The 57671-nt window shown below is 60.6% G+C and carries 54 protein-coding genes (1 of these 54 only partly in view); 21 read left to right on the top strand and 33 right to left on the bottom strand.

The genetic code is table 11. The annotated features are described in order from the left end of the window. Nucleotides 1-318: 318 nt before the first annotated feature. The 4 genes from DNK34_RS02040 to DNK34_RS02055 all read left to right on the top strand — a co-directional run bounded on the left by DNK34_RS02040 (nucleotide 319) and on the right by DNK34_RS02055 (nucleotide 3906). Nucleotides 319-1713 carry an ethanolamine ammonia-lyase subunit EutB gene (locus DNK34_RS02040; RefSeq protein WP_131174488.1) on the top strand — a complete coding sequence of 465 codons (1395 nt, stop codon included), beginning with the start codon at nucleotides 319-321 and terminating at the stop codon, nucleotides 1711-1713. Continuing rightward, on the top strand, nucleotides 1714-2487 hold the full coding sequence (gene eutC / locus DNK34_RS02045) for an ethanolamine ammonia-lyase subunit EutC (protein WP_131174489.1): 774 nt from the start codon (nucleotides 1714-1716) through the stop codon (nucleotides 2485-2487). Between the two features lie 450 nt (nucleotides 2488-2937). Further along, complete coding sequence (locus DNK34_RS02050; protein ID WP_131174490.1) at nucleotides 2938-3105, top strand: DUF2897 family protein; 168 nt, start codon at nucleotides 2938-2940, stop codon at nucleotides 3103-3105. Nucleotides 3106-3150: 45 nt separating this feature from the next. Continuing rightward, entirely contained in the window at nucleotides 3151-3906 is a 756-nt protein-coding gene (locus DNK34_RS02055) for a CPBP family intramembrane glutamic endopeptidase (protein ID WP_131174491.1), read from the top strand. Here the strand turns inward: DNK34_RS02055 and DNK34_RS02060 are convergent, their stop codons facing one another. The 11 genes from DNK34_RS02060 to DNK34_RS02110 all read right to left on the bottom strand — a co-directional run bounded on the left by DNK34_RS02060 (nucleotide 3907) and on the right by DNK34_RS02110 (nucleotide 13881). Next, the gene (locus DNK34_RS02060) at nucleotides 3907-4503 is read right to left on the bottom strand and encodes a TetR/AcrR family transcriptional regulator (RefSeq protein ID WP_165496983.1); all 597 of its coding nucleotides are present in this window, start codon (nucleotides 4501-4503) and stop codon (nucleotides 3907-3909) included. A gap of 252 nt (nucleotides 4504-4755) precedes the next feature. Further along, on the bottom strand, nucleotides 4756-5268 hold the full coding sequence (locus tag DNK34_RS02065; protein WP_242675309.1) for a hypothetical protein: 513 nt from the start codon (nucleotides 5266-5268) through the stop codon (nucleotides 4756-4758). An 80-nt stretch (nucleotides 5269-5348) separates the two neighbouring features. Next, nucleotides 5349-5960 (bottom strand): hypothetical protein, encoded by a 612-nt coding sequence (locus tag DNK34_RS02070; protein ID WP_131174493.1) that lies wholly within the window; start codon nucleotides 5958-5960, stop codon nucleotides 5349-5351. Beyond that, on the bottom strand, nucleotides 5957-6556 hold the full coding sequence (locus DNK34_RS02075) for an RNA polymerase sigma factor (RefSeq protein WP_131174494.1): 600 nt from the start codon (nucleotides 6554-6556) through the stop codon (nucleotides 5957-5959). The genes DNK34_RS02070 and DNK34_RS02075 overlap by 4 nt, the downstream gene beginning before the upstream one ends. A 2-nt stretch (nucleotides 6557-6558) precedes the next feature. Then, nucleotides 6559-8238: a vWA domain-containing protein gene (locus DNK34_RS02080; RefSeq protein WP_411269301.1), complete on the bottom strand. Its 1680-nt coding sequence runs from the start codon at nucleotides 8236-8238 to the stop codon at nucleotides 6559-6561. A 90-nt stretch (nucleotides 8239-8328) separates the two neighbouring features. Beyond that, nucleotides 8329-9765 (bottom strand): aminotransferase-like domain-containing protein, encoded by a 1437-nt coding sequence (locus DNK34_RS02085; protein ID WP_131174495.1) that lies wholly within the window; start codon nucleotides 9763-9765, stop codon nucleotides 8329-8331. A gap of 259 nt (nucleotides 9766-10024) precedes the next feature. Next, on the bottom strand, nucleotides 10025-10813 hold the full coding sequence (locus tag DNK34_RS02090) for an OmpA family protein (protein WP_131174596.1): 789 nt from the start codon (nucleotides 10811-10813) through the stop codon (nucleotides 10025-10027). Nucleotides 10814-10836: 23 nt separating this feature from the next. Beyond that, entirely contained in the window at nucleotides 10837-11205 is a 369-nt protein-coding gene (locus tag DNK34_RS02095; protein WP_131174496.1) for a DUF4398 domain-containing protein, read from the bottom strand. Continuing rightward, entirely contained in the window at nucleotides 11198-12025 is an 828-nt protein-coding gene (locus tag DNK34_RS02100) for a substrate-binding periplasmic protein (protein WP_131174497.1), read from the bottom strand. The genes DNK34_RS02095 and DNK34_RS02100 overlap by 8 nt, the downstream gene beginning before the upstream one ends. Before the next feature lie 573 nt (nucleotides 12026-12598). Continuing rightward, nucleotides 12599-13084 (bottom strand): PaaI family thioesterase, encoded by a 486-nt coding sequence (locus tag DNK34_RS02105; RefSeq protein WP_131174498.1) that lies wholly within the window; start codon nucleotides 13082-13084, stop codon nucleotides 12599-12601. 50 nt (nucleotides 13085-13134) lie between these two features. Continuing rightward, nucleotides 13135-13881 carry a sulfite exporter TauE/SafE family protein gene (locus DNK34_RS02110; protein ID WP_131174499.1) on the bottom strand — a complete coding sequence of 249 codons (747 nt, stop codon included), beginning with the start codon at nucleotides 13879-13881 and terminating at the stop codon, nucleotides 13135-13137. An 88-nt stretch (nucleotides 13882-13969) separates the two neighbouring features. On the opposite strand from DNK34_RS02110, the gene DNK34_RS02115 reads away from it, so the two are divergent. Further along, nucleotides 13970-14872, top strand: a complete 903-nt coding sequence (locus tag DNK34_RS02115) for a LysR family transcriptional regulator (RefSeq protein ID WP_131174500.1) — start codon at nucleotides 13970-13972, stop codon at nucleotides 14870-14872. A gap of 196 nt (nucleotides 14873-15068) precedes the next feature. Here DNK34_RS02115 and DNK34_RS02120 read toward each other — a convergent pair whose 3' ends face one another. Together DNK34_RS02120 and DNK34_RS02125 are read right to left on the bottom strand one after the other, a co-directional pair. Next, the gene (locus DNK34_RS02120) at nucleotides 15069-16013 is read right to left on the bottom strand and encodes an electron transfer flavoprotein subunit alpha/FixB family protein (protein WP_131174501.1); all 945 of its coding nucleotides are present in this window, start codon (nucleotides 16011-16013) and stop codon (nucleotides 15069-15071) included. Continuing rightward, nucleotides 16014-16763, bottom strand: coding sequence for an electron transfer flavoprotein subunit beta/FixA family protein (locus DNK34_RS02125; RefSeq protein ID WP_131174502.1), 750 nt, complete (start codon nucleotides 16761-16763; stop codon nucleotides 16014-16016). It abuts the gene before it with no gap. A gap of 316 nt (nucleotides 16764-17079) precedes the next feature. Here DNK34_RS02125 and DNK34_RS02130 point away from each other — a divergent pair, with 316 nt between their 5' ends. Continuing rightward, nucleotides 17080-18744, top strand: coding sequence for an electron transfer flavoprotein-ubiquinone oxidoreductase (locus DNK34_RS02130; protein ID WP_131174503.1), 1665 nt, complete (start codon nucleotides 17080-17082; stop codon nucleotides 18742-18744). 261 nt (nucleotides 18745-19005) lie between these two features. Here the strand turns inward: DNK34_RS02130 and DNK34_RS02135 are convergent, their stop codons facing one another. Both DNK34_RS02135 and DNK34_RS02140 read right to left on the bottom strand, forming a co-directional pair. After that, on the bottom strand, nucleotides 19006-19572 hold the full coding sequence (locus tag DNK34_RS02135; protein WP_131174504.1) for a DUF1285 domain-containing protein: 567 nt from the start codon (nucleotides 19570-19572) through the stop codon (nucleotides 19006-19008). Nucleotides 19573-19581: 9 nt separating this feature from the next. Further along, a complete protein-coding gene (locus tag DNK34_RS02140) occupies nucleotides 19582-20184 on the bottom strand; it encodes a DUF4823 domain-containing protein (RefSeq protein ID WP_131174505.1) in 603 nt (200 codons plus the stop codon). Between the two features lie 233 nt (nucleotides 20185-20417). On the opposite strand from DNK34_RS02140, the gene DNK34_RS02145 reads away from it, so the two are divergent. Next, nucleotides 20418-22433 carry a hybrid sensor histidine kinase/response regulator gene (locus DNK34_RS02145; protein ID WP_165496981.1) on the top strand — a complete coding sequence of 672 codons (2016 nt, stop codon included), beginning with the start codon at nucleotides 20418-20420 and terminating at the stop codon, nucleotides 22431-22433. Nucleotides 22434-22442: 9 nt separating this feature from the next. On the opposite strand, the gene DNK34_RS02150 is transcribed toward DNK34_RS02145, so the two are convergent. After that, a complete protein-coding gene (locus DNK34_RS02150; RefSeq protein WP_131174507.1) occupies nucleotides 22443-23081 on the bottom strand; it encodes a TetR/AcrR family transcriptional regulator in 639 nt (212 codons plus the stop codon). A gap of 74 nt (nucleotides 23082-23155) precedes the next feature. Between DNK34_RS02150 and DNK34_RS02155 the strand changes: the two genes are divergently transcribed. Further along, nucleotides 23156-24289, top strand: coding sequence for an aminotransferase class V-fold PLP-dependent enzyme (locus DNK34_RS02155; protein ID WP_131174508.1), 1134 nt, complete (start codon nucleotides 23156-23158; stop codon nucleotides 24287-24289). Between the two features lie 477 nt (nucleotides 24290-24766). Here the strand turns inward: DNK34_RS02155 and DNK34_RS02160 are convergent, their stop codons facing one another. From DNK34_RS02160 to DNK34_RS02220, 13 genes are all read right to left on the bottom strand, one after another. Then, a complete protein-coding gene (locus tag DNK34_RS02160; RefSeq protein ID WP_131174509.1) occupies nucleotides 24767-25549 on the bottom strand; it encodes a TatD family hydrolase in 783 nt (260 codons plus the stop codon). A gap of 84 nt (nucleotides 25550-25633) precedes the next feature. Next, nucleotides 25634-25990 (bottom strand): PilZ domain-containing protein, encoded by a 357-nt coding sequence (locus tag DNK34_RS02165; protein ID WP_003245164.1) that lies wholly within the window; start codon nucleotides 25988-25990, stop codon nucleotides 25634-25636. A 34-nt stretch (nucleotides 25991-26024) separates the two neighbouring features. Continuing rightward, nucleotides 26025-27011, bottom strand: coding sequence for a DNA polymerase III subunit delta' (locus DNK34_RS02170; RefSeq protein ID WP_131174510.1), 987 nt, complete (start codon nucleotides 27009-27011; stop codon nucleotides 26025-26027). After that, the gene (gene tmk, locus DNK34_RS02175) at nucleotides 27004-27636 is read right to left on the bottom strand and encodes a dTMP kinase (protein WP_131174511.1); all 633 of its coding nucleotides are present in this window, start codon (nucleotides 27634-27636) and stop codon (nucleotides 27004-27006) included. The genes DNK34_RS02170 and tmk overlap by 8 nt, the downstream gene beginning before the upstream one ends. Then, a complete protein-coding gene (gene mltG, locus DNK34_RS02180; RefSeq protein ID WP_131174512.1) occupies nucleotides 27633-28697 on the bottom strand; it encodes an endolytic transglycosylase MltG in 1065 nt (354 codons plus the stop codon). Before mltG ends, tmk begins: the two co-directional genes overlap by 4 nt. Before the next feature lie 3 nt (nucleotides 28698-28700). Next, nucleotides 28701-29513 (bottom strand): aminodeoxychorismate lyase, encoded by an 813-nt coding sequence (gene pabC, locus DNK34_RS02185; RefSeq protein ID WP_131174513.1) that lies wholly within the window; start codon nucleotides 29511-29513, stop codon nucleotides 28701-28703. Further along, nucleotides 29513-30757, bottom strand: coding sequence for a beta-ketoacyl-ACP synthase II (fabF, locus tag DNK34_RS02190; protein WP_131174514.1), 1245 nt, complete (start codon nucleotides 30755-30757; stop codon nucleotides 29513-29515). The genes pabC and fabF overlap by 1 nt, the downstream gene beginning before the upstream one ends. Nucleotides 30758-30971: 214 nt before the next feature. After that, a complete protein-coding gene (gene acpP, locus DNK34_RS02195; RefSeq protein ID WP_003245177.1) occupies nucleotides 30972-31208 on the bottom strand; it encodes an acyl carrier protein in 237 nt (78 codons plus the stop codon). A 195-nt stretch (nucleotides 31209-31403) separates the two neighbouring features. Beyond that, nucleotides 31404-32147 (bottom strand): 3-oxoacyl-ACP reductase FabG, encoded by a 744-nt coding sequence (fabG, locus tag DNK34_RS02200; protein WP_131174515.1) that lies wholly within the window; start codon nucleotides 32145-32147, stop codon nucleotides 31404-31406. A 14-nt stretch (nucleotides 32148-32161) separates the two neighbouring features. Further along, nucleotides 32162-33100: an ACP S-malonyltransferase gene (fabD, locus tag DNK34_RS02205; protein WP_131174516.1), complete on the bottom strand. Its 939-nt coding sequence runs from the start codon at nucleotides 33098-33100 to the stop codon at nucleotides 32162-32164. Nucleotides 33101-33199: 99 nt separating this feature from the next. Beyond that, complete coding sequence (plsX, locus tag DNK34_RS02210) at nucleotides 33200-34216, bottom strand: phosphate acyltransferase PlsX (RefSeq protein WP_131174517.1); 1017 nt, start codon at nucleotides 34214-34216, stop codon at nucleotides 33200-33202. A 3-nt stretch (nucleotides 34217-34219) separates the two neighbouring features. Continuing rightward, entirely contained in the window at nucleotides 34220-34402 is a 183-nt protein-coding gene (gene rpmF, locus DNK34_RS02215; RefSeq protein WP_025167420.1) for a 50S ribosomal protein L32, read from the bottom strand. 13 nt (nucleotides 34403-34415) lie between these two features. Continuing rightward, nucleotides 34416-34943: a YceD family protein gene (locus DNK34_RS02220; protein ID WP_131174518.1), complete on the bottom strand. Its 528-nt coding sequence runs from the start codon at nucleotides 34941-34943 to the stop codon at nucleotides 34416-34418. 112 nt (nucleotides 34944-35055) lie between these two features. Between DNK34_RS02220 and DNK34_RS02225 the strand changes: the two genes are divergently transcribed. The 5 genes from DNK34_RS02225 to DNK34_RS02245 all read left to right on the top strand — a co-directional run bounded on the left by DNK34_RS02225 (nucleotide 35056) and on the right by DNK34_RS02245 (nucleotide 40484). Continuing rightward, on the top strand, nucleotides 35056-35634 hold the full coding sequence (locus DNK34_RS02225; RefSeq protein ID WP_131174519.1) for a Maf family protein: 579 nt from the start codon (nucleotides 35056-35058) through the stop codon (nucleotides 35632-35634). A 216-nt stretch (nucleotides 35635-35850) separates the two neighbouring features. Next, nucleotides 35851-36819, top strand: coding sequence for an aliphatic sulfonate ABC transporter substrate-binding protein (locus DNK34_RS02230; protein ID WP_131174520.1), 969 nt, complete (start codon nucleotides 35851-35853; stop codon nucleotides 36817-36819). Beyond that, nucleotides 36819-38045: an acyl-CoA dehydrogenase family protein gene (locus DNK34_RS02235; RefSeq protein WP_131174521.1), complete on the top strand. Its 1227-nt coding sequence runs from the start codon at nucleotides 36819-36821 to the stop codon at nucleotides 38043-38045. The genes DNK34_RS02230 and DNK34_RS02235 overlap by 1 nt, the downstream gene beginning before the upstream one ends. Nucleotides 38046-38161: 116 nt before the next feature. Further along, a complete protein-coding gene (locus tag DNK34_RS02240) occupies nucleotides 38162-39088 on the top strand; it encodes a sulfurtransferase (protein WP_131174522.1) in 927 nt (308 codons plus the stop codon). Nucleotides 39089-39326: 238 nt separating this feature from the next. Next, nucleotides 39327-40484 (top strand): YeeE/YedE family protein, encoded by a 1158-nt coding sequence (locus tag DNK34_RS02245; RefSeq protein ID WP_242675260.1) that lies wholly within the window; start codon nucleotides 39327-39329, stop codon nucleotides 40482-40484. Between the two features lie 97 nt (nucleotides 40485-40581). Here DNK34_RS02245 and DNK34_RS02250 read toward each other — a convergent pair whose 3' ends face one another. Continuing rightward, complete coding sequence (locus DNK34_RS02250) at nucleotides 40582-41121, bottom strand: hypothetical protein (RefSeq protein ID WP_131174524.1); 540 nt, start codon at nucleotides 41119-41121, stop codon at nucleotides 40582-40584. 239 nt (nucleotides 41122-41360) lie between these two features. Here DNK34_RS02250 and DNK34_RS02255 point away from each other — a divergent pair, with 239 nt between their 5' ends. Then, nucleotides 41361-41795 (top strand): hypothetical protein, encoded by a 435-nt coding sequence (locus DNK34_RS02255; protein WP_131174525.1) that lies wholly within the window; start codon nucleotides 41361-41363, stop codon nucleotides 41793-41795. A 207-nt stretch (nucleotides 41796-42002) separates the two neighbouring features. On the opposite strand, the gene DNK34_RS02260 is transcribed toward DNK34_RS02255, so the two are convergent. Continuing rightward, nucleotides 42003-42779 (bottom strand): hypothetical protein, encoded by a 777-nt coding sequence (locus tag DNK34_RS02260; RefSeq protein WP_131174526.1) that lies wholly within the window; start codon nucleotides 42777-42779, stop codon nucleotides 42003-42005. Nucleotides 42780-43561: 782 nt separating this feature from the next. Between DNK34_RS02260 and DNK34_RS02265 the strand changes: the two genes are divergently transcribed. The 4 genes from DNK34_RS02265 to DNK34_RS02280 all read left to right on the top strand — a co-directional run bounded on the left by DNK34_RS02265 (nucleotide 43562) and on the right by DNK34_RS02280 (nucleotide 51108). Next, nucleotides 43562-44983, top strand: coding sequence for a tyrosine-type recombinase/integrase (locus DNK34_RS02265; RefSeq protein WP_131174527.1), 1422 nt, complete (start codon nucleotides 43562-43564; stop codon nucleotides 44981-44983). 196 nt (nucleotides 44984-45179) lie between these two features. Then, complete coding sequence (locus tag DNK34_RS02270; protein WP_131174528.1) at nucleotides 45180-46649, top strand: TRM11 family methyltransferase; 1470 nt, start codon at nucleotides 45180-45182, stop codon at nucleotides 46647-46649. Beyond that, a complete protein-coding gene (locus DNK34_RS02275) occupies nucleotides 46646-49255 on the top strand; it encodes a sensor histidine kinase (RefSeq protein ID WP_131174529.1) in 2610 nt (869 codons plus the stop codon). The genes DNK34_RS02270 and DNK34_RS02275 overlap by 4 nt, the downstream gene beginning before the upstream one ends. Before the next feature lie 2 nt (nucleotides 49256-49257). Further along, nucleotides 49258-51108 (top strand): hypothetical protein, encoded by a 1851-nt coding sequence (locus DNK34_RS02280; protein WP_131174530.1) that lies wholly within the window; start codon nucleotides 49258-49260, stop codon nucleotides 51106-51108. Between the two features lie 639 nt (nucleotides 51109-51747). Here the strand turns inward: DNK34_RS02280 and DNK34_RS02285 are convergent. Continuing rightward, complete coding sequence (locus DNK34_RS02285; protein WP_131174531.1) at nucleotides 51748-53511, bottom strand: trypsin-like peptidase domain-containing protein; 1764 nt, start codon at nucleotides 53509-53511, stop codon at nucleotides 51748-51750. Between the two features lie 928 nt (nucleotides 53512-54439). Continuing rightward, complete coding sequence (locus DNK34_RS02290) at nucleotides 54440-55990, bottom strand: TIGR04141 family sporadically distributed protein (protein WP_131174532.1); 1551 nt, start codon at nucleotides 55988-55990, stop codon at nucleotides 54440-54442. 116 nt (nucleotides 55991-56106) lie between these two features. Here DNK34_RS02290 and DNK34_RS02295 point away from each other — a divergent pair, with 116 nt between their 5' ends. From DNK34_RS02295 to DNK34_RS02305, 3 genes are all read left to right on the top strand, one after another. Further along, on the top strand, nucleotides 56107-56334 hold the full coding sequence (locus DNK34_RS02295) for a hypothetical protein (protein ID WP_131174533.1): 228 nt from the start codon (nucleotides 56107-56109) through the stop codon (nucleotides 56332-56334). Nucleotides 56335-56679: 345 nt separating this feature from the next. Beyond that, a complete protein-coding gene (locus DNK34_RS02300; protein ID WP_131174534.1) occupies nucleotides 56680-57012 on the top strand; it encodes a hypothetical protein in 333 nt (110 codons plus the stop codon). A 97-nt stretch (nucleotides 57013-57109) separates the two neighbouring features. Next, a protein-coding gene (locus DNK34_RS02305; RefSeq protein ID WP_131174535.1) for a DUF932 domain-containing protein crosses the window boundary here: on the top strand, nucleotides 57110-57671 show its 5' portion. Its footprint extends 407 nt past the window's final position; the window shows 562 of its 969 coding nt (coding positions 1-562); the start codon lies at nucleotides 57110-57112; its stop codon lies off the right edge, out of view.

Genomic DNA, 57671 nt, shown 5'->3' on the forward strand with positions numbered 1-57671 from the left:
TGACACGCTTCACCGACGGGCCCAGGCCGCGGGCGCCTGCACCAGCGCTGTGCAGGAAACCCAGCAGGCGCCTGGCTGTCTGCTTTACTGAACAGGGCTGGCGCACGCACAACCCGCGCCCCGCGCAAGGCCCGGCCCAGGCCATGTCCGGCGCAGGCTTGCCAGGCGCTGCGGTTCCCGACAACCTGATGGCGACGCCCTGGCACGGGCACTGCAATAAAAATGGCCGGAAGTCGCTGTCGACGGCCCGATGAGTGGCCGGCAGGCCATGAAGAACCGCTAACCGGTCACGCGAGTCATCACCCAAGGAGGCGTCCGATGCCTTACCAAACGACCATCGGCGACCAGGTCTACCGTTTCGCCGATCTCAAGACGCTGCTGGCCAAGGCCAGCCCGGCACGTTCCGGCGACTACCTGGCCGGCCTGGCGGCGGCGACCTATGAGGAACGCATGGCGGCGAAACTCGCCCTGGCCGAGGTGCCGCTCAAGCAGTTTCTCAACGAAGTGCTGATTCCCTACGAAAGCGACGAAGTCACCCGCCTGATCATCGACCGCCACGACCCGCTCGCCTTCGCGCCGATCAGCCACCTGAGCGTGGGCGACTTTCGCGACTGGCTGCTGCTCGACAGCACCGACAGCGATCAACTGCGCGCCGTGAGCCCCGGCATCACCCCGGAAATGGCCGCGGCGGTGAGCAAGCTGATGCGCAACCAGGACCTGATCCTGGTCGGCAAGAAGTGCCGGGTGGTCAGCGCCTTCCGCAATACCATCGGCCTGCCCGACCGGCTTTCCGTGCGCCTGCAACCCAACCACCCGACCGATGACGTGCGCGGCATCGCCGCCAGCATGCTCGACGGCCTGCTGTACGGCTCGGGCGACGCCACGGTCGGCATCAACCCGGCCAGCGACTCGCTGCCGACGCTGATGCGCCTGTGGCAGATGATGGACGAGGTGCGCCAGCACTTCGAGATCCCCATGCAGAGCTGCGTGCTGACCCACGTCACCACGCAGATCCAGGCCATCGAGGCGGGGGCGCCGATCGACCTGATCTTCCAGTCCATTGCCGGCAGCGAGAAGACCAACACCAGTTTCGGCGTCTCCCTGGCAGTGCTGCGCGAAGCCTTCGACGCCGGACGGTCACTGGCCCGCGGCACGGTCGGCGACAACTTCATGTACTTCGAGACCGGCCAGGGCAGCGCCCTGTCCGCCGGCGGCCATCACGGCGTCGACCAGCAGACCTGCGAGGCCCGCGCCTACGCCGTGGCCCGCGAGTTCAAGCCGCTGCTGGTCAACACCGTGGTCGGCTTCATCGGCCCCGAATACCTCTACGACGGCAAGCAGATCATCCGCGCCGGCCTGGAAGACCATTTCTGCGCCAAGCTGCTCGGCGTGCCCATGGGCTGCGACGTCTGCTACACCAACCACGCCGAAGCCGACCAGGACGACATGGACACCCTGCTCACCCTGCTCGGCGCGGCGGGCATCAACTTCATCATGGGCATCCCCGGCGCCGACGACATCATGCTCAACTACCAGAGCACCTCGTTCCACGACGCGCTGTACCTGCGCACGGTGCTCGGCCTGAAACGCGCGCCGGAATTCGAGGCCTGGCTGGCGCGCATGGCCATCACCGACACCGCCGGCCGGCTGCGCGAAATCGGCCGCGGCCACCTGCTGCTGCAGCAACTGCCCCATGTCTCCGGAGCGGCCTAGATGAGCGACGAACATCCCAGCCTGACGCAAGCCAACCCCTGGGACGAGTTGCGCGCCCACACCTCGGCACGCATCGCCCTCGGCCGCGTCGGCTCCAGCCTGCCGACCGCCGAAGTGCTCAAGTTCGGCCTGGCCCATGCCCAGGCCCGTGACGCGGTGCACCGGCCGCTGAACTTCGAAGCGTTGCAGCGGCAACTGCAGGAGGCGGACTTCCGCACGCTGCGCGTGAAGAGCGATGCCGAGGATCGGCAGAGCTACCTGCTGCGGCCGGATTACGGCCGCCGCCTGCATGACGATTGCTACCAACGCCTGCTGCAGGAGGAGGACGCGGCGGAGCTGGCGGTGGTGATCGCCGACGGCCTGTCCTCCATCGCCGTGCAGCGCCATGCCCTGCCCCTGCTGCAAGCCTTCCGCGAACGCTTCGCTACCGACTGGGCCAGGACGCCCGTGGTACTCGCCGAACAGGGCCGGGTGGCGATTGGCGATGGCATTGGCGCCGCCCTGCGGGCACGCCTGGTGATCGTCATGATCGGCGAACGTCCGGGGCTGACCTCGCCGGACAGCCTGGGCCTGTACGTCAGCTTCGCCCCCGAGGTCGGCATGATGGACAGCCAACGCAACTGCATTTCCAATGTCCGTCCCGAGGGCCTGCCCTACGCCCTGGCCGCCCACAAGCTGGCCTATCTGGTGCGTGAATCCCTGCGCCTGCAATTGTCCGGGGTGGCGCTGAAGGACGACAGCAACCTGCAGGATGTGCTCGGCCTGCCGGATTGAAACAGGCGGCGGCCCCTGCCACGGAAACGCGCACCTGAACCAACCGCCTTCCTCAACGGTCGACAGACAGGAGCCGAGCATTACCGATAAGGTGCAGGCTCACCCTAGTGTCGCGACAACGGTCATGTGTCGGCCTAGGGGCAAATGAACCTGCTGGGGTGAACGGGACAATCGTAATGGGGGATGGCAGCCATAAGACGGAAGTGGCCGTTCGTAGGGTGGACGACGCTTCATCCGTCCACCGCCCCGCAATCGCAATGGTGGACAAAAAGAGCGTTGTCCACCCTACATCTGAACGACAAGAAACCGCACAGGCTCTTTCGTCCAGCTTTCCAGCCTCAAGCGCTTTTGATCGAAGGTCGAAGTCCGCTTTCGCCTTTGAGCAACCACTCAGCCTGTTCGCTCGGATACGACATTTGATCTGTAATGTGGCACTAGAAGGAATCTCACATGCCCTGGTATGCCTGGTTGATCCTGATTCTGGCCATCGGCTCCATCGTCGGCGGCCTGTTCATGCTGCGTGACACGGCGAAGAAGCTGCCCCTGAGCGACGAACAGCTCAAGCGCATCCATGAGCGCAACGTCGAACAGGATGCCAAGGACGCGCAGGATCGCTGATTCTGCTGCTGCGTTGTAGACTGCGCCTCGGCTCCAAGAGGCGCGATGCCCTTACCCATCAGGTTGCTGTTTCCGACGATTGTCCTGGCTTTGGGCGCCGGGCTGGGTTTCATCCACCCTCCCGGCATCCTCGCCGCCGGCCTGTTCATCGCCCTCACCCTGGGCGGAAAATCCCTGCCCGAATGGCTCTGGTACCTGCTCGTGGTGCTCGGCAGCCTGCTGCTGGCCGCCCATCTGCTTCCCGGCTTCGAGCCCTGGAACCTGCGCCCCGCCCGGCTGCTCGGCAGCGACGCCACGCCCTACGTGTTGCGCCTGTCCTGGGACAAGCTGCTGGTGGGCAGCACCTTGCTGGCCTGGTGGCTCGGCCAGCGGCGTGCGGACGCCGTATCCACCCGGCTCGCGCTGCTGACGGCAGCGGCCACCCTGCTACTGGTCCCCGCCTTGGCGCTGATGCTCGGCCTGGTTGGCTGGCAGGTGAAATGGCCCGAGGACCTGTGGCTGTGGTTGCTGGTCAATCTGGGCGTGGCGGTGCTGGCCGAGGAACTGCTGTTCCGTGGCCTGCTGCAACCGCGCCTGATCCGCCTGCTGGGGCTCTGGCCAGGCCTGCTCGGCACGGCGCTGCTGTTCGGCGCCGCGCACCTGGCCTTCAGCCCTCTGTTCGCCCTGGTCGCCGCTGTCGCGGGCCTGGGCTATGGCCTGGCCTTCCACTACAGCGGCAGGCTGAGCCTGGCCATCGCCCTGCATGGCGCGGTCAACCTGTTGCACCTGTTACTGTTGAGCTACCCGCTGCGCCTGGCCTGATCAGCGATCCTTGAGCACCAGGGTCAGGGCCTGCTCGGCCAACTGGTCGAGATCCATGGGCCCGTCGGCACGGAACCAGGTGGTGGTCCAGGTCAGCGCGCCGGTGAGGAAGCGCCGCAGAATGAACGGGTCCGCGCTAACGAAGCCCTGCTCACGCGCCTCTTCGAGCACATCCAGCCACAGCCGCTCATAGACGGCGCGCAACTCCAGCAACGCTGGCCGGCTGTCAGCGGAGAGCGAGCGCCATTCGTAGACCAGTACCGCCATGGCCTCGCCGGTGCCGCCCATGATCGATTGCAGCTCGCAGCGGATCAGCGCCAGCACCCGCTCGCGCAGCGTGAGCGCTTCGTCCAGCGAGGCGCGCAGCAACGCGGTGTTGTAGCGCAAGGTGTCCTCCATCACCGAACGCAGGATTTCATCCTTGCTCTTGAAGTGGTGGAAGATGCTGCCCGACTGGATCCCCACCGCAGCGGCCAGATCACGCACCGTGGTGCGCTGATAGCCTTGGCTGCGAAACAGGTGCGCCGCCGTTTGCAGCAACTTGCCGCGGGCGCTGTCCGGATCGGTGAGCAGCCCATCGGCCACCATGGTCCGCATCAGTGCTTGAGCTTGTCGATCATCCACGCCGGCTATTCCCCTACCCTCGGCATGCGCCCTCTCCTAGAACCTGGAGGTCGCTGCCAAATGCTTGTCATTGTGGGTGGAATCTATGCCTCGGCGGTCCGCCAGGCAAGCGCTTGGCTGGCCTGCGTAGTGGCGCGGCACAGTGCCCGAGCAGGGTCGGGATGCTTGGAGGGGAGTGCCATTCAGGGCGATGACCGCCGTTTCCGGCCGCCGGGAAGCGGTGCTTCAGCGGCGGAACTCGAACTGCAATTCGGCGCCTTCCACCGAATCCCAGTAGTCGTCGCCTCTGTCGCTGGTGATCAGCTTGCCGCTGAGCTGGAACGGGTCGAGCGACGGGGCTTTCTCCTCGAACATCGGTGGCAGGATCGGCGCCAGCCTCTCTTCGACGGCCTGGTCTTCGGCATTCAGCTGGGCGGCCAGCTCCGCCGGCAGGCTCAGATCCAGCTTGGTCTTCGGCGGCGTCCGGGTCACCTTCTCCGCGGGCCGTGCTGCCGGGGCAGCCGGCTTGGCCGGTACGCTCGGCGCCGCCGTTTGCGCCTGCGGCTTGGGTTCTGGCAGCGGCGGCGCTTTCACCTCAGGCGCCGGCGTGGCTGGCGCTGGGGCTGGCGCGACCAGTTCGCTGCGCACCACGGCGGGTTCGCTTTTCTTCTGCGGCGCGCCCTCGTCCTGCTCGCCGGAGCCACAGGCGCTCAACAGGGGCAGCAACAGAACCAGCAGCAGACGACGCATGGCAATCATGGGCAGTTTTCAGGACGGGGCGGTAAAGTCTGCATTCTAAAACGCCTGAGAAATAACGCCAGCCAGTCCGCTGAACGGCATCACTGCCTCAGGCGCAGCAGTTCGGCCTCGATATCCAGATCCGGGTAGCGCCGACGCAATGCCTCGACCTGTTCGGCCGCCGCGTCGTCCTGCCCGCGTTCACGCAACCGGGCGATATCCTGCAACGTGTCGAGCACCTCCTTGCTCAAGGACAGGGCTTGCGGCGCGGCCATGCGCGCCACGATCTTCGGCGCCTCGGCGGCCTGCTCGGCAAGCGGAGCGCTTTCGGGTATCGCCCCGTTCGACGCCCGGGCCCGGCTCTCCTGGGAGGGCGCACCGTGGATTGGCGCAGGCATGACCTGCCGCTGCAGCATCGGTGCCGGCGCATCGTAGGTCGTGGGGACATCCTGCAGGGTCTTGAGGCTCAAGCCGAGGCCCAGCCCGAGCAGCGCGACGCAGCCGAAAGCCGCCGACCAGCGACCACGGGAGCCGGAGCCGAACAGCCAGCCATGCACACGCTCGCCCAAACCGGCGGCCTTGGGCCGCTGCGATGCGGCCGCGGCGAGAATGCGTGCATCCATGGCCGCCGAGGGCTGCGCCCGGGTGTGCTCGCGCACGTGCCGGAGCACCTGCTGATCGTCGTGTTCGGGGGAATGCCGCTGTTCGTTCATGGGCTTACCTCTTCGGCCGAGGCCGGGTCGACCAGTAGCCGACGCAATTTCTGCAACGCGTAACGCAGGCGGCTTTTCACCGTTTCCGCCGGCGTGCGGGTCAACTCGGCGATCTCATGCAGTTCCAGATCGCCATGGGCGCGCAGGAGAAATACCTCGCGCTGCTCGGCGGGGAGATCGTCCAGCGCGGCCTGCAGGCGCGCCTGATCGCGGCTCAGGCACAGTTGCTGTTCCGGCCCCGGTTCGCCGGATGGCTGCCCATGGAGCTGCTCGTCATAGATCTCTTCCAGGTGCTGACGCTTGCCGCTGCGACGCCAATGATCGATCAGCCGGTTGCGGCCGATCTGATACAGCCAGGTTCTGAACAGCACCGCCTCGCGCTGCAACGACTCGCTGCGGATCAGGCTCATCCAGGTTTCCTGGAAGATTTCCTCGGCCAGCGCGTGATCGCCACACAAGCCCAGCAGAAAACGAAACAGGCCGAGGCGATGGCGCTCGTAGAGCAGCGCGAACGCCTCGGCATCGCCGGCCCGATAGCGACGCAACAAGGCGGCATCGGTATCGGCGGCAACAGCGGCAACGGAATCGACAGTCACACTCACTCGACCTTGGTGGCGCCCGACTCGGCACGGGAGTCGGCAGTTTGCAGACTTTGCGCCAGTTCCACCAGTTGTACGAACTCGCCACGCAGGCCGAAGCGATCCTCGCCACGGCTGGCACGGGCCAGCGCAGCGGTGGCGTTCCAATCGAAAGCACCGGTGTAGCGAGCACCGCTCAACTGCTGGGCGAAGGCGGCCACCGCCGCGGCGAAGCGCAGATCCTCGCTGGCCTGCTCGATCCCCGGCACGCTCGCCGGCGCCGTCACCGGAACTTCCAGCAAGCGGCTCCGGTTCTGCTCCGGCGCCTTGTAACGCACGCGCAGCCAGGCCAGTTCGTCGTGCCGGGCGCCAGCGTCCGGCGCGGCCTGGTAGCGCAACGGCTCCAGCCAGCCGCGGTTGCCAGTGGGCACGATTTCATACAAGGCCGTGACGCTGTGCCCGGCACCGATCTCCCCGGCATCGACCTTGTCATTGCTGAAGTCCTCGCGCTGCAAGGCGCGGTTCTCATACCCCAGCAGTCGGTACTCGCTGACCCGGGCGGGATTGAACTCGACCTGGATCTTCACGTCGCGGGCGACGGTGGCCAGGGTCGAACTGAGCTGATCGACCAGCACCTTGCGCGCCTCGCGCAGGTTATCGATATAGGCGTAGTTGCCGTCGCCGGCGTCGGCCAGTTGCTCCATCAGGCGCTCGTTGTAGTTGCCGCTGGCGAAACCGAGGGTGGTCAGCGAGATACCGCTCTTGCGCTTCTCGGCGGCCAGCGCCTTGAGGCTCTCGAAGTCGCTGATACCGACATTGAAATCACCGTCGGTGGCCAGCAGGATGCGGTTGATGCCCTTGTCGATGAAGCCTTTCTGCGCCTGCTGATAGGCGAGCTGGATACCCGACTCCCCGGCCGTGGCGCCACCGGCGCGCAGTTGTTCGATGGCCGCGCGGATGGTGGCCTTTTCCGAGCCCGGCGTGGGCTCCAGCACCACGCGGGAGGCGCCGGCATAGACCACCAGGGACACCTTGTCCTCGGCCCGCAACTGATCGACCAGCAGCTTCAGGGTGCTCTGCACCAGAGGCAGTCCCTCGCGTCGATCCATGGAGCCGGAAACGTCCACCAGGAACACCAGGTTGGCCGGCGGCAACGCCTCGACCTGCATGTCCGAGGCCTTGATCGCGATGCGCAGCAGCCGGCTCTGGGGGTTCCACGGCGTCACCGCCAGTTCGGTACCGACCCCGAACGGCGCGTCCCCGCTGGGCAAGGGATAGGCATAGGGAAAATAGTTGACCAGCTCCTCCAGACGCACCGCCTCGGCTGGCGGCAACTGGCCCTGGTTGAGAAAGCGCCGCACGTTGGCATAGCTGCCGGTATCGACATCGATGCTGAAGGTCGATACCGGTGTCTCGGCGACGGCATGCACCGGGTTACTGGGCAGTCGCTGATACTGCTCGCGGTTTTCCTGCGGATAGGGTGCCAGCAGATGGTCGCCAGCAGCAGGCGCCATGCGGGTCATCATCCGCGTGCCCATGACGGGCGCCGGCGCTTCGGCCATGAGTTCGGCCACCGGGGCCGCGTCGGGCGCTTCCGCCCGGGGCCTGGCCGACTCGCTCTGGGTGGCGTTGCAGGCAGCGAGCAGCATTGCCAGGCTGCCAGTGAAACCGAGTAACAGGGTTTGGGAAGTCATCTTCATGGTGCATCTCCTGGGTCGAAAAACCGCTTCGACCAATAGACGCCGCGCCACGATCATTCGGGTTAGGCGCGGCGAAAATAATCGGCCTGGCTAAACGGTCGCCGACTCCTGGCACAACTGGTTGGCCAGCATGCCCAGGGTCATCAGGGCCCGTTCCGCTTCACGGTTCCAAGGAATGCCACAGTTCAATCGCACGCAGTGGTTGAACTGCTCGGTATTACTGAAGATCAGCCCTGGCGCGATGCTGATGCCCTGCTGCAAGGCGCTGACGTGCAGATCCTTGGTGTTGATCCGCGCCGGCAGGCTGACCCAGAGGATGAAGCCGCCATTGGGCCGGGTGATCTGCGTACCCTCCGGAAAATACTGCTGTACCGCCAGTTGGAAGGCACTGAGGTTCTTGCGGTACTCCTGGCGAATGTAGCGCAGGTGGCGGTCGTAGCCGCCATTCTCCAGGTAGGCGGCGACGCCCATCTGGGTCACGCTGCAGGCCGAATGGGTGGTGAATATCTGCAGGCGCTGGATCTCGTCCTGATGCTTGCCGGCCACGATCCAGCCGATGCGCACGCCCGGTGACAGGGTCTTGGAAAAGCTCGAGCAGTACACCACCCGACCTTCGCGATCACTGGCCTTGAGCGCCTTGGTACGGCCCTGCTCGAACATCAGCTCACCGTAGATATCGTCTTCGACGATGTTGATGTCGAAATCGCTGGCCAGGCGCAGCAACTGCCTCTGCCGGGCCTCGGGAATGGTGCCGCCCAGCGGATTGCTCAGGCGCGCGGTCAGCACCAGGGCCTTGATCGGCCACTGGCTGGCGGCCAGTTGCAGGGCTTCGACGCTGATGCCGGTCGTCGGATCACTGGGAATCTCGATGACCTTCAGGCCGAGCAGATCGGCCAGTTGCAGCAGACCATAATAGGTCGGCGATTCCGTGGCGATCAGATCGCCCGGCCGGGTCAGTACCCGCAGGGACATCTGCAACGCATCCACGCAGCCGTGGGTGATCACCACTTCCGACGGGTCGACCACCACGCCGGCATCGCGCATGCGGATGGCCACCTGCCGCCGCAGGGGCTCGAAACCCGGGCTGAACATGTAACTGAACGCCCGCGGGCTCTGGAAACGGGTGACCTTGGCCAGTTGCTGATGCAGCGCCCGCACCGGCAGGTAATCGACGTGGGGCACGGCGGCGCCCAGGGGGAACACGCCCTCGCGGCGCGACTCGCTGAGTACCTGGTTGATGATGCTGCTGCGCGTCACCAGGCCGGGGCGCTCGACCCGGGCGATATCCGGGGTGGGCGCGGTCAATGCCGGGGTCTGGTGCACGTAGAAGCCGGATTGCGGCCGGGCGCGGATCAGCCCCATGTCTTCCAGATTGGCATAGGCCTGCAACACCGTGGCGTGACTCACGCTGAGCTGCGCGCTCATCTTGCGCACGGATGGCACGCGCTCGCCAGGCTGATAGACGCCGCGGCGGATGTCTTCCGCCAATTGTTGAGCGATGCGTTGGTAGAGCAACAGATTGGTCATATCAGCCTCCACAGGGTACTGAACCATAACAGTAGCTCAACAAAATGTTTCTGTACGGGTACAGTCGCACGCATTGTCAGCGATACAGCCCTCCACGGGTCACAGACAGTCGCAATGCCGGCACGCTAGCGATCCGGGAATGAAAATGGCCGGGAGAAATCCTTGACGTCGCGACGGCCCGAAGGGGACCACCAGGGATGGCAGGCCATAAAAAAACCCCGACCGGAACAGGTACGGGGTCGTTCGAGCGAGCTGGCGACTAGCGCGTGGCGCCCAGGCGGCCCTGCTCGTCGGAGAACAGGATCTCGACGCGGCGGTTCTGCGCCCGGCCCTTGGCCGAGGCGTTCTCCGCCACCGGGAAATCTTCGCCATACCCCTGAACCCCGACGCGCCTGGCCTCGACGCCGAGGTCGATCAAGGCGTCGGCAACCGTCTGTGCACGGGCCTGGGACAGTTGCAGGTTTTCCTGGCGATTGCCGCTGCTGTCGCTGTAACCCTCGATGCGCACGATGCGCCGCGGATTCAGTTGCAGGAACTGCGCGACCTTGAGCACCGTGCGATTGGCCGAGGCCTTGAGGTCGGCCTCGCCCGCATCGAACAGCACATCGCCCAGGGTCATCACCAGGCCCCGCTCGGTCTGCGCCGTGGCCAGACTGACGATCTGCTCCTCCAGCCAACTGTTCTGCTCCTGCACGCTGAGCAGCTTGGCCTCACGCAGCGCCAGCTGCAGGCGCTGCAGCTCCAGTTGCAGCTTGGCGGCGCGTTCCTGGTTGAGCGCGAGCAGGCTGTGCTCGCGGGCGATTTCGCTGTAACGCTGGCTCAGGTAGGCATAGTGGGCCACGTCATCGCCACTGCCCCAGTACCCGGACAGGCGCTCGGCCCGCGCCAGGGATTCGCCGGCACGAATCACATCCTTGGGGGCGTCGCGCAACACCTGCGGATCTTCCTTGACGGCCTGGAAGCTGCTGTGCGCGGCCTCCAGCGCCGAGGCGTTGTGCTCTGCCGTGTTGCCGGCGCAAGCGGTCAGCAGCGTACTCAACAGGCTCATGCCGAACAGCCGGCAGGCAGGTGTCATGGCATGGCTCCCAGTTGCTTGCGCAGGCGCTCGATATGCCGGTTCAGCTCGACCAGTTGATCCTGGCTCCTGGCGCTCAGCACACGGGCCTCGGCCAGCCGGGCATCCAGCTCGGCCTGTTCGGCGAGCCGGCGCGCATCACGGAAGGACTCGTCGGCAATGGCCGACTGGGCCTGCAACAGCTTCTCTTCGGCCAGGACGAGTTCGCTGACTGAATCACTGGCGGCCACGGTCCGGGCCTGCTCGACCACCCGTTCGGTCAGGCGCATCTGCTCGGTGGGCTGCGGGTCGCTGGCACAGCCCTGCAGCAGCAACAATGCCAGGGTGGCGCCTGTATATCGATAGATCACGTGTGTCCTACTCATTGGGCGCATCGGCCGGCGGCGGCTGTTGTGCCTTCCAACGCTGCAAATTGCGTTGCACCAGGGTTTCCGGCAGACCTGAAGCCCTGAATTCTGTCATTTTTTTCGCCAGTTGTGCGCGTAGCCAGGCATCGTTGCACGCCGAATTATGCGACAGCGCAAGGTGCAGCCACTCACGGGAAACCGGCGGCTCGAGCACCTGCAGGTCATCCTGGAGGCCCAGGGTTTCGGCCAGAGCCAGGCCCGGGTAGCGCTCATAGAGCACGTAGTCGGTGCGCCCCAGCAGCAGTTTCTGGAAGGCCTGGGTCAGACTGGACACGCCCTCGAGGGTGAGATTGTCCTTGGCATAGGCATCGAACAGTTGCCCGAAGCTGTTGTTCACCAGGGTATCGCCGGTATGCCCCTGCAGGTCGGCCCAGCCGCTATAAGGAAAATCCACGCCCTTGCGGACCCAGACCACGTTCGGCGTGGAGAGGAACGCCGGATGGACGAAATCCATGCTTTCCAGGCGCGACAGGGTCAGAAAGGCCCCGGCCAGCAGGTCGACGCGGCCGGTGCGCACTTCATCCTGGGCGCGCGACCAGGGGCCGGTGTAGATGACCTCGATGGTCACGCCGATGTCCTCGGAGACGGCCTTGAGCAGATCGACCGTGGCGCCGATCAACTGCCCGGGGTGCTGCGGATCGCGCCACAGATAAGGGGGGTACTCGGGATTGCCGGTGGCGACCAGACGCTCGCACTTGCCCGCGGCATGCGCCGCGCCCGGCAGTAACAGCGCCCCCAACAGCAGCAACAACGGTTTCGCTACGCCTCGCTCAAGCATCGGCACTCTCTCGGTTCAAACGCAGGGCTTCCAGGCTCGGGTAAAACACTCAAAGACTCATGACATGCTAGCTCAATAGCTGCTCAATAATCATCGGCGATAAGGCGCGGCATGAAGAAAACGCTACTCGGCCTGTTCCTGCTGCTGGTCGGCGGCGGCGCCCTTGCTTGCAGCAGCGCTATCCGCCCTGGAGCCCGAGCTTTCGCGGATCGAACTCCGGGGCGACCAGTATCACATCCTGGACCCTTGCTCTAGCGGGACGCTGGTGAAGGGCTGTGGCCATATGCCCATGCTCGAATGCGCGGAAGAAACCGCCGGGCACACTGCCAAATGCCCGTCAGTTAGGCATTTGGCCCACAAAACGGCGGTTTGCCCTGGCCCCGTGGGAGCCGCGCCCCCGCGGCGATTGCTGCCCATGACACGCCTTGTACAATGGCCACGATCGCATCGCGCCGAGGTCGACGCTCCTACATGGACGGCGGTTTTCCGCTCTTCGGCAGGCGCCACCTGCTCCTCTGATCGGCACTACCGGCGATGCCGCAGGCAGGCTGATGAGGGACACCGCGCTTGTGCTTAGCGGCCTTGCGCCTGGTCGCCACGCAGGGTGATCACCGCGCTGGCGATGTTGGCGATCACCCTGCCCTCCTCACTGCGTATCTCGCAGCGATAATGGCTGATCGTCCGGCCACGGCGCTCGGCCCAGGCGTGGGCTTGCAGGCGTGCCCGCCAGACCGGGCGAAGAAAGGTGGCCTTCAAGTCGATACTGGTGAAACTCTCTCCTTCCTCCATCAGCGTGGAATGAGCGGTACCGATGGCGGCATCCGCCAGTTCACAGAGCAGTCCGCCGTGCACGGTGCCCTGCTGATTGCCATGCAGCCGCGGATCGACCTCCATCTCCAGCGCCGCCATGGCCTCGGCGACCGCGACGAGGCGAAAGCCAAGCAGCTGCGAGATCGCCGTGGGGTAGCGCATGTGCGTGCGGTGCTCCACCTCGAGCGTGCCGTCCAGTTGGCGACGCAGATACTCCAGTACCGGAATCGAGCGAACGATGCGAGTCATGCCAGCTCCTGTTTCGGTTGAGCGCTGCCGAGGTCGACAGGGCCCGGGCTTCAGAAGAAAGGCCGCGAGATCAGCTCCAGCCCCAGCAGTATCAGGAACCACAGAAAAAACCGGCGGAACAGCCGGGCACTGAGCCGGGCACGAATCGCCTGGCCCAGCCACATGCCCAGCAATGCCGGAACCACGGCCAGCGCAGACAGCCCCAGTTGCTCCACATGAAAGGCGCCCTGCAGCAGCAGGCCACCGGCCAACGCCAGGGTGGAGACCGTGAACGACAGGCCGAGCGCCTGCACCAGTTCGTCCTTGTCCAGGCGCAAGGCCTGCAGATAGGGAACGGCTGGCATCACGAACACGCCGGTGGCCCCGGTGATCAGCCCCGTGACGAGGCCCACCAGAGGCGACAACCCCGGCTCCCAGCGCGAGGGCAGCGCCAGGGCCGGCGCGAACAAGGCATAGCCGGCGTAGAGCAGCAGCGCGCAGCCCAGGCCGAACGCCGACCATGACGGCTCGACCCGCACCAGCACAGCCGCGCTGCTCAGCGTGCCCACCAGGATACCCAGCACCATCGGCCACAAGCGTCGCAGCAGGCGCACCGTCGCCGGCCCTGCCAGGCACTGCCAGACATTGCTGACCAGCGATGGAATCACCAGCAGGGCCGCGGCCGCCACCGGCGACATGAGCGTCACCAGCAGGCCCATGGCGACGGTGGGCAGGCCCATGCCGGTCACGCCCTTGACCAGTCCGGCCGCGAGGAAGATCAGCATCAGGGGCAACAACAGGGACAGGGATTCGCTCATGGGGCCATTTGACCCTCCTCCCGCCTTTGGCACAATCCGGATGTTTCGTCGTATCCTTCGGTTTTACCGAAGGCTATGGAGTGCGGATATGCGCCCGGATCTGGCCGACCTGCGCCTGTTCCTCTGCGTGATAGAGGCCGGCAGCATCACCCGGGGCGCTGCCCGGGCGAACCTGGCGCTGGCCTCGGCAAGCGAGCGCCTGCGCAATATCGAGCGCGATGCCGGCGTGCCCTTGCTGCAACGCCTGCCACGGGGCGTGGCGCCTACCGAAGCCGGAGAAACCCTGGCCCACTACGCGCGCCTGATCCTCAACCAGCAATCGCTGCTGCAGGGCGAATTGCGCGATTTCGCCAGCGGCGCGCGCGGCACGCTGCACCTGTATGCCAACACCGCAGCGCTGACCGACTTCCTGCCGCCCCGGCTGGCCCCCTGGCTGGCCGAGCGCAAGGGCCTGCACCTCGAACTCAAGGAACGCACCAGCGCCGAGATCGTCAGGCTCATTGCCAATGGCCTGGCCGAGGCAGGCATCGTCTCCGACGCTGTCGAGGCGCCTGGCCTGCACGTGCAGCCCGTCGCCAAGGATCACCTGGTCCTGATCGTCCCCGCCGGACACCGCCTGGCAGACCATGGCGCGCTGCGCCTGGCCGATGTGCTCGACGAGCCCTTCGTCGGCCTGGCGGCGGGCAACGCGCTGCAGGAGCACATCTTCGATCACGCCCGCGCGGCGGGCCATGGGCTGACACTGCGCATCCGCATGAAGACCTTCGAAGGCTTGTGCCAGATGGTGGCGCACGGTGTCGGCCTGGGTATCGTTCCCCAGGGTATCGCCAGCCGTTACCGACGCCGGCACGGCTACCGGACACTGGCCCTGAGCGATGGCTGGGCGCGCCGTCAGCTCTGCTTGTGCTTCGACCAGTGGCAGGCGCTGTCCGTGCCCATGCGCAGCCTGCTCTGCCACCTCGGCGCCCATCCCGAAAACACGCAGACCTGACCCAGGGCGCAGCAACCGTCCTCGACGCCGAATGTTCGCCGGCGCTTGCGCTGGCCCGCAGGATGGCGGGCCATAAAAAATGGCTGGGAGCCATTTTCAACGTCGCTTGCGACGGCCCCAAGAGTGGCCGCCAGGGATGGCAGGCCATAAAAAACCCGCTCGAGCGAGCGGGTTTCGTGCTGCGGCAAAGCCGGGATCAGACCAGCTTTTCCAGCTCCGGGACGGCTTCGAACAGATCAGCCACCAGGCCGTAGTCGGCGACCTGGAAGATCGGCGCCTCTTCGTCCTTGTTGATCGCGACGATCACCTTGGAGTCCTTCATGCCGGCCAGGTGCTGGATCGCACCGCTGATGCCCACGGCGATGTACAGCTGCGGCGCGACGATCTTGCCGGTCTGGCCGACCTGCATGTCGTTCGGCACGAAGCCGGCGTCGACCGCGGCACGCGAGGCGCCGACCGCGGCGCCGAGCTTGTCGGCCAGGGCGTACAGGTGCTTGAAGTTGTCGCCGTTCTGCATGCCGCGACCACCGGAAACCACGATCTTGGCAGCGGTCAGTTCCGGACGGTCGGACGTGGCCAGCTCTTCGCCGACGAACGCCGATTTGCCGGCATCGCCGCCAACCGAGACGTTCTCGACGGCAGCGGAACCGCCTTCGGCCGCCACGGCATCGAAGCCGGTGGCACGCACGGTGATGACCTTCACCGCGGCGGAAGACTGCACGGTGGCGATGGCGTTACCGGCATAGATCGGACGCTTGAAGGTGTCCGCGCTGTCCACCGCGACGATCTCGGAAATCTGGTCGACGTCCAGTTGCGCGGCGACGCGCGGCAGGATGTTCTTGCCGTTGCTGGTGGCGGCAGCCAGGATGTGGCTGTAAGCCTTGCCCCCGCTCTGTTCAACAAGAGCAACCACCAGCGGTGCGACGTTTTCCGGCAACTGATGAGCGAATGCGGCATTGTCGGCGACCAGCACCTTGGCCACGCCAGCGATCTTGGTAGCCGCTTCAGCGGCAGCGCCAACGCCCTGGCCGGCGACCAGTACGTGGATGTCACCACCGATGGCTTGGGCGGCAGCGACGGTGTTGAGGGTCGCGGGTGCCAGCGCGGAATTGGTGTGTTCAGCGATAACCAGGATAGTCATTTAGATCACCTTCGCTTCGGTTTTCAGTTTCTCGACCAGTTCAGCGACCGACTTGACCTTGATGCCCGCACCGCGAGCGGCTGGCGCTTCGACCTTGAGGGTCTTGACGGTGGACGTGGTGGCCACGCCCAGCGCATCGGGCGTCAGGGTTTCCAGCGGCTTCTTCTTGGCCTTCATGATGTTCGGCAGCGACGCGTAGCGCGGCTCGTTCAGGCGCAGGTCGGTGGTGACGATCGCCGGCAGGTTCAGGGCCACGGTCTGCAGGCCGCCATCGATCTCGCGGGTAACGTTGACCTTGTCGCCGCTGACTTCGACCTTGGAGGCGAAGGTGCCCTGGGCATAGCCGGTCAGGGCGGCGAGCATCTGCCCGGTCTGGTTGTTGTCGCTGTCGATGGCCTGCTTGCCGAGGATGACAAGCTGCGGCTGCTCCTTGTCGACCACCGCCTTGAGCAACTTGGCCACGGCCAGGGAGTTCAGCTCTTCGGAGGATTCGACCAGAATGGCGCGGTCGGCCCCCAGCGCCAGAGCGGTACGCAGTTGTTCCTGCGCCTGGGTCGGGCCGATCGAGACGACGACGATTTCGCTGGCCACACCCTTCTCTTTCAGACGCACGGCTTCTTCCACGGCGATTTCGCAGAAAGGGTTCATCGACATCTTGACGTTGGCAAGATCAACGCCGCTGTTGTCCGCCTTGACGCGAACCTTGACGTTGTAGTCGACCACTCGTTTGACAGCTACAAGAACCTTCATGGATTCCTCTTTACTCTCCGGTGAATAGGAATGTCGCCAGAAGCGAGCATACGGGTGATGCAGATCAGCAGGCCGCAGGCGACACAGACGGCGAGCGCAAAACCGCCCGTATCTTGACTGCACGACATAGCTCGGTCAATACGCCTTACCTGCGAGCCATTCGTGTTGTAGCCAGATTCTAGCAGGCCTACAGAAAATTCAAACAAACGTTTGTATTGGCCGTCAACAAGGCTGGGGATATAATGCGCCGGCGTGCTTCGGGGAAGGATGCCCGCCCGCCATAAAAAACTAGAGAGCCTTGATGAGGAGATAACCTGTGGAACGCGAATTTATGGAATTCGACGTCGTCATCGTCGGCGCCGGCCCTGCTGGTTTGTCCGCCGCATGCCGACTGAAGCAGAAAGCCGCCGAGACGGGCCAGGAAATCAGCGTCTGCGTGGTCGAGAAGGGCTCCGAAGTTGGTGCGCACATCCTCTCCGGCGCGGTCTTCGAGCCGCGCGCCCTGAATGAACTGTTCCCCGACTGGAAGGAACTGGGCGCCCCGCTCAACACCCCGGTCAAGGGCGATGACATCTATTTCTTGAAGGATGGCGAAAACGCCATCAAGGTGCCGCACTTCTTTGTGCCCAAGACCATGCACAACGAAGGCAACTATATCATCTCCCTGGGTAACCTGTGCCGCTGGCTGGCCCAGCAGGCGGAAAACCTCGGGGTGGAAATCTATCCGGGCTTCGCCGCTCAGGAAGCGCTGATCGACGACAGCGGCGTGGTGCGCGGCATCGTCACCGGCGACCTCGGCGTCGACCGCGAAGGCAATCCGAAGGAAGGCTACTACACCCCGGGCATGGAGCTGCGCGCCAAGTACACCCTGTTCGCCGAGGGCTGCCGCGGCCATATCGGCAAGCAACTGATCAAGACGTACAACCTCGACAGCGAAGCCGACGCCCAGCACTACGGCATCGGCATCAAGGAAATCTGGGATATCGACCCGAGCAAGCACCAGCAGGGCCTGGTGGTGCACACCGCCGGCTGGCCCCTGGAGATCATGGGCAACCAGAATACCGGCGGCTCCTTCCTCTATCACCTGGAGGACAACCAGGTGGTGGTCGGCCTGATCGTCGACCTGTCCTACGCCAATCCGTACCTGTCGCCGTTCGACGAGTTCCAGCGCTACAAGCACCACCCGGTGATCAAGCAGTACCTGGAAGGCGGCAAGCGCGTGGCCTACGGTGCCCGCGCCATCAGCAAGGGCGGCCTCAACTCGCTGCCGAAGATGGTCTTCCCCGGCGGCGCCCTCGTCGGTTGCGACCTCGGCACCCTGAACTTCGCCAAGATCAAGGGCAGCCACACCGCCATGAAGTCCGGCATGCTCGCCGCCGAGGCGATCGCCGAGGCCCTGGCCGCCGGTCGCGAAGGCGGCGACCAACTGAACAACTACGTCGATGCGTTCAAGGCCAGCTGGCTGTACGACGAACTGCTGCGCAGCCGCAACTTCGGCGCGGCGATCCACAAGTTCGGCGCGGTCGTCGGGGGTGGCCTCAACTGGATCGATCAGAACCTCTTCGGCGGCAAGCTCCCCTTCACCCTGCACGACAACAAGCCGGACTACGCCTGCCTGAAGCCGGCGGCAGAAAGCCAGAAGATCGAGTACCCGAAGCCGGACGGCAAGCTCAGCTTCGACAAGCTCAGTTCGGTATTCCTCTCCAACACCAACCATGAAGAGGAACAACCCTGCCACCTCAAGCTCGCCGACCCGAGCATTCCGATCAGCCAGAACCTGCCGCTGTTCGACGAGCCGGCGCAGCGCTACTGCCCGGCCGGCGTGTACGAGGTGGTGACCCAGGACGACGGCGAGAAGCGCTTCCAGATCAATGCGCAGAACTGCGTGCACTGCAAGACCTGCGACATCAAGGACCCGGCCCAGAACATCACCTGGGTGGCGCCGGAAGGCACTGGCGGCCCCAACTACCCCAACATGTGACCCACACAACAAAGGCTCCCTCGGGGTAATGCCAGTCAGTCAAGCGTTTGGCCCGCAAAACGGCGGCTTGCCCTGATTCTGTAGGAGCCCCCGCGGCGATTGGCGGCCATGACACGCTTTGTGCGATGGCCGCCATCGCATCGCGCCGAGGTCGACGCTCTTGGTTTTCCGCTCTTCTGTAGGCGCTCCCTGCTCCTGCAAAAACCTTATCTGATCGGCATTGGACCTCGGGAGCCTTTTTCTTGAGCCTGTGGCAAGCGTCTATTCCAACGGGCCGATGGGGAAGAACACCCCGCCGCTCCATACGCCCAGCCACGACCGCCCCTCTATTTCACGCGATTGCGCCAGTTCGACCAACTGGTAGAAGACATTGCGATGGATCAGTGCCTCCAGGTTGCTGCGCACATGCACATAGGGCGACGGCTCCTGGGTGAGCGGATCGATTTCGACCCGTATGCCGTGCTCGGCGCCAGCCTCGACCTCGTCTTCGACATTGGTGACGAAGCGCAGCACCTGATGCTCGCCCTCGCCGCTCACCTGCAGGGCCACGGCGACGAAGGGGGCATCATCGACCTGGATGCCGACCTTCTCCACCGGCGTGACCAGAAAATAGTCATCGCCATCGCGGCGGATGATGGTCGAGAACAGCCGAACCATCGGCTTGCGCCCGATCGGTGTGCCCAGATAGAACCAGGTGCCGTCGCGGGCGATGCGCATGTCGATGTCACCGCAGAAATCCGGGTTCCACGCGTGCACCGGCGGCATGCCCTTGCTGCCGGCGGGTGGAATCTGCGCCAGCAGATCGCCGGCCTTGCCCGTGTCGCTCATCGCCTCTCCTCAGCGGCTGAAACCCAGCAGCCTGCGTGCATAATCTTCCAGTGGCGGCCTGATCAGTTCATCCGGCTTGGCATCGTAGAACGTCATGAATCCGCCGCGGCTGCGGATCCGCGCCGTATCGACAAGATAGCGGGTATTGGTCTCGATCAGCATCAATTGAATCACGCTGCGATCGGTGCCAAGGCGATCGAGCGCTTCCTGATCCTCCCACTCCTCCAGGGTGCCGATACGATCGTCGGCGTAAGCGAAGCGGGTATACAGCAGATAATGGGCGCCAGCCGTGCGCGCCTCGCCCATGGCCTCCTCGAGACCTACGGGGGCGCGAGCGCGGCGAACCATGGGGAAATATTCGACGAACCCCTTGAAGGCTTCCTCGGCCACCACGTTGGGCCTGGGGTAACCATTTCCGGAGGGGACGAAATGCCCCTGAGCGATGTAGATGAACGAATCGGCCTGCAGCCGCCAGGGGCTGGCTCGACGTACACTGCTGTGATCCAGCACACCGGCGTCGCGCAGGTGATAGGTGGCGCCATCAGCCATATCGCTGATATTCATGCAGCCACCCAGGCCCAGCAGCATCGCAATGACGAACAGACTACGCATGGTGAACTCTCCCGGCGTCGGTGACGGAAAACCGACGAATAGCTGCTCCAAGCAGGTTTCGCGCCAGCTCTCGCGAGGCAGGCGCCAAGCCGGAAAGCGTGACGGCGTTCCCGTCACGCCCATTCGCCATGCAACATTCAGGCTGTCGGAGTTGTCGTAACGCTGGATGAACCAGGTACCGACCGATAATGCCCATGACCAACCCGCAAGCCATAGCCGCCGCAGAGAGGACCATGCAGCAACGAGTGCTCGAGCATGCCTGGCACACCACCCCTCTCGGCCCCCGCGCTAGCTGGCCGGCCACGCTGCGTGTCGCCGTGGAAATGGTGCTGGCCTCCAGGTTCCCCCAGTGCCTGGTCTGGGGGCCGCAGTTGATCACCATCCACAACGACGCCTTCGGCACTCTGCTCGGCGACAAACCGGATGCCCTCGGCCGCCCCTTCAGCGACGTATGGAGCGAAAGCTGGGACAGTATCGCCCCCATCGCCGAGCGCGCTTTCCAGGGCGAGGCCACGTTCATCGAAGACTTCCCGCTGCAGGTCATGCGCCGCGGCTATCCCGAGCAGGCCTATTTCACCTTCTGCTACAGCCCGGTGCGCGACGAACAGGGGGTCGTGCTGGGCATGCTCGACACCGTGGTGGAAACGACGGAAAAAGTCATCATCGAGCGTCGTTTGCTGGAGAGGCAGCAGTATCAGGAAGAACTCAACCTCAGCCTCGAACGCCGGGTGACGCAACGTACCCAGGAGCGCGACAGCATCTGGCAGAACTCCCGCGACCTGCTCGCCACCATCGACGAAGAAGGCCTGCTGCGCACCCTCAGCCCATCCTGGCAGCGCAGCCTGGCGCACCCCGTGGCAGAACTGGTCGGCAGGGCCTTTCTCCAGCTGGTGCACGCCGACGACCTCGACGCCACCCGGCGCCATCTTTGCCAGTTGCCGGAAAGCGGTGGCGCCCACTTCGAGAATCGCTGCGCCCATGCCGATGGTTCCTGGCGCTGGATATCCTGGTACCTGACCATCGAACACGGGATTACCTACGCCTATGGCCGCGATATCAGCGAGGAGAAAGAGCAGGCCCTCGCCCTGGCCCAGGCCGAGGAGCAATTGCGCCAGGCGCAGAAGATGGATGCCGTGGGCCAGCTCACCGGCGGCCTGGCCCATGACTTCAACAACCTGCTGGCCGGCATCATCGGCAATCTGGAACTGCTCGACAGCCGGCTCAATAAAGGCCGCATCGAGGGTCTCGAACGCTACACCAGTGCCGCCCTGGGCGCGGCCAATCGCGCCGCCAGCCTGACCCACCGCCTGCTGGCCTTCTCGCGGCGGCAGACCCTCGCGCCCAAGCCGACCAACGTCAACCGGCTGATTCACGAGCTCGAGGAACTGTTGCAGCGCACCGTGGGCCCGCATATCCGCATCGAGTTCTCGGCGACGGCCGATCCCTGGATCGTGCTGGTGGATCCCAATCAGCTGGAAAATGCCGTCCTCAACCTGTGCATCAACGCTCGCGACGCCATGCCCGATTCCGGGCTGCTGTGCATCGGCACCCGCAATCTGTCGCTCGACCACGAGCAGGCCAGGGTGTATGGCCTGGCCCCCGGCGAATACCTGTCGCTGCACGTACGCGACAATGGCAGCGGCATGCCTCCCCATGTCATCGAACGCGCCTTCGACCCCTTCTTCACCACCAAGCCCACGGGCAAGGGCACCGGCCTGGGGCTGTCGATGATCTATGGCTTCGCCCGTCAGTCCGGCGGCATGGTACGCATCGAGTCGACATTGGGCAGCGGTACCCTGGTGCAACTGTGCCTGCCGCGCAATCACCGCCAGGAAGACACCCCCTGTGCGCCAGCCAGGCCCGAGGAAAATCCCAGGGCCGCACCGGGCAAGACCATTCTGGTCATCGATGACGAAGCGACACTGCGGCAACTGGTCAGCGAGGTTCTCCAGGAGCTGGGCTACAACACCCTGCAGGCCGCGGATGGCCCGAGCGGGCTGCGCATCATCCAGTCGGGCGTGCCCATCGACCTGCTGATCAGCGATGTGGGACTGCCGGGAGGAATGAACGGGCGCCAGGTGGCCGATGCGGCCAGGCAGCTCAGGCCGGCGCTCAAGGTGCTGTTCATCACCGGCTATGCCGAGAACGCGGTGATGGATGCCGGCGATCTGGACGCCGGCATGCAGGTACTGACCAAGCCATTCGAAATCGACGCCCTGGCCAGCCAGGTGACGCAACTGGCGGGCTGACCGCCAGGCTCAGGGGGCGGACGTGTCGCTGTCGCGCTTGCGCTTGTTGCCCATGCGCACGCCGATATCCATGAGGAACTGGAAGAAGCCCTCCTGATCCTCCAGCACATTGCTCCAGAACGGCGAGTGGTACAGCGCCACCGCGCCGTGCACCAGCGCCCAGGCCGCGCAGTAATGGAAATACGGCGGCACGTCCTCCAGCTTGCCTTCGGCGATGCGGCCCTTGATCAGGTGGGTCAGACGCTCGAAATTGGAGGCGCGGATCTTGTGCAACTGCTCGACCAGTTCCGGCACCTGATTGCCCTTGACCACTTTCTCTTCCAGGCGGTCGAACAGGCGATAGCGCTGCGGATCACGCATGCGGAACTCGAAGTAGGCGCGCGACAAGGCCTCCTTGTCGCGGTCGATGTCGGACGAATGCAGCAGCTCGTTCAAATCGCGCTCGTAATCGAGCATCAACCGCAGATAGATCTCGGCCTTGGACTTGAAATGCTTGTAGATGGTGCCTTTGCCGATACCCACGGCGTCGGCGATCATCTCGACGGTGACGCTGTCTTCCCCCTGATCGAGGAAGAGTTTCAGCGCGATGTCGAGAATTTCCTGCTCGCGGCGACGAAACTCACGGATCTTGCGGGGTTCTTTCTGCATAAGGAAATTACGAGGTCGAAATTCAAGCCGAGTATTATGCCTAACTAACACCAAATTGCACGGATCATCCGCTCATGTCTGCCATTGCCAACGAGTTTCCCCAACTGCCGAACCTGCGCTACCTCAATCACGCAGCCGTCTCTCCCTGGCCGACCCGCACCGCCCAGGCGGTTCAGCGCTTCGCCCAGCAGAACGTGCAGATCGGTGCTCGCGACTATGCGGACTGGCTGATCGTCGAACGTAACCTGCGCGAGCGCCTGGCACGCCTGCTCAATGCTCCGTCACGAGCCGATATCGCCCTGCTCAAGAACACCTCCGAGGCCTTGTCGTTGGTGGCCTTCGGCCTGGACTGGCAGCCTGGCGACCAGGTCGTCATCAGCGACGAGGAATTCCCCTCCAACCGTATCGTCTGGGAGGCGCTGCAGCCCCAGGGGGTCGAGGTCATACAGGTCAGCCTGGCCGACGGCGATCCGGAAGCCGCGCTGCTGGCTGCCTGCGGCCCACGCACACGGCTGATGGCGATCAGCGCGGTGCAGTACGCCAGCGGCCTGCGCCTGGATCTCCAACGCCTGGGCACAGGCTGCGAACAGCGCGGCGTGCTGCTGTGCATCGACGCCATCCAGCAACTGGGCGCCCTGCCCTTCGACGTTCAGAGCAGTCGCTGCGCCTTCGCCATGGCCGACGGCCACAAATGGCTGCTGGGGCCTGAAGGTCTGAGTGTGTTCTATTGCCGCCGCGACCTGCGCGAACGACTGAAGCTGCACGAATATGGCTGGCACATGCTCGAACATGCCGGCGACTACGATCGCGACGACTGGCAACCGGCCCGCAGCGCCAGGCGTTTCGAGTGCGGCAGCCCGAACATGCTGGGCGCCATGGCGCTGGAGGCGAGCCTGTCGCTGCTCGAGGAAGTCGGCATGGCACAGGTGGAAAACGATCTGCAGGATCGCGTCCAGCTTCTGCTCGACGGCCTGGGCGCCATGAACCAGGTAACCCTGTACAGCCCGGTGGCACGTGAACGACGCAGCGGTATCGTCACCTTCGCGCTGGCCGGCTGGGACAATCAGGCACTCTACCAACGCCTCAGGGCGCAGCAGGTGATCTGCGCCCCGCGTGGTGGCGGCATTCGCCTGTCACCGCACTTCTATACCGAACCCCGGGTGATCGAGGAGACCCTGCAGCTGCTGCGGCAACTGGTCACAGAATGAGCACTCAGCAACGGCAGCGGTATTCCAAATCCGTTTAAGCAAGGGCGCGCCATGCCTGGACGTTCCCCGCATATCGCCAATACTTGTGGAGACTGGCGTGGCATATCCCCCCAAGTGTCCCGCCGGTCGGAGTGCCGAGGATCGAGCACTTCGCTTGACTCCTAATGGTCTTGACCCGGATTCCGCCCCCAGAAGCCGGGTTTTTTTTATGGCCTGCCATCCCTGGCGGCCACCCTTCGGGCCGTCGCAAGCGACGTTAAAAATGGCTCCCGGCCATTTTTTATGGCCCGCCCCCCCCCTGGCGGCCAACCTTCGGGCCGTCACAAGCGACGTTAAAAATGGCTCCCGGCCATTTTTTATGGCCTGCCATGCCTGACGGCCAGCCTGCGGACCGTCACCAACGACGATTCGATGCGAACACGCCGCTACCGCGCGAAAGGCACCCGGCTGGTTCCGAACGGAAGACGTTCCCGGGCCTCAACGAACCCGGGCCAGCGGAAAGAGGCGCTTGAAGTTGTCGCCGGTCTGCTCGGCCAGTTGCTCGTAACTCACGCCACGCAGCGTCGCCAGGTACTCGGCGACATCGCGCACGTACTCCGGCAGGTTGGGCTTGCCGCGATGGGGGATGGGCGCCAGGTAAGGCGAGTCGGTCTCCACCAGCAGTCGATCGGCAGGCACCTGGCGGGCGACCTCGCGCAGGGCGTCGGCGTTGCGGAAAGTGACGATGCCGGACAGCGAGATGTAGAAGCCGATGTCCAGCGCCGCCCGGGCCATTTCCCAGTCCTCGGTGAAGCAATGCAGTACGCCGCCCTGGGGCAATGCCGCCTCGCGCAACAGCGCCAGGGTGTCGGCGCGCGCTTCGCGGGTGTGCACGATGACCGGCTTGCCGGTGAGCTGCGCCGCCTGCAGATGCAGGCGGAAGGCCTGCTGCTGCAGTGCCGCGGCCTCCGGCTCGTAGTGATAATCCAGGCCGGTTTCGCCGATGGCCACCACGCCCGGGTGGTCCAGTTCACCCAGCAACCAGTCCAGCGCCAGCGCGCTACCCGGTTGCAGATCCAGCGGATGGATGCCCACCGAACAATCGACGTCGCGGTAACGGCCGGCCAGCGCCCGGACGGTGGCGGCATTCTCGGCGCTGACGCCGATGCAGAGGAAATGACCGACGCCTCGGGCACGGGCGGCGTCCAGCGCCGCGTCGAGCGAACCGCCACGGGCGGCGAGATCGAGCCGGTCGAGGTGGCAATGGGAATCTATGAGCATTGGGGAAGCCTCGAGCTGCAGGCGCCAGGCCGCAAGCGACGCCGATGCCTGCCTGTCACTGGTGGCTGGTAGCGCGTGCAGCTGTTACATCGTATGGGTCGGGCGATCCGACTTGAGGGCGCCGGCCAGGTAGGTTTCGATCTTGTTGCGCGCGGTATTGTCACCGTCGTTGAACTGCACGCCGACACCCGCCGCGCGATTGCCCTGGGCACCCTTGGGGGTGATCCACACCACCTTGCCGGCCACCGGGATCTTTTCCGGCTCATCCATCAGGTTGAGCAGCATGAACACTTCATCACCGAGCTTGTAGCTCTTGTTCGTCGGAATGAACAGGCCGCCATTCTTGATGAATGGCATATAGGCGGCATAGAGCACGGACTTGTCCTTGATGGTCAGGGACAGAATACCGTTACGCGGGCCCAGATTGGGTGGCAAGCTCATGCGGGGTTCCTGATTTCATGACGAGAGACCGATTCTAGCCCGGTCCCGGCAGGCTTGCCCACTGCACCAGCAAGGCTTCGAGAAGCAGAGCACGGTTGAGGTTGGCTTTGCCCAGCACTTTCTGCCGTTGTTGCAGCAGCCAGTCCTGGATCTGCAACACCTTGCCCTGGGGCGTCTTCTGCGCCAGGTACTGCACGACCTTGCGCATATCGGCCTGGCCGAGCCCCTCTTCATCCTCGGTCAATTGGTAGCGCAGCATCCGTTGCGACCAGTCGCAGAACCAGTCGAACAGCAATGGCAAGGCCACCGCGTTCCAGCTCTCGGCCAGTTGGCTGGGCGATATCTGTTGCTTGAGCAACTTCTTCACCCCTTCCACCACCAGCGCCCGCTGCTCGCGCACGCCCTGAGCCTGCATGCGCGCGGCGGCCAACGGCGATCCGGCGGCCAGGTACAACAACTCGTGGCGCTCCTCCTCGCTGCTGTCCGGCAACGCCTCGGCCAGCCAGAGCAGGCTCGCGGTCGCGTCCGGCAGCGGGCAGGCCTGCTGCACGCAGCGGCTTTTCACCGTCGGCAGCAAGCGGCTCGGCTGGTGGCTGATCAACAGCAACACGGTATCGCCGGAGGGCTCCTCCAGGCTCTTGAGCAAGGCATTGGCGGCATTCAGGTTCATCGCCTCGGCCGGCTCGACCAGCACCACCTTGCGCCCGCCGAGCTGGGCCGTCTGCACGACGAAATTGACCAGCACACGCACCTGGTCGACCTTGATCGGCTTGTCGGCCTCCTCCGGCTCGAGGATGAAATTGTCCGGATGACTGCCGGCGGCCAGCAGGTGGCAGGACTTGCATTGCCCGCAGGGCTGCAGATCGGCGGGTTTCTGGCACAGCAGCAACGCCATCAGGCGTTCGGCCATGGCCCGTTTGCCGATGCCCGCAGGACCGTGCAGCAGATAGGCGTGAGCATGCTGGGCGCGTCCGGCCAGTTGCTGCCAGAGCGCGGCCTGCCAGGGATAGACGTCAGCCACGGCACAGCTCCAGCAAGCCCGGCAGCAGGGCATCCAGGTCGCGCTGCACGGCCTCGAGCGGCTGTGCGGCATCGAGGATGCGATAGCGCTGGGGCTCGCTGGCCGCGCGCTGCAGGTAGGTGCTGCGCACGGCGTCGAAGAACGCCCGGCCTTCCTGCTCGAAACGATCCAGCCGGCCGCGGGCCGCCGCACGCGACAGCCCCACCTCGACCGGCAGGTCGAAGACCAGGGTCAGATCCGGGCGCAGCGCGCCCTGGACGAACTGCTCGAGCACGGCGATACGCTCGTGATCGAGGCCGCGACCGCCGCCCTGGTAGGCGTAGGTGGCGTCGGTGAAGCGGTCGCACAGCACCACGCTGCCACGTTGCAGGGCCGGGACTATGACCCGTGCCAGATGCTGGGCGCGTGCGGCGAACACCAGCAGCAGTTCGGTATCGCTGGCCATGGCTTCATCGCTCGGCGCCAGCAGCAAGTCGCGCACCCGCTCGGCCAATGGCGTACCGCCGGGCTCGCGGGTCATCAGCACATCGATGCCCTGCTCGCGCAGGCGCGCCGCCAGGTATTCGCGGTTGGTGCTCTTGCCGGCGCCTTCCGGGCCTTCCAGGGTGATGAACAGACCGCTCACTGATTGTCCTTACTGATAGGTTGGCTGGCAGGTGCCGGGCTCGAGCGATAGTCCGCACGGCGGTTGAGCTGGTACTCGCGCACGGCGCGGTTGTGCGCCTCGAGGGTCTCGGAAAACACGTGGCTGCCATCGCCGCGCGCGACGAAGTACAGGCTCTTGCCAGGCACGGGATGCAGGGCCGCATGGATGGCCTCACGCCCGACCAGGGCGATCGGCGTCGGCGGCATGCCGTCGATGGTATAGGTGTTGTAGGGCGTCGGCTCGCGCAGGTGCTGGCGGGTGATCCGCCCCTGGTAGCGCTCACCGAGGCCGAAGATGACGGTCGGATCGGTCTGCAGGCGCATGCCGGCGGCCAGGCGCCGGACGAACACCCCGGCGATCTCGCCACGCTCTTGCGGCACGCCGGTTTCCTTCTCGATCATCGAGGCCATGATCAGCGCCTCGTAGGGATTCTTGTAGGGCAGCGCTTCGGCGCGCCCCTGCCATTCCTCGTCCAGTACCAGCTGCAGGCGGGCGTAGGCCTGCTTGAGCAGTTCCAGATCGGTCATGCCGCGCACGTAGCGATAGGTATCGGGGAAGAAGCGGCCTTCGGGGTTGACGCCCGGCTGCCCCAGGCGCGCCATCAGTTCGGCGTCGCTGAGGTCGCTCAGGGTCAGCTCCAGCTTGGTCTGCCGGGCCAGCGCCGCGCGCACCTGGCGGAAGCTCCAGCCCTCGACCAGGGTGAGGCTGTACTGCACCACCTCGCCACGCCGCCACAGATCGAGCATGTCGCGTACCTTGAGATCGGGAGTCAGGCGGTATTCGCCGCTGTGCAGCGGCTGGCCCTGCAGGTTGAAACGCCAGTACAGACGCAGCCACAAGGCATCACGCAGCACGCCATCGGCCTCCAGGCGATTGAGCACGCCGCCCGGGGTGGCCCCGGCGGGTACTTCGATCAGGCGTTCCTCGCCGAGGTTCAGCGGCTGTTCGAGGGCGGAGTGCTGCTGCCAGGCGATCAAGGCCAGCGACAGAGCGGCCAGCACCACGCCACCTTCGAGCAACAACAGTAATTTGCGAATCACGAATCAGCAGTCCAGTAGATGACGGGCAATGGCCTGCAGTTTACGGGTGAGCGGCCCCACCGGCCAGTGACGTCCCTGAAACTCGCGCACCGGCCAGACCCCATAGAGGCTGTTGCAGAGCATGACCTCATCCGCCGCCAGCAGCTCGTCCAGCTCGATGTCGCGTACCCGGCAGCGCAGACCAAGGGCTGCGGCCCGTTCCAGCAACTCGCCACGCATCACCCCGGCCACGCCACAGCGGCGCAGATCCGGCGTCGACAGCACGCCGTCATGGCCGACGAACAGGTTGCTGTAGACCCCTTCGATCACCCGGCCGGAAACATCGCGCATCAATCCTTCGGCATGTTCGGCGTCCTGCCATTCGGCCCGGGCCATGACCTGCTCGAGGCGATTGAGGTGCTTGAGCCCGGCTAGCAGGGGCTGCTCGGCCAGGCGCACGCTGCAGGGAAACAGGCACACGCCCGACAGCGCATTATCGGCAGGATAAGCGGGCATGGCACTGGCCTGGAGGATGCGCCGCGGCGCCGCGGCCGCCGGGGCATAACCACGCAGGCCATCGCCACGGGTGACGATCAGCTTGGCCACGCCCTCGCCAACCTCGCCGCAGAACGCCAGCAGCTCGGCGCGCATCCGTAGCGGGTCGAGGGGAATATGCAGGCGCGCGCAACCATCGAACAAACGCGCGAGATGACGCTCCAGCAACAGCGGGCGGCCGGCACGCACCGCCAGGGTCTCGAACAGGCCATCACCGTAGGCCAGGCCGCGATCCTTGAGAGAAAGCGACTCGGCCTCACGCCCGTCGACCCAGCTGTGCATCAGTCGACGAACCGACGGAAAACCAGCGAGCCGTTGGTACCACCAAAACCGAAGGAGTTGGACAGCGCCACGTCGATCGGCATCTTGCGCGCCTGATGCGCGACGAAGTCCAGGTCACAACCTTCGCCCGGCTCGTTCAGGTTGATGGTCGGCGGTGCGACCTGATCACGCAGAGCCAGCACGGTGAAGATCGCCTCCACCGCTCCGGCGGCGCCCAGCAGGTGGCCGGTCATCGACTTGGTCGAGCTGACCGCCAGCGTCTGGGCATGTTCGCCGAACACCGACTTGATCGCCGCCACTTCGGCCTTGTCGCCTGCCGGCGTCGACGTGCCGTGGGCATTGATGTACTGGATCTCGGCGGCGCTCACTCCGGCATCGCGCAGGGCATTGGCCATGCAGCGGGCGGCGCCTGCGCCATCATCTGGTGGCGAAGTCATGTGGAAGGCATCGCCACTCATGCCGAAACCGACCAGCTCGGCGTAGATGTGCGCGCCACGCGCCTGGGCATGCTCCAGTTCCTCGAGCACCAGGGTACCGGCGCCGTCGGCCAGCACGAAGCCGTCACGGCTCTTGTCCCAGGGGCGACTCGCCGTAGCGGGATCATCGTTGCGCGTGGACAGCGCACGCGCGGCGGCAAAACCACCGATGCCCAGGCCACAGGCGGCCATTTCCGCACCGCCGGCCACCATCACGTCGGCCTCGCCATAGGCGATGTTGCGGGCCGCCATGCCGATGCAGTGCGTACCGGTGGTACAGGCCGTGGAAATGGCGTAGTTCGGCCCCTGCAAGCCCAGATGGATGGAAAGGAAGCCGGAAATCATGTTGATGATCGAGCCGGGCACGAAGAACGGTGAAATACGCCGCGGCCCCTGCTCGTGCAAGGATCGGCAATTGTTCTCGATATTGGTCAGCCCGCCGATGCCGGAACCGATGGCCACGCCGATACGCTCACGGTTGGCGTCGGTGACCTCCAGACCGCTATCGCGCACGGCCTGGAAACTGGCGGCCAGCCCGTACTGGATGAACAGGTCGAGCTTGCGCGCCTCTTTGGCGGACAGGTACTGCTCGACATCGAAATTCTTCACCGAACCACCAAAACGGGTGGTGTAGGCGGAAAGATCCATGTGTTCGATCAGGCCGATGCCACTGCGGCCGGCCAGAATGCCCTGCCAGCTGCTCGGCACATCGTTACCCAGCGGCGACAACATGCCCATACCGGTAACCACGACGCGTCTACGCGACACAGCAATCTCCTCTTATTGGGTTTTTCGACGCCGGGATGCGCCTGGCAGGCCTTTGCCCAGGCAGGATAGACATCCGGCGGTGGCTTCAGGCGCAATCATGCCCCTGAATACGCTGACAGGCGCCGTCGGCGCGTCCTGTGCAGCGGGCCGTCAAAGAAAAGCCGCACGCCTTTACAGACGTGCGGCTTTTCCGAGTCGGGAAACGACGATCAGCTTATTGCGCGTGCGCAGTCACGTAATCGATGGCTTCCTGGACAGTGGTGATCTTCTCGGCTTGCTCGTCCGGGATCTCGGTCTCGAATTCTTCCTCGAGAGCCATCACCAGCTCAACGGTGTCAAGAGAGTCGGCACCCAGGTCTTCAACGAAGGAAGCGCTGTTGGTTACTTCTTCTTCCTTCACGCCCAGTTGCTCGGCAACGATTTTCTTGACGCGCTCTTCGATGGTGCTCATACGGTGTTTTCACTCCTATTGGACAAATCCAGCCAGCTGGTTGTGCGGGCAAGTGTATAGAAAGGGTTTTCAGCATTTCAAGCTGAATGCCAGTGCCCTCAGGAACACGTCAACGATCCGTCTATAAACCTGTTGCAACTTTATAACCAATTTTAGACAGCATCTATGACAGATTTCTGAAGGCCCAGGTCACATTCAACTCATGTACATCCCGCCATTCACAGGGATAGTAGCCCCTGTGACATAAGCTGCACCATCGGAAGCGAGAAAAGCGACCACCTTGGCGATCTCTTCAGCCTGCCCCAGACGGCCCAGCGGAATCTGTGTCAGCAACGCCTCACGCTGCGCCTGCGGCAACTCACGGGTCATGTCGGTATCGATGAAACCCGGTGCCACCGCATTCACGGTAATCGAGCGCGAACCGACCTCACGGGCCAGCGCACGACCGAAACCTTCCAGGCCGGCCTTGGCCGCTGCGTAATTCACCTGGCCGGCGTTGCCCATGGCACCCACCACCGAACCGATGCTGATGATACGCCCGAAACGCGCCTTGGTCATGCCGCGCAGCACAGCCTTCGACAAACGATAGAGGCTGTTGAGGTTGGTATCGATGACGTCATACCACTCGTCGTCCTTCATGCGCAGCATCAGGTTGTCACGGGTGATGCCGGCATTGTTGACCAGCACCAGCACCTGACCGAAATCCTTCTGGATCTTTTCCAGGGTGGCCGCGACGGATTCGTCGTTGCTCACGTCGAGCATCAGGCCAGTGCCTTCGATGCCGTTTTCCTTGAGGGTGGCGGCGATGCGCTCGGCACCCGCCTCGGACGTTGCGGTACCGATGACCACGGCCCCCTGACGCCCCAGCTCCAGGGCAATCGCCTGGCCAATGCCGCGGCTTGCGCCAGTGACCAGGGCAACCTTACCTTGCAGACTCATACTCTTCTCCTCGTTCAAGCCAGTGCCGCGCGCGCGGCGGCAAAGGCTTCAGGGGTGTCCAGGTTGTGCGTGTTGACGCCCTTGACACAACGCTTGTTCAGACCCGAAAGCACCTTGCCCGGGCCGCATTCGACCAGATCGGTCACGCCCTGCCCGGCAAGACAGACCATCGACTCGACCCAGCGCACCGGGCTGTAGAGCTGCGCCAGCAGGTCGCGCTTGAGGGTCTCGAGATCGGCCACGACCGCGGCGCTGACATTCTGCACCAGGGCAATCTGCGGCGCCTGCCAGGCGATATCGGCGACGGCCGCGGCGAAACGCTCGGCAGCCGGACGCATCAGCTCGCAATGGGACGGCACACTGACCGGCAACGGCAAGGCACGCTTGGCGCCACGCGCCTTGCACGCCTCGACGGCACGGGCGACAGCGGCTGCGCCGCCAGCGATCACCACCTGGCCCGGGGCATTGAAATTGACCGCGCTGACCACCTCACCCTGCGCCGCTTCGGCACAGGCGGCCAGCACGTCGGCATCCTCCAGGCCGAGAATGGCGGCCATGCCACCCTGCCCGGCCGGAACGGCCTGCTGCATCAGTTGCCCGCGCAGCTCGACCAGCTTCACCGCCTCGGCGAAGCCCAGGCTACCGGCGGCAACCAGCGCGGAATATTCGCCCAGGCTGTGCCCGGCGACATAGGCCGGGCGCGCACCACTCTCGGCCAGCCACAGGCGCCACAGGGCAACGGAGGCGGCCAGAATGGCCGGCTGGGTCTTGTCGGTCTGGTTCAGTTGCTCTTCCGGGCCTTGCTGGGTCAGCGCCCACAGGTCGTAACCCAGCGCAGCGGAAGCCTCGGCAAAGGTGTCGAGAATCAGCGCATGTTGCGCGCCATGCCCGGCCAGCATGGTCAGGGCTTGCGAACCCTGACCGGGAAAGACGAATGCGAGGGATGCAGACATGTAACGGTTCCCTTAGTGGTCTTGTCGTCGGAAAAATTGACACCTGCCTCGGCAAGCGCTCGAAAACTGAAATTTTGGATGGCGGCCCATCCCAAGTGGTCACATATTACGGATCAAGTGCTCAATCCGACCACTCAGTCGCTGCGGCAAATTCTCCTGCACATCGGTCATTGCCCTGCGAATGGCGCTCTTTATACCATCCGGCCCGGCACTGCCGTGACTCTTCACCACGATACCCTGCAGACCGAGAAAACTCGCGCCATTGTGGCGCGCAGGCGCCAGCTCGCTACGCAGATGACGCAGCAGCGGCAACGCCAGCAGGCCCGCGACGCGCCCCAGCAGCGTGCTGCGAAACAGCGCCTCGAGCCGCGACACGATCATGGTCACCAGCCCTTCGCTGGACTTCAGCAACACGTTGCCGACGAAACCATCGCACACCAGCACATCGGCATCGCCGCGATACAGCCCGTCACCCTCGACGAAGCCGACATAGTTGAGCCCCTCTATACCCTCGAGCAGCGCAGCCGCCTGCTTGACCTGCTGATTGCCCTTGGTTTCTTCGCTACCAACGTTGAGCAGACCGACCCGCGGCGATACCGTGCCCTGCACTTCGGCAGCCACCGCCCCCATGATCGCGAACTGGCACAGGTGTTCGGCGGTACAGTCGACGTTGGCTCCCAGATCCAGCAGATGGCAGACGCCATTGCGACTCGGGATGGCCGCGATCATCGCCGGCCGGTCGATACCCGGCAGGGTCTTCAGCACATGCCGCGACAGCGCCATCAGGGCACCGGTATTGCCAGCACTGACGCAGGCATGGGCGCGCCCGTCGCGCACCACTTCGAGGGCCACGCGCATGGAGGAGTCCGGCTTGCCGCGCAGGGCCTGGCCTGGACGCTCGCCCATGTCGATGGACTCGGCAGCGTGCTCGATCTGCAGGCGCGAGCGATCGACGTCGGGAATTCCAGCGATCAGGGTTTCGATAAGGGAGGCTTGGCCGACGAGAACCAGGTGCAGCGAGGGGAAATCAGCCAGGCAGGCGACGCTGGCCGGAACAATGCAGTGGGGACCGAAGTCCCCACCCATTGCATCAATCGCGATGATCGGAGCGGACAAGGATTACTCGTCAGCGCCCTTGTCGATCACCTTGCGACCACGGTAAACGCCTTCCGGCGATACGTGGTGGCGCAGGTGAACTTCACCGGTGCTCTTCTCCACGGACAGAGCGTTACCCTCGAGGGCATCGTGCGAACGACGCATGTCGCGGGCGGAACGGGATTTTTTGTTCTGCTGAACAGCCATAATTGATTAACTCCTAAACGTTTGGGTCACGCTTTAACTGTGCCAATACACTGAACGGGTTGGACCGCGTTACCTCGTCCTCGCTCGACTCGGGCTCTTCAAGGCCCGCCGGCTGCTGGCAATCTTCTGGGTCATGTACCGGCACGATGGGCAAGGCGAGCAACAGCTCATCCTCGACCAGCGCCAGCAGATCCAACGGATCCTCACCCAACTCCAGTACGTCATAGCCTTTCGGCACTGACTGGGTATTGGCGCCCTCCTTCACCACAGCGTAATCACACTCGCTGTGAATCGGCAGAGCAACCAGATCCAGACAACGCTGGCAAACCATCTTGACTTCGACCTCCAGCGAACTGTGGATCACCACAGCATGCCGCTCGTCACGCTCGAAAGAGAACTTCGCACGCACGCTACCGCTGTTATCAGCGAGAGGATCGCAGAGCCTCGACAAATCAGCCAGCGGCACATCACCCTGGAGGGTGGCGCCACGATCAGCAAGTTTGCGCGGATCAACGTGAGGTGGAATCGGGCCATTTGACATAGGCGCCGCATTCTAGGGATGCAACTGGCCGCTGTCAAAGGAAATTCAGCCTGTCCAGCGCCCTGGTCGACGGCTAGAATCCTGCGTCCGATCGCCTGTCAGGACAACGCCGATGCTGCCGCTGGTACTCGCTTCCAGTTCCCCCTATCGCCGCGAGCTGCTGGCCCGCCTGCGCCGCCCCTTCGAATGGGCGGCACCCGCCATCGATGAAAGCCGCCGGGAGGGCGAAACCGCCTCGGACATGGTTCGCCGGCTGGCTCAGGAAAAGGCCCGGGTTCTGGCCGGGCGCTATCCGCGACACCTGATCATCGGTTCCGACCAGGCCGCCGTGCTCGGCGATCAGATACTCGGCAAACCGCACAGCCATGAACGGGCCCATGCCCAGCTGTGCGCGGCCAGCGGCAACAGCGTGACCTTTCTCACCGGCCTGGCGCTGCTCGACAGCGAACGCGACACATGCCAGGTCGATTGTATCGCCTATACCGTGCACTTTCGCCAGCTCAGCGCCACGCAGATCGATCGCTACCTGCGGGCCGAGCAGCCCTTCGACTGCGCCGGCAGCTTCAAGGCAGAAGGCCTGGGCATCAGCCTGTTCCGCGGCACCGAGGGTAGCGACGTCACCAGCCTCATCGGTCTGCCGCTGATTCGCCTGGTCGACATGCTGCAGCAGGCCGGCATCGAGGTGCCCTGATCCCCCTCGGCTTGCCACTGCCTATAAAGGACATGCCGTGGACACGCCGCATTCCATGCTGCGAAACCATCTAAGCTAATTCATTTAAATTATTTGTTTAGATTTTTTTAGATCGTCTAGTTTGTACATACCGGATCACCGGACCCCTGCCAAACCCAGAAGCGTCCCGTGACCCGCCACTCGTAGATGGCTGGCACGTCATCCATGAGGTCTGTCATGCCCCAGTTCCGCCACGCGCTCCCCCGCGCTCTGTTTTCCACCGGCCTGCTGCTCGGGCTCCTCACCCTGTTGCCCCAGGCCAACGCCGAAACCCTGCGCATCGGCTACCAGAAATCCTCGACCCTGATCAGCATCCTGAAGAGCCAGGGCACGCTGGAAAAGGCGTTGAGTGCCCAGGGCATCGACATCAGTTGGCATGAATTCCCCAACGGCCAGCCCCTGCTGGAATCGTTGAACGTGGGCAACATCGACCTCTCCGCCGATGTCGCCGATACGGTGCCGGTGTTCGCCCAGGCCGCCGGTGCCCAGCTCATCTATTTCGCCCAGGAAGCGCCTTCGCCCGCCGCCCAGGCCATCATCGTGCGCGGGGATTCGCCGATCCACAGCCTGGCCGACCTCAAAGGCAAGAAGGTCGCGGTGACCAAGGCCGCCGGCAGCCACTACCTGCTGATCGCCGCACTGGCCAAGGCAGGGCTGAAATTCAATGACGTGCAGCCCGCCTACCTGACGCCCGCCGACGGCCGCGCCGCCTTCGAGAACAAGCGGGTCGACGCCTGGGTGACCTGGGAGCCCTTCCTCAGTGGCGCCCAGCAGCAACTGCCCACCCGCACCCTGGCCGACGGCGAGGGCCTGGCCGACTACCAACGCTATTACCTGACCAGCACGCGCTTTGCCGAGGCTCACCCACAGGCGCTCGAGGTGGTATTCGCCGAACTGGTCAAAACCGGTGACTGGCTGCGCGCCAACCCACGCCAGGCCGCCGAACTGCTCGGCCCACTGTGGGGCAACCTGGACCCGAGCATCGTCGAAAAGGCCAATGCACGTCGCAGCTATCAGGTACGCGCCGTACAACCGGACAGCCTGCAGGAGCAGCAGAAAATCGCCGACGCCTTCTTCGCCGAAGGCCTGCTGCCCAAGCCGGTGGACGCACTGGATGTGGCCATCTGGCCGGCGGAGAAACCCTGATGAGCGCCGAGCTCAGACCGGCTTTCGATACCAGCCAGCCGCTGTTCGAACCGCGCCTGTTCCCCGCCGACTTCGGCAGCCGCAGCGTCAAGATCGAACGCCTGGCCCGTCGGCTGGCGGCCACCGCCGTAGAACGCGACCGGCGCGGCGGCAGCGCCCAACACGAGCGCCAACTGCTACGCGACAGCGGCCTGCTGACCCTGGCCATCCCGCAACAGTTCGGCGGCCAGGACGTACCCTGGCCGGAGATCTACCGTATCGTCCGCCACCTGGCGGCCGTCGACAGTTCCCTGGCCCACCTCTTCGCCTTCCAGCACCTGCAGGTGGCGACCATCCTGCTGTTCGGCAGCGCCGACCAGCAACGCCACTGGCTCGGCCGTACCGTGCACGAGCGCTGGTTCTGGGGTAACGCGACCAACGGCCGCGACAATGGCCTGACGCTCTCGCGACGCGAGGAACACTACGAGCTCAATGGCCACAAGTCGTTCTGCTCCGGCGCCCTGGGCGCCGATGCGCTGGTGGTCAGCGTTCCACGTGGCAATGCACCGCAGGATCGGGTCATGCTGGTACTGCCGAGCCAGCGCGAAGGCCTGGCGATCAACGACGACTGGGACGGTTTCGGCCAACGCCAGACCGACAGCGGCACGGTGCAGTTCGACTCGGTGTTCGTCGACAGCAGCGAGATCCTCGGGCCCAGCGGCATCAGCCCGCGTACGACGCTGCGCGCCTGCCTGTCGCAGCTGATCCTCACCCAGCTCTACCTGGGCAACGCCCAGGGCGCCCTCGATGCCGCCCTGCGCTACACCCGCGAGCAGAGCCGTGCCTGGCCGGGCTCCGGCGTGGATACGGCCAGCGCAGATCCGTTCATCCAGCAACGCTATGGCGAACTCTGGCTGCGCTACCGCAGCGCCCTGCCCCTGGCCGAAGCGGCCGCGCAGCGCCTGCAGGCGGCCTGGGAGAAACCGGCCCTGACCGCCGCCGAACGCGCCGACGTGGCCCTGGCCATCAGCGAGGCGAAAGTGGTCAGCGCCCGGGCAGCGCTGGATATCACCGCGCAGATCTTCGACACCATGGGCGCCCGCGCCACCAGTTCCAGCTACGGCTTCGACCGCTTCTGGCGCAACGTGCGCGTGCATACCCTGCACGACCCGCTGGACTACAAGGTGCGCGACCTCGGCCACTGGCTGCTCAGCGGCCAGGGCCCGACGCCATCGCTGTATGGCTGAGGCCCGGCAAGCGAATACCACAAGGAAGCAACAGGGAGGGAGCACAGCATCGACGAACCCATGCAGAGCGACCATTCGAAGCAAGCCCTTACTGCCTAAGTACAAGGAGAGTCACCATGCGCATCCGATCATTGCTGGGCGCTGGCGTCGTTGCCGTCTCGGCGCTGCTATCCGCCGCACCGAGCTGGGCCGCCAGCGAATTCCTGGTCAGCACCGACTGGCTGGAAAAGAATCTCGACAACCCCAAGGTACGCATCATCGAGGTCAGTGTGGTGCCGGGCGTATATGAACGCGGCCATATTCCCGGCGCCGTCAACCTGGCCTGGCACAGCGACCTGGTCGACCCGGTGAAACGCGACATCGCCAGCCAGGAAAACCTGCAGAGCCTGCTGCGCAAGGCCGGCGTATCCAGCGACACCACCACCATTCTCTACGGCGACAACAACAACTGGTTCGCCGCCTGGGGCGCCTGGGTGTTCGACGTGTACGGCGTGCAGAACGTCAAACTGCTCGATGGCGGCCGGGTCAAGTGGGAAGCCGAGAAACGCACCCTGAGCAATCGCGCCAGCACCCCGCCCGCTGGCGACGTGACGCTGAAGGCGGCCAACCAGGCGCTGCGTGCCTACCTGCCGGACGTACTGGCCGTGGCCGAACAACGCAGCGATGCGAAACTGGTGGATATCCGCTCGCCGGACGAGTTCAACGGCAAGGTCTTCGCCCCCCAGGGCGTGCAAGAACTGGCCGTGCGCGCCGGCCACGTGCCTGGCGCGGTGAACGTGCCCTGGGGTGAGGCGGTGGCCGCCGACGGCACCTTCAAATCGGCCAATGAGCTGAAGCAGATCTACGCCGCGGTCGGCATCGACGGCAGCAAGCCGATCATCACCTACTGCCGCATCGGCGAGCGCTCCAGCCACACCTGGTTCGCCCTGAAGAAAATCCTCGGTTACGAGGTACGCAACTACGACGGCTCCTGGACCGAATACGGCAATGCCGTCGGCGTACCGGTAGTCAACGTCGCCGGGACGGTCTGGGGCGGCAAGTAACCGCTAGCGATCAGCGATTCCTTTTATGGGGCGGGCGCGCCAGACATGGCGTCCGCCCCTTTTTTGTGAGGCCACTGCCCCGGGTATCGCTTCGCTCCACGCCGCTCTACAAACCACGTCCCGTCGCCTGGGTTGAGCGAAGCGATACCCAGGGTTTGTCCCCGAAGCAGCGTTAACCTCTTCAATCTTAACGTCCCCGATTCCACCCAACGGACAACCGTCAATGGAGCAGCGTCCCATGCTCACCTTGCGCACCGGCAGCGCCACCCTGATCTTTTTCGCCCTTGCCATAGCAGCCTGGCTGCTGGCCACCCCCAGCAATGAAGGACGAGCCCTGAGTTTCTCCCTGTTGGCCGGCACCCTGTTCGGCGTCCTGCTGCAACGCTCGCGCTTCTGCTTTCTCTGCGTGAGCCGTGACTTCATCGAACAGCGCGACCCTCGTGGCCTGCTCGGCATCCTCGCCGCCCTGGCCGTCGGCACGCTGGGCTATCACGCCGCCTTCGGCGCCTTCCTGCCAGACCCTAGCAGCGGACGCCTGCCGCCCGACGCCCATATCGGCCCGCTGAGCTGGGTGCTTGCCCTGGGCGCCGCGATCTTCGGTCTCGGCATGGCCGTTTCCGGCTCCTGCATCAGCGCCCACCTCTATCGCCTCGGCGAAGGCGCCTTCGCCTCATTGTTCGCCCTGATCGGCGCGCTGCTGGGCTTCGTGCTGGGCTTCCTGTGCTGGAACACCCTGTACCTGGCCAGCATCCAGCAGGCTCCGGTGGTCTGGCTGCCCGGCCATCTGGGCTACGGCGGCTCATTGCTGGTGCAACTGGCGGTGCTCGGGCTGCTGGCCCATCTTCTGCTGCGTCATCGCGCCCCCCAGGACGGACAGCCACCTGCAGCCGGCCTGCGCGGCTTGCTGTTCGGACAGCGCTGGCCAACCTGGGTGGGCGGGGTGCTGATCGGCACGCTGGCCCTCGCCGCCTACCTGCGCGTCGGTCCGCTGGGCGTCACCGCCGAGCTGGGCAGCCTTTCGCGCACAGCTGCCAATGGCCTGGGCTGGCTACCGGAGCGCCTGGAAGGCCTCGACGGCTTTTCCGGTTGCGCCACCGTGGTGAAGCAAAGCCTGCTGTCGAACAACGGCCTGTTCGTGATCGGCCTGGTGCTGGCCGCCTGGGCCAGCGCCCTGCTCGCTGGCGACTGCAAACCGCACTGGCCGAGCCTGGGCGAAGCGCTACGCAACCTGCTCGGCGGTGTGCTACTGGGCTGGGGCGCCCTGCTCGCCCTGGGCTGCACGGTCGGCACCCTGCTCTCGGGCATCATGGCCGGCGCCGCCTCCGGCTGGCTGTTCGCCCTGTTCTGCCTGCTCGGCGTAGTGGCCGGCTTGCGTATCAGGCGAGCACTGGCCTGACGGCGATAACTCGTGGATCGGTAAAGCGCGATTCCCCTGTGCCTGCGGCTTGGCGCCTGACGCTTTCCTTCACACCGTGCTCCATTGCCAGCCACTCCTAGAGCTTGGCCGTAGCGAACTGCAACCAGATGGAAAACGCGCCCAGAATGCACCAGAACACCGTGAACAACCACGGCGTGCGCAGCGAGAACAACAGCGACTTGTAATAGCTCTCCTCGTTCGACTCCCGCTCGCAGAACAGCGGCGAGTCGTCGTAGGCCTGGCCGAACTTGGGGTCGCTGCGCAGCAGTTGCTCCTGCTTGAAATGCCAGTGCCCGATGATCGCCGCCGACGCCTTGATTCCCGGCCAGGCATGCAGCGAGCTGATCCCGCCAAGCAAGGCCAGCAGCACCGGTACCACCAGGGTGAACAGTTCCCCCCAGTTGGGATTGAGGTTGGCCATGGACGAGGCGTAGGCGATCACCAGAAACGACTGTGCCGACAGATAGGCATTGGTGCGGTTGGACAACAGACTGGTTTCGTACTGGATTTCCCGGCGATAGAAATCCAGCCGCTCTTTCGGGGTGCCGAACATCAGTGCCTCGGAAGCGGAGTCCGCGGCAGCTTCAGGGGTATGGGGAATGATGACTCTGGACACGCTCGGTACCCCTCACGACAGGATTGCCTGTTAGAGAAACACCGGCCGACGCAGTTCAGGTTTCCGCTTTCGCACTACACTTGCAGAGCAAGCCGAATTCGCTCGACCGAGTAGTTGCGGTACCAGCGACAGCCACTGCCGACCTTGCGACTGAGGCAGCCAGTCCGAAGCGTGGCAGCGACAGCGCAGAAAAATCGGCGCCTGCGCCAACTAACAACAACACGGACAGGAGCACGACCATGGCCGAGTACCGGATCTACCTCAATGACGAACTGCAGTGCAGCACCACGTCCCAGCCCCTGGCACAGGCGGCCTGGCACCGCTCATCCCGCGACCGGAAGACAGCCGAAAATGCCGGCCTGGTACGCATGCAGGTCGGCAACACGCTGGTCGCCGAAATGCATCCCGAAGCCGATGCCGGCCAGCCATGGCCGGATGGCCGTGAACACCAGGTCAATCTCAACGACGTACTCGACAGCCTACTGCTCCTGCTGCAACACGACGGCTGGAATCATGCCGCACTGGCCAAAGCCCAGAGCGACTATGGTCTGAAGACCGACGCACAACAGATCGCAGCCCTGCAACAGACCGAGCGAAACAGACGCCCGGCCATCTCGGTCGCCGAAGTGAAGGTGCTGATCGACGCCGTGCTGGCGGAAAAACAGCGGGGCTGAGGCTCAAGGTCATCGCCGCCGGGGCCTGATCCGACTGGCACCGCCCCAAGAAGCAGGTGGATGCCTGGCGTCGCTCACGCTGACAACCGGTAAAGATCACCGGCCGCGATTGCCACCAGGACCGGCATCAGGCACTCACGCAAGCCGGCCCAGGCCCTGTCCGTCAACCTGCGGAGCTGACGCAACGGCATGAACCGACAGCTACGGTTAACCCGCGTCCTTGCGCCGAGTCCGCTCATTGACGACGCGTGCACGGCGGAAGTTCCAGCCTAGAAACAGCCGCGAAGCGAGGTTGTCGCGGCTGTGCGGTTCCCCGTAATGCAGCAACACGGTAGAGCGCAGCGCTTTTGGATCACAGGGTTCATTGGCGTGAAGCGATCGATAACCCCAGAAAAAATAGGCATTGCCCGGGACGATCTTGATCTTGACCGGTTTGAGCCAGCCGCGCTCGACGGCGAACGTTACCAGCTTCTGGGTCAGCGTATTTTGCATGACCGCCTTTTCCAGAATGTTGAAGTACAGATTCGAACGAATATTGCGCAGATTCGGGAAAAAGATGAAATCCCCGCAATAACGGCCCTCGGTAGGGGTGACGAGCGGAATAAGCGCGGTCAACGCGGCGGCGTCGTAGTGAAAATAATACGATTCGCGCTTGCCGGTCTGGCCTTGCAGGCAACGCAAGGCAGGAAAGATATCCGGAGAACGCGGTGGCTGGCCGATCCCGGTTTTGTAGATTTGCCGGAACAGGTTCATCACCCGGGGCGATACGCTCATCTGTTCGAAGATACTGCCCCTTACCGCGTCTTGGCCTTGCAGGGCAAAATACTCGTGGTCATGCCGCTCCACCTCGTAATTCACATGCTTGCAGGCGGCCTCCAACTGCTCTTCGGACAAGAAACCCTCGATAACGGCATAACCCTGTTGCTCCATTTCGTTGACGATGCGAGGCACAAATTGCGGGTCGGCTTTCAGAAAAGTGGACATTTGTGGTCGCTTCCTTAAATGATGGTTCGACGGTCAGGCTTATCTAGAGCGTTTGTTTCTTATATAAATACCCTCAGGCAACAACGGGAATTTCCTGCATGGTCATTATTATGAAAGACCATTCGCAGCGTAATGACCAACCGCTAGCTCCGCCGAGTTGGCGATAACCTTATCGCCCAGCGGGCTCTGCACCTGAAACACGCATAGGCTCGCAGTCCTGTAGATGGTGTAATGCTGCACTTCGCCACGCTGACGGACGAACGGTACAGCGGCTGCCCTGCGCATGAGCCGGCCGTGGATGCTCGCCTAAGTAGCTCTACAGTGCCCCTCTCCCCTATAACTCCTCCAGATACCACCTGCCCACAGGGGTCCGTAGCTTTGCAGGAAAATCGAAGACCCGAGCAACCCCGACAGGCTACTTATCGGCGCCCTTGAGGCAACAGATTACGGCCAAAATCAGCTGTGACACAAAAATCATGCACACCAAAAACAATCGCCCATAAAAAATCCAGTTACCGCTAATTGACTGGCTTTCTTGAGCGTTTTTTGCTCGAAACAGAGCAGCTCAAATTCTCTACCCCTTGCACCCCATGCGCTTATTTGGTGGATTTCCATGGAAGTCCATGGACGCTACCGGAACGCCTAAAGCCTAGTAAATACGGGGCATACAGGCTATATTGACGTCCATCACGATCCACCAGCATCCACCGACAGCCAAGCGATTCGGTGGGGCAAAAGTGGGGCAAAATTCCAGGACGACCGAATCAGGCAAGGGGTAGGAAGTGGCAAAACTGACGGCGAAGCAATTGGAAGCGCTCACCTCAGCCGATGACGGCAAGACGTTGCGCGAAGACGGCGGCCTGGTCGCCAAGGTTCGTGCGGGGGTACGCGGCGTCACCGTTCTGTTTCGCTACGAGTTCAAACTCGATGGAGCCAAGCGCGATCACCGAGTGGGCAGTTGGCCCAAGAAGTCGCTGGCGCAGATCCGCGCCGAGCGCGACGAAGTGAGAGCGACTGTCACCAAAGGCATCGATCCCACCGCCGCCCGCAAGGCCGCCAAGATCGAAGCCCAGGCCGCCATCGCCGCCACCATTGCCGAGGCCGAGCGCCAGGCTGCGGAGAACAAGACGGTCGCCGACCTCTTCGAAGAGTGGATGCACGACGGCGTATCCCGCCAAGACGGTAACGCCGAACTGCGCCGCAGTTTCACCAAAGACGTGCTGCCCCTCATTGGCAAGAAGCCGCTGCGCAACCTCACCGAGAAAGACATGCTCGCCGTCCTGCGCTCGATCAAGGCCCGCGGCCTGAACCGCACCGTCGTGATCCGCAATAACGACATCGGCCAGATGCTGCGCTGGGCCGAGAAGCGCAAACCCTGGCGCGGCCTGATGGCCGACGGCAACCCGGCCGACCTGGTGGACGTCAACAAACTCCTCGACCACGACTACCAGGAACAGCGCGACCGCCTCCTCTCCCCCGACGAAATCCGCGAACTACGCGACATCTTCGCCCGCCTGGAGCACGACTACGACGCCCTCCCCGCCGGCCAGAAATACTCCGGCATCCGCCCAGTCAATCCACGCGTCCAATGCGCCGTGTGGATCTGCCTGAGCACCCTCTGCCGCATCGGCGAACTGCTCAAATCCGAATGGCGCCACGTCGATCTGGAAAAAGGCACCTGGTTCATCCCAGCCGAAGCTACCAAGGGACACAAGGGCAAGCGCCAAGATCACCATGTATTCCTGTCGCCATTCGCATTGAACCAGTTCAAGCACCTGAAAGATGAAACCGGCCACACCCCGTTCTGCTTCCCGAGCAAGGACGAAAGCAGTCACGTCGACACCAAGACGGTCAGTAAGCTGATCGGCGACCGACAGTGCCGCTTCAAGAACCGCAGCAAGCCGCTTACTGGTCGCCACCATGACGACTCACTGGTACTGAGCAAGGGTGCCAAGGGTGAGTGGACACCACATGACTTGCGACGCACTGGAGCTACCATGATGCAGGAGCTTGGTGTCACGCTGGAGATCATTGACCGCTGTCAGAATCACTTGCTAGGCGGATCCAAGGTTCGTCGGCACTACCTTCATCACGACTATGCCAAAGAGAAGACAGAAGCATGGCAGAATCTGAGTAAACGCCTCGAAGCCATACTGAGCATCGGTAGGGCTGAGTCACTACTGGATCAACAGATGCCTAGCTGAAATGAGGATCCAGCTTCGATAGCGGCCGCCTACATGGCGGGACAGCCCTGGTTCTCCCAAGTCTTTCCGAGAAAAGAGCACTAACCCTAGGCATGTCGAGTGTGTTGCAATAAGCGATTTTGAATTACCCTACAATACCTTAGGGATCAACGTGATTCAGCAACAAATGAAGGCATTTTAGGTTTCTACAAGGCGTATGGTCCCAGAAGCCCTTTGCGTATCAGTAGCCTCACGCGCAAAGGGCAGACTAGAAGCCTTTGGCACTCTGGTGGACTGGAATTTAGAGCGTGGTTATGGATTGGGGGTTGATATGACTGCTAGGCAGACTGGCCTTAGTGGTGCCACGGATGGGAAATCAGCAGAGTTACGTCGTAGGTTATCTGCAAGAACTAACGGCGATACTAATTTTTGGGCGTTCTCTAACCTGAGAAGTAGATCCGGAAATCATGCACTCTTTCAATATCCAGCCATGATGGTTCCTGAGCTTCAGGGTGCATTGCTAGATGATTTGATTGCGGTAGAAGATAACATCTCTCTAGTGTACGACCCCTTTTCGGGATCGGGTACCGTTATGCTAGAAAGCCTATACAGAGGCATCAACTACTACGGCACTGACATTAATCCAATGGCAATCTTATTATGCGAGGTAAAATCCGCACCTCCAGCAGTTAAAGTAGCTACGGAGGCGGTATCCCTCATAATTAGGCAGGCAGAAAAAATCGAAATCTTGCCATTTGACTTCCCCAATATAAACAAGTGGTTCAAGCCGGAGATCAGACTCGGCCTAAGCAAACTACGAAGTTTAATAATTGAAAATCCAAACCAGCCTATCAGAAAATTTCTCTGGGTCTGCCTGGCCGAGACTATACGATTAGTTTCGAACTCAAGAATTTCTACATTCAAGCTGCACACATACAGCCAAGAGGACATTGAAAGAAGAGAGTCCAATGCCATTAAAGCATTCAAACTCGTATGCGAGCAAAACCTGGCGCGTCTTGAGGCGCACTGGTCTCGGATCTCTAACAGTTTAGAAAAAAGAGAGCATCCGATCATTGCCTTGTCCTCTGGCTCCGCATCCGGAACATGGGAAGCGTCTCAATTAGCTGACGTACTAATGACTTCGCCTCCGTATGGAGATAATAAGACCACAGTTCCTTATGGACAGCACAGCTACCTACCTCTTCGCTGGATTGACCCAACTGATCTTCATCAGGGCTTTGACTCAAGCCTATTAGAATCCACCTCGAGGATAGACTCTCTTAGCCTGGGCGGTTCCTTAAAACTTGCTGACCAAGCCCGGTTTGAGCTTGGTACTGCCTCTCCGTCCCTAGAACGCTTCATTCAGAAAATTGAACATGCTGCCCCCCTTAGAAAGAAGACACTGTCTTTCTGCAGGGACTATAAAGAGTCGCTAATAAATATTAGCTCCAGACTAAAATTGGGCGCCTTTTGCTTTTTCACCCTCGGAGAGAGGAAAGTTGGAGGTAAGACTTTCCCCTTGGTAGATATAACTAAAGAACTCCTTACAGAAAGCGGGCATGAAATAGTCTTCACAATAGAGCGCGCGCTGCCTGCTTCTCGCAAACGAATGGCTGCCAAGAATAGTGAGGGATCAACTATGGCTAGCGAGTGGATTTTAGTTACTCGATCTTGGGGTGGATTATGAATGAGACAGGCGGCAAGGAATCGTCTGAATCCGCAGTTATAGATACATTCCGCCTAGAGGTTCATCCTTCTGTTGTTTTCAAATTAGGCGCTGACCTTATAACTGATGACATGCAAGCTCTGATAGAGCTCGTAAAAAACTCCTATGATGCAGACGCTAGCCGAGTTAGTGTAAATATCGACACACAAACTTTGACAGACGCGGAAACCGGCGAAATTATAACCGAAGAGCATTCATCTTTAAGCAAAGAGAGAAAGCTAAGAGCTCTACGCGGCATCATTACAATATCCGACGACGGCATTGGAATGGATCTAGATACAATTCGCCGAGGCTGGCTAACTGTATCCCTCAGCCACAAACAATTGATGAAGTCACAAGGAAAAACCACTGCAAAGGAAAGAACCCCACTGGGAGATAAAGGCCTGGGGCGTTTAGGGGCGCAGCGTTTAGGGGATGTCATCACTCTTATTACACGCAAGCGAACTAGAATTGGCTCTGAAGAACCTGTGAACGATGATGCTACGCTTAGAGTATCTATTAAATGGGGAGATTTCTCCTTCGCCGAAAGCCTTAGCTCAGTCCCCATCAAGGTTGAGCGTTTACCCACTAATAAAAAACCTGGTACTACGCTTCAAATTAGAGGACTAAGAGATCCTCAATCTTGGACGAAAGGGGAAACTAGCGCACTTCAAAAAGAAATTGCCGCAATGATTTCTCCTTATGAAGGTGTATCAGGCTTTCGCATCAGCTTTACCATTGACGGAGTGAACATTAACCTTAGAGAGACAGCTCAAGCAATATTGAGTGCTGCACCTGTGGTTTACAGATTTAAATATGATGGGCACAAGCTAACTGTTGATGGTGCCTTCTCAATTGATTTTTTACGTCCGACCTCGCGGGATGAGATTGCAATCTACGAAAGCCTAATAGCCCGTGATAATGGATATGCATTTTCTGAGTGGATGCTGCAAGGCCGGCAAAAGAAATCATCTTTGGGCGTCAAGCAAGGTGATGATAAATACTTTCTTTTAAGTCACTCAAATTTTCAGATAGACGAAATAAGCAATATAGAGCTAGACGACGGCCTACCTGTTAACCCCGGCTCATTTAGTGGCGAGGTCAGCAGCATACCTCTAACGCGAGACACTACCAATATTTTTAATCGAAACGCAGAATATAAGGACTTCGTCAAAGCCCTCGTTGGAATTAAAGTATACAGGGACGGATTCGGGGTTCGAGTAGATGACGACTGGCTTGGGCTCGGAACTAAGTGGACTAGCGGATCCTCATACTACAGCCTCAGACCTGGCAACGTTGCAGGTTATATAAGCATCTCTGCAAAATACAATTCCGCCCTCGAAGAAACAACTAACAGGGAGGCTTTTAGAGACACGCCAGCCTATAGAAACTTCTACAAGCTCTTGATGACATGGGCCGACTACACTGGACGTCTTCAGGAGCATATTAGGAGAAGCTATAACGATTACAAGCAGCACTGCTATGCTCTGCAAGCCAATGTAGAAGTAAGAGCAACTCCAGAAAGCCTATTAAAGAATGCCTCCGCACAAATAGAACAAGTCTCTAATTTAGCTCGAAAATCGGGGGAAGCCCGACAGCAGCTTAGAAGGATCCAGGAAGCTACAGTTTCTCTCGAAGATCAGAAATCTTCGTCAGATCGTACTCTGTTCCAAGATCCTGAGTTGAGATCTGCTGTTGACCGTACGGTAAAGCAGGTCACCGCAGCAGCGAGCGAGGCCGAAGAGCTAATCAGCGGCCTGGATGCTCTCCTCGAAGAACAGTCTCGGTTAAAGGCCGGATTGAGCTTGCTATCGGAGCAAATAGAAGTTGCTCAAAACCAGATTGGCGAAGCTTGGGAGTCTGTTGCTCTTGGCCTAGGTGCTGAATCATTGACGCACGAGGTATTACAAATCAGCGATGGACTTCGTGGCCGGAGCTCCCAGATTACTCAATACCTTAAAAGCATCGACTGTAAAGATCAGCGAATCTGGGGGTTTGTCGAACATATACGCTCCTCATCCAGCTCTCTTGCTAAGCAGGTTTCGCGTATTTCTCCTTCGTTGAGGTATGTTAGGGAAAATCGCGATGATGTACTTATGAGCCAAGCATTAGAGGATATAATTACTTATCACTCTGAACGGTGGGGTAAAAATGGGCTTAACTTCGATCTGAGCATTATTTCTGATTTCACAATTCGAATAAACCCCGGCAGACTTACTCAGATTTTCGACAACCTTATCTTAAACTCGGAGTATTGGTTGTTACATGCGCTTCGCATACGCAGGCAACCCGAGGGAACAATATCCATTAAAATCGACCAACCTTTTGTGATCTTCAGTGATAATGGATCGGGGATCGACGCTTCGGTAGAGGAATTAATATTTGACCCTTTCATTACACTAAAGCCTTCACAACAAGGGCGTGGATTAGGGCTATTTGTTGTCCGTCAACTCTTAGATTCAGAGCAAAGCTCTATATTCCTGACGCCAGAGCGTAACAGCGATGGACGCCGATATGAATTTCTCCTGAACTTCTCAGGATGCACAATCAACTCTAACAGCGTACCTGGTTCGGCCCGGGGGGACTAAAAATGACAGCGGATGTTATTAGCAACTCAAGCAACTCGGCTCAAGAAGCAAAGGAGCTAACCCGCAAGCTTCTTTCTGCAATGTCGATTGCCAGGGTTATTAACGTTGATGATGACCATCATCAAGAATCAGAGCAAAATCCGGAAACTGTAGTTGCAGCTTTGAGGGCACAGACCCTCGACTATGTGCTCGTAGCACGGGCCCTCCTTTCTGATCAAGAAGACGATCAACTCGACGATTTTGAGGCTGATGAGGTAATTGATCTTTTGCATGAGCGATGGGTTAGTTTGGATATTGAACGACGAAAAGAGCTTACTCTCGCTGCCAATCGTTCACAGAACTCTAATCGACAAGACGGCGGAGATCTATCTAGTTCAATTGACGATAACAATGCAGCCCTTATTGCCTTACCGGAGCTAATTGGGGATGTAGCTGAGTTCAAAAAAATGTCTTTTGGCGATTGGCGTACACAAGGCCAAGAATTATTAAAGGATCCTATCCCGACTCTTGTATTATTTGACCGTAGCTTTGAGCGCGAGCAACAATCTGCAACTGCAGGAGAGGATCTTGTAAAAGACATTCTGCGCAGAGATGACCTAAGGCACATTTACGTCGGCCTTCTAACCTATACCGCTGCCAACACCGCACTTGAAGCTGAGATAGCACAAAACATAACCACCGAGCTTGGTGAGAAGGCTCGTAGTATAATTGTTATAGCAAAGCATCGATTGAATTCTGGCTCTGAGTTCCCAGAAGCGTTGAGAATGGTGCTTTATGCTGATGAGTTAGAGTCATTCCGACATCATGCAATCGAGAGTTTAATAACTGCCAATGAAACGGCCACTAATTTTTTAAGGACAGTTAAACCCTACGCTCTGATGGCAACATTTGAGTCTGCAAGGCGGGAAGGAATGTATGAGGCTGAGAATGTAATTCGAATGGCAAACGCGCCAGCTCGACGAATGTTAGAAGCACAACTAAGAGACGCTAGCTTTGTGTCTCAAGTACTTTCCAAGCTTAGAAATGCTGCCGGTGTTGAACTTTATTTAAATGGAACTGAAAAGCCCAGTGACCTGAATAAAATAACCTGGCAGGAACGTTTTGACGACAAAAATCATTTAGCCTCACTGTCTATGCCATTATCGATTGGTGATATATTCAGAGTTTTTGACGTTGCTAATCCTACAGGAGTAAGCCGCTACTACATTTTGCTGGCACAATCTTGTGATTTGAGTGTCAGGAGTGATGGAAAACGCAGCAATAATGTGAACTCATTTGTCTTGACGCAAATTAAGCCGGCAATTAAGAGCACAGAGAGCGGAAAGTATTCTCCATTAAAATCAAATCAGCAAGAGCTCGGTTATTTTGATGCAGCAAGCGATGCCCCCTGGCGTGTTTGTTTTTCACAGAAGATTCACGTTCCTGCTTTGGCTTTAGACGCTTGCGTTATTAACTCTTCAGGTCTCGGTAAAATTGGAGTGAATAACGAGAGACCAGCTAACTTAGCAGCTTCTTGGGTAAGCAGACGTGAAAGGATGATAGAAGAGGCACAAAAATTGATAGCCAAGTATCAAAGGCTAGAACAGTCTGTGGCAGAGGTTCAAGGGCGTGGAAAGGATGCTCAAGACATGAAAAAAATTCTCGCTGCCTCGTTAGTTGGTGCTGGTGTACAGCATAGCACTGGCCTCACAGCGAAAATAGATACCGCTCTAAGCACAATAGAGTATGGAATAGAGCGTTTTGCAAGGATTGCAGATTCAGCTGCTAACGGATTATTGGCACTTTCCGCTAATCACCAGGCCAGACCTGCGCTTTATAACAACTTATTTCACGATCAAGTTGATGTGGGGTAATCGCATTCTTAATGCTTGCCCACTAAACGTCTTCAGAATAGAAGACCATGTATGTTCAAGTACATAGCATTTTTGATCGCGACAGTTATGCTACTGAGAAACTTTCCTCATTTTCAATGAATTGCTTCATTCCATTCGCCACCTCTAGACTCGCCCCTTTGTGCTTACGCGCCAGAGAGCGAGTCGTCCGGCTCGGCTCGTACACAATAACCGTAACGAACGGGCGAAGGACTAGCTCCAACCAGCGCGCAAATCTATGGCCTGACGAGACCCCAATGCCCCCTCTCTATGCCTGGCGCTAAAGGACTTCTGCTAACAGCCGAAAGTGTGGAAGACTGTGACACGCTACCCTTTGCAACCGCTCCATCCTGATCGCGTCAGGATATTGGGAAAGATTGGATTATGGAGCGATTTCGTAGCAAGGAAAGCATGCTTTATGATCACGAAAGAGGAATATTCGGCAAGGTGATTAGCTCTTCAAGGCGTAAGGCAGTTATGCATGAAATAGGGGCAAAGTTATTGAAGCCTTTAATGTTCGCAGCTTACGTGCCTTCAACTTCTCTCCAAGTAAAATGGCAGGGCTCGAAATATAATTAACTCACCCTTTACTACGTTAAAAATCAGAATCTAACTGGCCCATTAAAAAATAAAAAAACACCCTCTCCGGGCGTACTTTCCCGCGACCTCACATAAAGGGCGGAAAGCCTTCCCGTCAAGAACCGCATACAATGAGCTGGTGAATTTAAACTCTGACCTTGCTACAAATCTATTCAGCGATGCAATTGGGATAAACCCATATAACGCTGTATTAATATTGCTTTGAGCTGCTCCTCGGGCCGCCACGCCAATCACTTCCATTGAATCATTAAAGATTGGACCGCCACTGTTTCCTTCAATCAACGGCACATCAACTAACCATAGATCCAAATCAACTTGGCGCCTAAGCTGCGTGGTATTACCTTTTGTAATGTAATGAGCTGCACCATCACGATGCTTTGGGAATCCAATGGATAAGATTGGTTCCATTGGCCGGATAGCCTCTTTATTTGCCTTTCTAAGCCTGGGGATTTGATCAAATTTCTCACCTGGATAGAATATAGCCAAATCCTCTTTTACATCCGACAAAATAAGCTCAGCACTAAATTCGGCCTCATCACCAGCGCGCAAGAAAGATATCATGTGTGGCGCCAGAGTTTTGGAAACGCCACTGATAACATGCTGATTCGTAATTAGCCCAACACCATCCAGCAAGAAAGCGGTACCTTGGCTATCATCGGTGAGGTTTTTAACAACAAAAATTGAGTTTCCTAGAATTTCTTCGGGTGACTTTCTGAACTCAAGATTCTCTTTACCAATAGCAACGGTAAAATCGTACGCTAACCTCCTATACATATTGTCACTTCTACCACGAATCATTTGAATATAATTCAAACGCCCTTTCAAAACTTTTATAAAAAAGTCACCCGCATTATCCTTTATTCTCCGATGCTGTCGTGCCGGAACAACCTGTTTATTCCCTGCTAGAATTTGCAGATATTTTTCCTCCGCAAGCTCTGGACCGTACCGCCGCAGCGCATTAATCATGGAGCTAGTTTTGCGAATGAACTCCCGAGGTACATTCGGAAATTTATTGACCACCAGGCCGGTTACCATTTGACGCTGAGAGCGATGCTGAAGCCGAGTCTTCTCTGCATTTATCAAAAAGCCATTGGCCTTCACAATTTGCTCTAGCTCTCGCCCAGGGATTGCCATACCGTCTTGAGTAACCTCAACCACACCAGCGGGGAGGTGTTTAAGGGAGCTAGTAAAGGAAAAAGTTATATCATCCACAAATCGAGTTACATGGCATTTTTTTGATTTTGCTAAAGCTTGCAATTGAGAATCTAATTTCCAACAAATCATATTTGATATTAAGGGGGATGTCGGTGCCCCCTGAACCAGCTTTCCATCATGACAGCAAATATGAGCTATTACAGTGGCAACATTGTGAGGCGCATTGAACGGCGCAGACATAAAAAGATTTTTTACACGACCAAAATGTATGGTTTCAAAAAAATCTTTCAGATCAATGTTGAATACTAGGTTTTTATTAACATGAGGAAGGGCATTGGATTTAATACTCCTTCCTTTGACGAACCCATGACTCGAGGGCTTGGGGTAGTAAAATTTATTTAAATGGAGTGCCAATGATTTTTGCAACTCTTTCATGGCTTTCTTCGGTGCTTTAACCACTCTGGTAGCGCCGTTTTTTTTGGGAATATGAAAAGCTGCATAGTGACTTGACTTTCTCTTATAGAGAAAATCGAGGAGTTTCTCTTGCTCAACGCCAAGCAAATCGCAAAACCCAGAAAGATTGCCTAGGCCGGGGGTAAACAGTGCTTTAAGGATGTCATCAATAATCATCATCAAAACCGAGTGCAGGGACTATTTTCTCTTTTACACACGTCGCCAACCATGAGTAATCGTTAGCGCGTAACGGCAAAGCAACCCTTTATCTGGCCACCGCATATAGTCAGTGGAAAGTTAAATTGCGTCCCTACACCCGGCACAAAATTGATATCACGCGAGCACATTCACTGTCAAGTCAGGAGGAATAAGGAAATTGGGCGCAGTAAACAGAGCAGATATTTCCTTTCCTAAAGACCGCTCTTGGCCGGATAACGACCGTACGTGCTGCCCGGCCTTCTTTGACCTAACAGTAAGCTGCGAGCCTACGACTTAACCAATCCACGACTGGAGAGTTCCTCATCATGAGCCCGGCTCCTCGTCCTCTGATGCTATTGCAGTGCCACGCTGTCAATCTCCTAAACCTGATCGCTACGCACCGGCAAACGGGCGGCGGCAATTTGATCCAGACGGCGAGCATGAATGGCATGATCCGTATGCGTATCTAAAAAGATGTGCTGGCGCTGCTGCCGACGCAACGGGAGAGTGAAATCGAGCGGTTGCTGTCGTCTCAGTGTGTACCAGTCTGACATCGGTTCGGCCAGATCCGACCGCAGATTGACTATTCCTCGGTGGTGGGAACACCTGCATCATTCCATGTAACCTTCAGGTTGCGTTCAAGCAGATGGAGGTAAGCCAGGGTGGAAGATGTACCTGAATCATGATCCGTTGCTCTCATAGTGGCGGCTTACGTGCGTACGCAAGCATCGATCTGGAGGCATCTTGAGGCGAACGCCACTTATAATGTCCGAAACTCATGCAAGACTCCTCTGCTCACCGAGCAGCGGCTCGAAAAGTGAATTGAAGATGGCCTGAACCGGATCTTCAGAGTCGTCCAAGCTATGGGATGCGGGTTCTCTTAGTATAGGTAAGAGCACCATGGTTTTCAGTTGCCGATCCTGCACACCTCGACCTGATACCCCATAGCGATCAACCGCTGGGCAAACTGCCTGAAGTTGACCTTCGAGAAGAAGGGCATATGCAAGACTTCGTTGGCTTGCATGATGGCGAACACTATCTTATTTCTGGGCTGCGTGGTTGAATCGAATACGAACTGGAACTCTCCCTCCTGAGCGAGATACTCATTGACCTGAGCCGTTACTTCGGGGGAATTGATGAGCGCCTCAGCGGAGACGTACGCCTGAGAGAACAGATGACTCAGGACACTGGACGATGAGTATTTTTTTACATGGACGATGTGGTGTTCCGGCGTGAGAAGGTCACAGAACTCGAATGGGCTTGAAGCACCGTTCAACCGAACCAGCTTCTGATCAAGAAGAAAGAAGTTTACGTTGTCGGCGATCCGCCTTAAGTACGGGCCTTCATGGTCGATACCGTACCGAGGGAACTGCAGGTTGGATAGGGTAGCCGCTTCGAAGTATCGGTTGACCTGATCGGTGTAATCTCGATCAATCTGATACCAATCCCCTTCGCTGAGCAGGTAGATTTTTTCTTCAAGCTCGATCTCTGCCTCAAGGCAACTGTACATGAACCAGGCTGCGCGTTGCTGCTCATCAGCACCATACAGGTAAATGCGTTCGGAGTTCATCGATTGCAGCGTGACAGCTCCAAGGATTTGCTTAGCCAGGAGGGCTTGTCGAAGATCCAGATCAAAGGTGATCGCAGGACCGTTACGCGATCGCGCGCTGTGCCTTAGATAACTAAAGCCGCTAATGTCGTCAGGCAGTAGCTGGGGAGCTGCCACGCGGATTCGATCAAACTCTTGCGCATTAATCGCAACCACCAGCAAGTCATCCAGCTGTGCCACAAGCGCGGCATCCCGTACCGGGACAATGAAGTCCATCCACGGATATTTCTCCTTGGATCGCTCGTCCTCGTAGGCCGCCAGTAACCGAGCAGCAATGTCAGGAAACTGTTCGAGCCTGACATCTGAATGTAGAGCCAAGGAATCCGAACCACTCACATACTCGCCTTCATCCTGATCGTTTTCGACTACTCCAGTAAGCGATTTGAGAATCTCCGAGTCGAATTTGAAATCGAACTCCGAGATGGACAAGTGCTTTGAAGATTGCGCTTTCGAACGCAGTGGGGTTCGATCAATGTTCGATTTCTCGACTGACTTAATGAGTAATGGATCAGTCAGGCTTAACGCTGTTCTCAGCCCAAAATAGCGCTCGATTCCGAATCCATCAATCAGGTGCCGGGCGTGACCGAACGTGAAGCAGAACACGCGATCCTGAACCTCCATGACCAGAAGCGCCTTGAGAGACTTACCTGTCAGATTCAGCTGCGCGACCTCTTCGACATTGCTGAACAGCTGTGTCCATTTGGGGTGCGACGCGTTTATCTGGTGGTAAAAGAGACAATCGACGCCCTGTAGGGAGAACGGAATAGGCCGAAGGCTGGCTTCATCAGACAGAGCGTCAAAGATAGATCTCCCTGCCTTAAGCAAAAACACATTGATAGTGATCTTCACACGTCCTCCATGACTACTCGATTTGATGCCAAATTGACACCAGTCATTGCGCACGTCAAGACGGTTCCAAGTAGCCTCCAATCCTGTGGCGCCCGTTTTATCCATGGCCGAGCCCTGTGAGCCACAGCAATTCTATCGCGGTCGCCACCGAACCGATGGACATGTGCACCGTTACCGAAACGACATTGGCCCGGGAGTTCACCGTGTTCGGTATGGCAAAGCAGCACTGTGTTTATTTTTTGCAAATTGCTGATTCTGATGCATATCTCAAGGATTTGCTGGGCGTAGCGAGCAAGCGAGGCTCGACAACTGCTGCTCCATTGATGGATGCCTGTCTAGGTTAAACTTGGCTTTAGAAGACGCTTACCCCACTTCAATCTGCTGGCCTGATCCAGCTCATCCTCTCCCTCTTCTTTCCTCTAGCACCTCCAGTTGATGCTGCACCCTACGCAACGCGTTATTTCGGCTCGCCTTGAGGCATCGCAATCATTGGCTCATCAGATCTAACACCTGGTGGCGACGCTACTTGATCGTTTACTTGATCGGTCTTCAAGTAATCCAAAATCCACAGTGCGCGCCAGGCCGCTCGGCTCCGACTCGATTCCAAAAAATTTCAGACCTGTATTACCTAAGGGAAGACGGGCAAGTATCGCCCTCTTCAGCCCTTCCCTACGCATGGAGTCTGAGCGATGTCGATCCACTGTCCTTTCTGCAATTCCGAGCGTGTCCGAACACGCAATATCGCTCGCAAGCTTGGCGGGGCTGCTGGCGCCGCCGGTGGTGCGGCGACAGGGGCTGCCAATGCGGTTGTCGGCGCACGTAGCGGTGCAGCCATAGGCGCAGTCGCAGGGCCTGTGGGCATTGCGCTGGGCGGTTTGGCGGGTGCCATTCTCGGCGGGCTGGCCGGCGGTGCCGTGGGTAGCCTGGCCGGCGCCCGGCTGGGTGAAGAGATAGATACACGGGTGCTCGATAACTTCGAATGCCACGCCTGCGGCCATGTATTTTCCGCCAACGAAATCTGAACCCTCTACGGCGCATCGGCGCCTCTTCCTTACGTTCATTCGAATGCTCGGCGCTGCTGCACCAAGTTCGGCCAGCCTTGCTGGCAAGGAGATCCTGATGGCTCATCTCATCGAGCAAATGGCTTATGTCGGTGCCACGCCCTGGCATGGCCTTGGCAATCGACTCACGCGAAAACAACCTCTCGAGATCTGGCAACGTGAAGCCGGTATGGACTGGCGGATTCTCGAAAGCCCGGTTCATTTCAAGTCGGACGCTATCGGGCATCTGGGCACCATCCACTCGTTCCCCGAGCAGAAAGTTCTGTACCGCTCCGACACCAAGGTGCCGCTGTCGGTGGTCTCGCAGCGCTACCAGGTGGTGCAGCCTCACGACGTGCTGGAGTTCTACCGGGATCTGACCGAGGTGTCCGGCTATGAGCTGGAAACCGCTGGCGTGCTCAAGGGTGGCCGCAAGTTCTGGGCCCTCGCGCGCACAGGGCAAGGTGCAGCGCTCAAAGGTAACGACCAGGTCAACGGCTACCTGCTGCTGGCCACCTCCTGCGATGGTACGCTGGCCACCACGGCGACGCCGACCACCGTGCGCGTCGTGTGCAACAACACCCTCACCGTCGCCCTGGATGGCGCCAGCCGCGCGATCAAGGTGCCGCACAACACTCGCT

The organism is Phytopseudomonas dryadis (assembly GCF_004327355.1).
GTDB classification, from domain to species: domain Bacteria; phylum Pseudomonadota; class Gammaproteobacteria; order Pseudomonadales; family Pseudomonadaceae; genus Aquipseudomonas; species Aquipseudomonas dryadis.

Coding starts and splice junctions, on each gene's coding strand:
- DNK34_RS02235 (WP_131174521.1), top strand. CDS start 36,819: ATGAGCGCCGAGCTCAGACCGGCTTTCGATACCAGCCAGCCGCTGTTC.
- rpmF (WP_025167420.1), bottom strand. CDS start 34,402: ATGGCTGTTCAGCAGAACAAAAAATCCCGTTCCGCCCGCGACATGCGT.
- DNK34_RS02135 (WP_131174504.1), bottom strand. CDS start 19,572: ATGAGCGACACGGGCAAGGCCGGCGATCTGCTGGCGCAGATTCCACCC.
- DNK34_RS02085 (WP_131174495.1), bottom strand. CDS start 9,765: ATGACCAATCTGTTGCTCTACCAACGCATCGCTCAACAATTGGCGGAA.
- DNK34_RS02165 (WP_003245164.1), bottom strand. CDS start 25,990: ATGAGCTTGCCACCCAATCTGGGCCCGCGTAACGGTATTCTGTCCCTG.
- DNK34_RS02155 (WP_131174508.1), top strand. CDS start 23,156: ATGTCTGCCATTGCCAACGAGTTTCCCCAACTGCCGAACCTGCGCTAC.
- DNK34_RS02090 (WP_131174596.1), bottom strand. CDS start 10,813: ATGAGCCTGTTGAGTACGCTGCTGACCGCTTGCGCCGGCAACACGGCA.
- DNK34_RS02280 (WP_131174530.1), top strand. CDS start 49,258: ATGACAGCGGATGTTATTAGCAACTCAAGCAACTCGGCTCAAGAAGCA.
- DNK34_RS02115 (WP_131174500.1), top strand. CDS start 13,970: ATGCGCCCGGATCTGGCCGACCTGCGCCTGTTCCTCTGCGTGATAGAG.
- DNK34_RS02225 (WP_131174519.1), top strand. CDS start 35,056: ATGCTGCCGCTGGTACTCGCTTCCAGTTCCCCCTATCGCCGCGAGCTG.
- DNK34_RS02095 (WP_131174496.1), bottom strand. CDS start 11,205: ATGAGTAGGACACACGTGATCTATCGATATACAGGCGCCACCCTGGCA.
- DNK34_RS02275 (WP_131174529.1), top strand. CDS start 46,646: ATGAATGAGACAGGCGGCAAGGAATCGTCTGAATCCGCAGTTATAGAT.
- DNK34_RS02240 (WP_131174522.1), top strand. CDS start 38,162: ATGCGCATCCGATCATTGCTGGGCGCTGGCGTCGTTGCCGTCTCGGCG.
- DNK34_RS02260 (WP_131174526.1), bottom strand. CDS start 42,779: ATGTCCACTTTTCTGAAAGCCGACCCGCAATTTGTGCCTCGCATCGTC.
- DNK34_RS02065 (WP_242675309.1), bottom strand. CDS start 5,268: ATGATTGCCATGCGTCGTCTGCTGCTGGTTCTGTTGCTGCCCCTGTTG.
- DNK34_RS02220 (WP_131174518.1), bottom strand. CDS start 34,943: ATGTCAAATGGCCCGATTCCACCTCACGTTGATCCGCGCAAACTTGCT.
- DNK34_RS02080 (WP_411269301.1), bottom strand. CDS start 8,238: ATGAAGATGACTTCCCAAACCCTGTTACTCGGTTTCACTGGCAGCCTG.
- pabC (WP_131174513.1), bottom strand. CDS start 29,513: ATGCACAGCTGGGTCGACGGGCGTGAGGCCGAGTCGCTTTCTCTCAAG.
- DNK34_RS02145 (WP_165496981.1), top strand. CDS start 20,418: ATGCAGCAACGAGTGCTCGAGCATGCCTGGCACACCACCCCTCTCGGC.
- fabD (WP_131174516.1), bottom strand. CDS start 33,100: ATGTCTGCATCCCTCGCATTCGTCTTTCCCGGTCAGGGTTCGCAAGCC.
- acpP (WP_003245177.1), bottom strand. CDS start 31,208: ATGAGCACCATCGAAGAGCGCGTCAAGAAAATCGTTGCCGAGCAACTG.
- DNK34_RS02245 (WP_242675260.1), top strand. CDS start 39,327: ATGCTCACCTTGCGCACCGGCAGCGCCACCCTGATCTTTTTCGCCCTT.
- DNK34_RS02150 (WP_131174507.1), bottom strand. CDS start 23,081: ATGCAGAAAGAACCCCGCAAGATCCGTGAGTTTCGTCGCCGCGAGCAG.
- DNK34_RS02230 (WP_131174520.1), top strand. CDS start 35,851: ATGCCCCAGTTCCGCCACGCGCTCCCCCGCGCTCTGTTTTCCACCGGC.
- fabG (WP_131174515.1), bottom strand. CDS start 32,147: ATGAGTCTGCAAGGTAAGGTTGCCCTGGTCACTGGCGCAAGCCGCGGC.
- DNK34_RS02140 (WP_131174505.1), bottom strand. CDS start 20,184: ATGCGTAGTCTGTTCGTCATTGCGATGCTGCTGGGCCTGGGTGGCTGC.
- DNK34_RS02050 (WP_131174490.1), top strand. CDS start 2,938: ATGCCCTGGTATGCCTGGTTGATCCTGATTCTGGCCATCGGCTCCATC.
- DNK34_RS02300 (WP_131174534.1), top strand. CDS start 56,680: ATGTCGATCCACTGTCCTTTCTGCAATTCCGAGCGTGTCCGAACACGC.
- DNK34_RS02160 (WP_131174509.1), bottom strand. CDS start 25,549: ATGCTCATAGATTCCCATTGCCACCTCGACCGGCTCGATCTCGCCGCC.
- DNK34_RS02285 (WP_131174531.1), bottom strand. CDS start 53,511: ATGATTATTGATGACATCCTTAAAGCACTGTTTACCCCCGGCCTAGGC.
- DNK34_RS02125 (WP_131174502.1), bottom strand. CDS start 16,763: ATGAAGGTTCTTGTAGCTGTCAAACGAGTGGTCGACTACAACGTCAAG.
- DNK34_RS02105 (WP_131174498.1), bottom strand. CDS start 13,084: ATGACTCGCATCGTTCGCTCGATTCCGGTACTGGAGTATCTGCGTCGC.
- eutC (WP_131174489.1), top strand. CDS start 1,714: ATGAGCGACGAACATCCCAGCCTGACGCAAGCCAACCCCTGGGACGAG.
- DNK34_RS02070 (WP_131174493.1), bottom strand. CDS start 5,960: ATGAACGAACAGCGGCATTCCCCCGAACACGACGATCAGCAGGTGCTC.
- DNK34_RS02055 (WP_131174491.1), top strand. CDS start 3,151: ATGCCCTTACCCATCAGGTTGCTGTTTCCGACGATTGTCCTGGCTTTG.
- DNK34_RS02040 (WP_131174488.1), top strand. CDS start 319: ATGCCTTACCAAACGACCATCGGCGACCAGGTCTACCGTTTCGCCGAT.
- DNK34_RS02110 (WP_131174499.1), bottom strand. CDS start 13,881: ATGAGCGAATCCCTGTCCCTGTTGTTGCCCCTGATGCTGATCTTCCTC.
- DNK34_RS02120 (WP_131174501.1), bottom strand. CDS start 16,013: ATGACTATCCTGGTTATCGCTGAACACACCAATTCCGCGCTGGCACCC.
- DNK34_RS02255 (WP_131174525.1), top strand. CDS start 41,361: ATGGCCGAGTACCGGATCTACCTCAATGACGAACTGCAGTGCAGCACC.
- DNK34_RS02100 (WP_131174497.1), bottom strand. CDS start 12,025: ATGCTTGAGCGAGGCGTAGCGAAACCGTTGTTGCTGCTGTTGGGGGCG.
- DNK34_RS02060 (WP_165496983.1), bottom strand. CDS start 4,503: ATGCGGACCATGGTGGCCGATGGGCTGCTCACCGATCCGGACAGCGCC.
- DNK34_RS02270 (WP_131174528.1), top strand. CDS start 45,180: ATGGTCCCAGAAGCCCTTTGCGTATCAGTAGCCTCACGCGCAAAGGGC.